Source organism: Burkholderia sp. SRS-25 (assembly GCF_004343765.1).
Taxonomy (GTDB): Bacteria; Pseudomonadota; Gammaproteobacteria; order Burkholderiales; family Burkholderiaceae; genus Burkholderia; species Burkholderia contaminans.
On sequence record NZ_PTXM01000021.1, the window covers coordinates 115,343 to 171,467 of the forward strand.

Consider the following 56,125-nt stretch of genomic DNA (forward strand, 5'->3'; position numbering starts at 1 on the left):
CACGCGGCGCCCTTCTTCGAGCCAGCGCGCGCTGGATTTCAATACATCGAGATCGACGCTTTCCATCATCTTCTTCCTGTTGCCGGGGCGACACCGCCGATGCGGGCCGCCGTTCGATGGCGCGATTATGAACCGGCCGCGGCAAGCGTGCTGGCAATGGGGAACGCGCAAGACGGGGAAGGGATGGGCGGAGCGGCGAGGAAGGCGGGCAGGGCGGCCCGGGATGAGCCGCCGGCAGGTCGCCGGGCGGAGGCATCCGCCCGGCCGGTCGCTCCGTCAGAGCGAGCCCAGGTACTGCGTCAGGTTGCGGATGTTGTTGTCATACGCGTTCGGCGAGCCGAGCTCGACGCCGCCGCTGCGCACGTAGTACTCGAACGGCACGGAGCGGGTGCCGAAGAACGGCAGGAAATTGTCCGGTTGCAGCGTCGTGCCGTTCAGGCCGATCGCCCAGTTCCGCGACTTGTACAGCTCGAGCTCGCGGATGGTCGCCTGGACCTGGTTCGTCTCCGACGCGCGAATCGCGGCGATGCGCTGCGTCAGCGTCTCGATGTTCGCCTGGTAGGCGCTCGGTTCGCCGACCGAGACGCCACGCGCGCGGACGTAGTAGCTGAACGGCAGGTTGCGCTCGGTGAAGAACGTCAGGAAACCGTCCGGCGCCAGCGTATCCCCGTTCAGCCCGATCGCCCAGTTCTTGCTTTGGTAATCCTTGAGCCCCGCGATCGTCTGGTTGGTCGCGCTGATTTCGGCCTTCGCCGTGACGTTGACCAATGTATTGCTCATGACAGACCTCTCTGGTTCTTGTTGAACTTCGGACAGGTACAGCGACATGCCTCCGGGCGGAGGCAATAAAATACCGTCGACCGGATTATCCGGCCGTGATTGTTTTTAATTAAAAATATGCTAAAAATCCGTTTTTGAATGCGCGATGAAGTTGTGTTTTATAAAAAGGCGCTTCGATGAAATCGATCGCATCCCGCCGCGCTCCTGCTGCGGTCCGTGCCCCGCCTGGTCCAAGCGGGGCGGGTGTGCGACCGGCCGACTTGAATACTAGGTTGGCTAATGCAGGAGTTCAATGGCGGCCACGTAATTATCTTCTTCTATTCATATTCGATTCGATCGAATTGAATTTTTAATCGATTAATAAATTGATCGGAATCGAATATATCGGCATTCGAAAAATGACCAATGGGAATGGTAATTGCCGAGGGGATCGTTGCAGGAAAGGCAACGTGGCGGCGGGACGGGTGAAAGCGGGGCGGGAAGGGTGCGGGGCCGGTGTCCGGCCCCGCGGCTGCGCACCGTGCCGCGAGCGGCACGGCGGCGCTCAGTGCGCGTCGTGGTGACCGTGCGCGAGCTTCGAGTGGTGGCGCGAGTACAGGAAGTAGATCACGAGGCCGATCACGAGCCAGATGCCGAACGCGGCCCACGTGACGGGCTGCAGGTTCAGCATCAGGAACAGGCACGACGCGACCGCGAGGATCGGCACCACCGGCACGCCGGGGCAGCGGAACGCACGCGGCAGGTCGGGGTGCGTGCGGCGCAGCACGAGCACGGCGATCGACACCATCGAGAACGCGGCGAGCGTGCCGATGTTGATCAGCTCGGCGAGCACGTTGAGCGGCACGAGCGCGGCGATCAGCCCGAAGAACAGGCCGACGAGCCAGGTCGTCAGGAACGGCGTCGCGTAGCGAGGGTGCACGCGCGACAGCGCCGCGGGCAGCAGCCCGTCGCGCGACATCGCGAAGATCACGCGCGTCTGGCCGTAGCTCATCACGAGGATCACCGTCAGCATGCCGAGCACGGCGCCGAGATCGATGAAGCCCGCCACCCACGTTTCACCGGCCTTCTGCAGCGCATACGAGATCGGGTGCGAGATGTTCGCGTACTGGGCCGACGGCACGATGCCGGTCGCGACCGCGGCGACCGTCACGTACAGCACCGCGCACACCGCGAGCGACGCGATGATGCCGATCGGCAGGTCGCGCTTCGGGTTCTTCACTTCCTCGGCCGCCGACGACACCGCGTCGAAGCCGATGAACGCGAAGAACATCACGGCTGCCGCGCCGAACACGCCGTTCCAGCCGTGCGGCATGAACGGCTTCCAGTTCGCGGGCGTCACGTGGAACACGCCGACCGCGATCACGAGCAGCACGACCGACACCTTGATGAACACCATGATGTTGTTGATGCGGGTCGACTCCCGGATGCCGATCGACAGCAGCGTCGTGATCACGATCATCACGAGGAACGCGGGCAGGTTGAACCACGTGACGACGCCCGGCACCGCACCGGGCGCGGCCGTCAGCACGGTGGGCAGCGTGAGCCCGAAGCCCTGCAGCAGCGACTGCAGGTAGCCGGACCAGCCGACCGACACGGCCGACGATGCGAGACCGTATTCGAGCATCAGGTCCCAGCCGATGATCCACGCGACGAGCTCGCCGAGGGTGGCGTACGAGTACGTGTAGATCGAGCCGGCGACGGGGATCGTCGACGCGAACTCCGCGTACGACAGCGCGGCGAGGCCGCACGCGATCGCGGCGATCACGAACGAGAGCATCAATGCGGGGCCGGCCTGCACGGCGCCGGTACCGGTCAGCACGAAGATGCCGGTGCCGATGATCGCGCCGATGCCGAGGAAGGTGAGGTCGATTGCGCCGAGCGCTTTCTTGAGCCCGGCGGCATGCGCGCCGGCGATCATGCGATCGACGTTTTTCTTGCGGAAGAGAGACATTGCGGAGGAATCGCCAGCGCGCGCGGGCGCGATAGCGCTGACTGAGTGAAAACCCGCAATTTTAGCCGATTTGGCGCACAAGACCCGCTGCAGCGCAGCGGCGCGACGAGAAATCGTCCGATAAAACAAGCGCTTGCGCTTCGGGCGGGCGGCAGCACGCGGCGGCGTGGCATGCGCGGCGTCGCTGGATCGGATGAACCGGGTGGCTCGGGGAAATCAGGCGCCGGCCGTGGGCGCCATGTCGACGAGCCGGTTGCTCATCACGTAGAACGTGAGCTCCGCGTTGTTCGACAGCCGCATCTTCTCGAGCAGACGCGACCGGTACACGCTCACCGTCTTCACGGACAGCGACAGCGTGTTCGCGATGTCGGTGAGCCGCTTGCCCGACGCGAGCATGCAGAGCGTCTGGTATTCGCGATCGGACAGCTTCTCGTGCGGCAGCGGCTCGTTCTCGAACGACACGTATTCGGCGAGCGCCTCGGCCATCGCGGGGCTCACGTACTTGCGGCCGGCCGCGACCTGCTGGATCGCGCCGATCATCTGCGCGGCGTTGACCGTCTTCGACAGGTAGCCGGCGGCGCCGGCCTTCAGCGCGCGCACCGCGTACTGGTCCTCGCGATACATCGAGAACATCAGCACGGGCGTGCGCGGCAGCTTGCGCTTGAGGCGCTTGAGCACCTCGATGCCGTTCGTGTCCGGCAGCGAGATGTCGAGCAGGATCACGTCGAATTCCTGTTTGTCGACGGCCGCCATCGCGTCGCCGCCGGTTTCGGCCTCGGTGACGTCGCGCGCGACGCCACGGTCGATCAGCAACTGACGGATCCCTTGCCGGACGATCGCGTGATCGTCCACGAGCAGGATGTTCAGGCTCATGACGACCTCACGAAAGCGACGCGCGGCGGGCCGCGACGGGCACCGCGAGCAGCGAATCCCAAGCGAAGCGCGCGGTGACGCGCGTGCCGTGGCCGGTTGCCGGCGTGGCCGTCTCGAAGCTGCCGCAGAACGCCTCGCAGCGGGCGCGCATGCCGGCCAGACCGTAGCCGGTGCGGCGGCTCCGGGAGAAACCGGTCCCATCGTCGGAGACAATCAGTGACAGGTGCGTGCCGTCGGTGGCGATCCGCACGTCGACCGACGTCGCGCGTGCGTGCTTCGCGACGTTCGACAACGCTTCCTGGGCGACGCGGAACACCGCGAGCGCGCTGGCGCCGGCGATCTGCGTCAGGCGTGCGTCGGCCGCACAAACGAAGCTGGTGCGCAGGCCGGTGCGGGCCGCATGGGTGTCGGCCCACGACGACAACGCGCCGACCAGGCCCGCGTCGAGCGCCGGCGTGTCGCGCTCGTCGATCAGCCGGCGATTCGCGTCGGTCGCGGCGTCGAGCGCCTGCTGCGCCAGCTCCAGCGCGCGTAGGCAACCGTCCGGCGCATCGGCCGGCAGCCACGTTTGAACGTTTGCGAGCGCGAAACGCGCAGCGGTGAGTTCGGCGCCGAGCCCGTCGTGCAACTCGCCGGCCAGGTGGCGGCGGGCCGCTTCGTCGGCGGCGAGCAACTGCGCAGACAGCACTGCGATCCGCGCGGCGGAGGCGCCACGTTTGGACGCGGCGTCGGCAATGGGCGGAGTCGCGACGCAGCCCGGCACGAGCTGTTGCGACGGGAACGGGGCGTGGGCGCCCAAAGGCGCGTTAAGCGACGTATCCATGACTCTCCCTGCTGTCAGAAAGCGGTTCAGACACCGGCTGGCTGCGTGGATCGGCTGCCGTTCCGATGACGGTCGCCGCCAGAGAATCGCCCCCTGCCGAGGTAACAAAAGTTACGTTTTGTAACACTTGCATCCGACCCTTCCACTCTCATCCGAACGGCAACCACGCGCGGCGAATAATATCTCAAAATTTCCGAAAAGGTCATGTCGGGCGGACATTTAAGGGTAAATGTGAATAATCGGAATGAAGGTGTTGTAGGAAAAACACTGACACCCGAGCACCGGACGATGACGTATCCAAATGTAACTATTTGAGATGGGATGATCCCAATTTGTTACGAATTCGCCAAGTAGGGACGAAAAAAAAACCGGAGCTTTCGCTCCGGTTCTTGATGACGCGCAATTAGGGCCTGTTCCCGCCAATAACGGGCTTGCGAACGTGCCTTGCCGGCTGTAGTGCAAGGAGCGAGGAGCGCCGTTTGGCCGAGCCAAACAAGCGACGAACGACGCCGCAATACGGCCGGCAAGGCGCGTTCCCCTGTTTGGAAAAATGCATTCGTGGGGCTGGCCGTCAGAAGGGCCGAGCGCTGCGTCATGCTCCTCGCGAATACGTCGAGTATTCGCTTCGTCGCAATCCTTGCGCTCGGCCCTTCTGACGGCCAGCGCAAGCCCGTTATTGGCGGGAACAGGCCCTAAGGGATCGATCAGTCCACGAACGCGCGCTCGATCACGTAGTGGCCCGGTGCGCTGTTCTTGCCTTCGACGAGGCCGGCCTGCTTCAGCAGGTCGGTCGTGTCCTTCAGCATCGCGGTGCTGCCGCACAGCATCACGCGGTCGTTTTCCGGCGAGAACGGCGGGACGTCGAGATCCGTGAACAGCTTGCCCGTTGCGATCAGGTCGGTGATCCGGCCTTCGTTGTCGAACGCTTCGCGCGTGACCGTCGGGTAGTAGACGAGCTTTTCCTTGATGATGTCGCCCAGGTACTCGTGGCCCGGCAGGTCGTGCTTGATGTAGTCCATGTACGCGAGCTCGCCCTTCAGGCGGCACGTGTGCGTGAGGATCACCTTGTCGAAGCGGTCGTAGATGTCCGGGTCGCGGATGATCGACATGAACGGCGCGAGGCCCGTGCCCGTCGACAGCATCCACAGCGTCTTGCCCGGCAGCAGGTTGTCGGCGACCAGCGTGCCCGTCGGCTTCTTGCCGATCAGCACCGTGTCGCCCACCTTCAGGTGCTGCAGGCGCGACGTCAGCGGGCCGTTCTGCACCTTGATGCTGAAGAATTCGAGATGCTCTTCGTAGTTCGGGCTGACGATCGAGTAGGCGCGCGCGAGGGGCTTGCCGTCGACCTCGAGGCCGACCATCGTGAATTCGCCGTTGTTGAAGCGCAGGCTCGCCTCACGGGTGCAGGTGAAGCTGAACAGCGTGTCGGTCCAGTGATGGACGGATTGGACGGTGGCGGTGTCGTATTTGCTCATGGCTTTGAAAACGGACGCGCGTAGCGAACGCGAGTAACGGGCCCAAAAACGGGCAAAAAACCGAGTGCGACGGCCCGATCACGGATCGGCCGGCCGGCGCGTCGGACACGCGCCTTCTCGATGACAGACGATTGAGGAACTCGTTATTTTACCCTGTTGACGCGGATCGCGGGCTTGACCCCCGCGGCCGCGCGGATTTGGCGCAACGAATTATTTCAATCTGCTTTCGGTTTTTTCGGCGCTCGGCCACGAGTTTCGCGCCGAGTCCGACGAGCGCCACGCCGCACAGTGCGTCGAGCGGGCGGCGCGCTGCTGTGCTGTGGCGGCGCGCAATCCGGCTGTTATCGGGCCGAGGTCGGGAGCGTCATTGCGGATCGAGGCGCAGACGCGCGATGTACGGCAGGTGGTCCGACAGCCACGCGGCCTCGCCGGACGGCGCACGCCATTCGAGCGGCGTCAGCCCGCGCACGAACATCTTGTCGAGCGCGAGCGCCGGCGAGAACGCGGGGAACGTGCGGCCCGATTCGCCGAGCAGCGTCGCGACCTCGGACAGCCCGATCTCGCCGAACAGCGCGACCGAATCGTTGCGCCAGTCGTTGAAGTCGCCGGCAAGCATCAGCGGGCCGTCGCCTGCGTTGCGCACGATCCAGTGCGCGATCCAGTGCATCTGGCGCAGCCGCGCGGCGCGCGTGAGCGCAAGGTGCGCGCACAGCAGCGTGACCGGGCGGGCGCCCGCGAGCGTCGCGCGCGCGACCAGCAGGCCGCGCCGCTCGAAACGGTGCGCCGAGATGTCCCAGCGGCCGCCGAGATCGAGCGGATGTGGTGACAGGATCGCATTGCCATGCCGCCACGACGGCTTGAACACGTTCGGCCCGAGCGCGATCTGCCAGTCGAGCGCATGTGCGATCTCGGTGGCCTGGCAGTGCCAGACGTCGTCGACCGCGTCGTCCATCGGTGCGCCGAAGCCGGGCGCGAGCACCGGGCGCGGCATGCGGCGCGCCATCGCTTCCTGCAGGAAATACACGTCGGCGTGCGTCGACTGCATCCAGTTGCGCATCGCGTTCCACGCGGTGAAGCCGAGCGGAGAGCGGCCCTTGTGCAGGTTCCAGCTCACCGCGGTGATTTCGTCGGGGGCGGCGTGCGGTTCGGCGAACGGCAGGGACAGGGCGTCGGCGGACATGACGCTCAATCCTTCGCGACGTGCGCACGCACGCGGTACACGAGGTGCGGATGTTGCTCGACGAGCGTCCAGTCAGTCCACGCGTCGGCGCCGACCGTCAGGCCCGGGTGGCTCGCGACGATTTGCCGCGGCGACGTGGGCACGCACGGATCGGCGGGCTTCGCGCCTTCGTCGTCGATCGTTTCCTGCACGTCGAGCGCGAGCGACACCGTGTTCGCGCCGGTATCGACGGTGAGCGGGGCGACCGTCACCGAGCGCGAACGCTCGGTCGGCACGACGCGCGCGGCATTGCCGCAGCCGACCGGCACGGCGGACGGATAGCGATGGGTATCGGTACGGGTCTGACCCACGGTGGTGCGCTGCTGGAACGTGTCGATGGTCTGACCGTCGCGTACGACCTGGATCTCCCACGCGACGGAGGCCGGTGCGGGGCTCTGCGCATGGGCGGCGAGCGCGATGCTCGCGAGCAGGACGGCCAGGCCGTGTTTCAGCATGAAACGTCTCCGGAAACGCGGAATAGCGGGGAACGGACGCACATCTTACGCCCGATCGATTTCGATCGCGATGTGACAGGACGCGTCGCCGCAGGTTCGCCGCACGATGCGTTCCTGTTCGAAAGGTAGGGCCGCGTCGTGCGTTTTCAAGCGAAAAAGCGCGTGAACTCGGCGACGGGCGCGCGCTCGGTGACGAGGCGGTTCTCGATCGCGTCGGGGTCCGCATGGCCGAGCGACATCCCGCAGACGAGCTGTTCGTTGGCGGGAATGCCGAGGTGTTCGGTGATGATCCGGTGAAACGGCACGAACGCGGCCTGCGGGCAGGTATCGAGCCCGCGTGCGCGCGCGGCCGTCATCACGCCCTGCAGGAACATCCCGCAGTCGAGCCACGCGCCGTAGGTCATCACGCGGTCGAGCGTGAAGAACAGCGCGACCGGCGCGTCGAAGAAGCGGAAGTTGCGTGCGTGCTGCGCATGCATGCGCGCCTTCTCGTCGCGGCCGATGTTCAACAGGCCGTACAGGTCCCAGCCGACCTTGCGGCGCCGGTCGATGTACGGCGACACCCATTCGCGCGGGTAGTAGTCGTACTCGGCGACGTATTTCTCGTCGCGCGCGGGATCGTCGTGGGCCGCGGTGAGTGCCGCGGCGAGCGCATCGCGCGTGGCGCCCGTCGCGACGTACACGCGCCACGGCTGGATGTTGGTGCCCGACGGTGCGCGGCTCGCGGCTTCGAGGATGGCCTCGAGCGTGTCGCGCGGCACGGGCGTCGGCAGGAACGCGCGGACCGCGCGGCGCGACGTGAGCGCAGCGTCGACGGCGCCGATCGCATCGGCATCGACGCTCGGGAAAGCACGGGGGACGGACATCGGCATACCTTCGGGGCGGGTCCGACGCGCCGCGCGGGCGCGGTCGGCAAAGCCGGTGCGGCGGGTGGGTGGACCATCGATCATACGCCGGGGCGCGCAGGCGTGCAGCGCGCGCGGGTGTTAGCAGCAGACGCACGCGGCTGCTTGCTTGCGCGGGGATGCGGGATCGCTACACTGAAATCGTAAGGGTCTGATGATCATGTGACGGCAAGCGGCAGCGAGGTTGGTATGACGACGGCGATGGTGAAACAGGAACTGGCGGTGGCATCCTTCAGCACGGTGTACGACCTCGAGCAGGTCGAGACGGCGCTGAACGACCTGAACGAGAGCGCGAGCGACGCACTGCGCGCCACCTACGAGAGGATGCTCAAGACGGGCAATCTGCGCTTCTGCGTGAAGCCGAACCGGATGCCGTCGTTCGACGCGCTCGGCGAGGCATTGCCCAATTTCGCCGAGCCGCTCGATGACGTGCGCAAGCAGGTCGCGCTGTGCCTCGAAACGGACGACCGGCTCGAACTGATGCCGATCCTGCTGCTCGGGCCCCCGGGCATCGGCAAGACGCACTTCGCGAAGGCGCTCGCGCAACTGCTCGGCACCGCTTACCACTACGTGCCGATGAGTTCGCTGACGGCCGGCTGGATCCTGTCGGGTGCGTCGTCGCAATGGAAGAACGCGAAGCCCGGCAAGGTGTTTGATGCGCTCGTGAACGGCAGCTACGCGAACCCGGTGATCGCGGTCGACGAGATCGACAAGGCCGGCAGCGATGCGCAATACGATCCGCTCGGCGCGCTGTATGCGTTGCTCGAGCACGACACCGCGCGCGCATTCATCGACGAATTCGCGGAAGTGCCGATCGATGCGGGCAACGTGATCTGGATCGCGACCGCGAACGAGGCGCACGCGATTCCGGAGCCGCTGCTCAACCGGATGAACGTGTACGAGATCGAGCCGCCCGACGCGGCCGGCGCGCGCCGGATCGCGCAGACGATCTACGACGAGATCCGCACGTCGCATGCGTGGGGGCGGCGTTTCCCGGACACCCTCGGCGACGACGCGCTCGACGTGCTGGCCGCGACCCCGCCGCGCACGATGCGCCGCGCGCTGCTGCACGCGTTCGGCGCCGCACGGCTCGCCGGCCGCGACGCGATCGGGCCGCGCGACATCCGGGCGGACGAAGGCGCCGCGAAGCGCCGGACGATCGGCTTCTGAACGGGCGGAGCACGCACGGCGGCGGCATGCGCACCGTGCCGCGCCGTGAGTCGCGCCGTGCGGCGCGCTTCATGCACGGCGTCGTCGCGATACGCTGCACGACCTTCGGCAAGCGGATGAACCGGGACGTACAATTGCCTTCTCTCCCCTCGACGCGCTAGCGGCGCGAAACGTCATGGAGCAGATGGATTGTGTCGTGATCGGCGCGGGTGTCGTCGGTCTGGCGATTGCGCGCGAACTGGCCGCGCGCGGGCGTGAAACGCTCGTGCTCGAGGCGGCCGATGCGATCGGCACCGGGTCGAGTTCGCGCAACAGCGAAGTGATCCATGCGGGGCTCTACTATCCGCGCGGGTCGCTGAAGGCAACGTCGTGCGTGCACGGGCGCGACCTGCTGTACGAATTCTGCGAGACGCATCATGTGCCGCACCGGCGCACCGGCAAGCTGCTCGTCGCCACGAGCGCCGCGCAGGTGAAGCAGTTGAGGGCGATCGCCGCACGCGCGGCCGAAAACGGCGTGCTCGACCTGATGCCGCTCACGCGCGCCGAGGCGCAGACGCTCGAGCCCGCGCTCGAATGCGTCGAGGCGCTGTTCTCGCCGTCCACCGGCATCGTCGACAGCCACCAGCTGATGCTCGCGCTGCTCGGCGACGCGGAGCGCGACGGCGCCGTGTGCGCGCTGAAATCCCCGGTCGAATCGATCGACGTGCTGCGCGGCGGCCGCTTCGTCGTGCGCACGGGCGGCGACGCGCCGACCGAGATCGAGGCCGCCTGCGTGATCAACAGCGCGGGCCTCGGCGCCCAGGCGCTGGCGCGCCGCACGCGCGGCCTCGACCCGCGCTGGGTGCCGCCGCTCTATCTCGCACGTGGCAACTATTTCAGCCTGTCGGGGCGCGCACCGTTTTCCCACCTGATCTACCCGATGCCCGACCGCGCGGGGCTCGGCGTGCACCTGACGCTCGATCTCGGCGGGCAGGCGCGTTTCGGCCCGGACGTCGAATGGTGCGATGCGCTGCGCTATGAAGTCGATCCGGCGCGCGCGACCGCGTTCTACGCGTCGATCCGCGCCTTCTGGCCGGGCTTGCCGGATGGCGCGCTGCAGCCGGCGTATGCGGGCATCCGGCCGAAGGTCGCGGGCCCCGGCGAGCCGCCGGCCGATTTCATCGTGCAGGGCGCCGCGCAGCATGGCGTGCGCGGGCTCGTGAACCTGTTCGGCATCGAGTCGCCGGGGCTCACCGCGTCGCTCGCGCTCGCGCAGCGGGTGGGCGACATGGCGGCTTATCGTTGACGCGTTGATGCGCGTGTGTGTGACGGGTGCGTATCGGCGTTGTGGCAGCCGTGTGAAATTCCTTATCTCTGGAATTTCGGCACGCACATTTACTCGCTTGAGCGTTATTCTGTCGAACGGCTGTCGCCAGAACAGCTTTCAAACCGATAACGTTGGAGCGAGTCCCCCATGAAAACATCCCGTCGGAGTTTCCTGATTACGAGCATTGGTGCCGTGTCCGCGCTGGCGCTGTCGCGTGAAGCGCTGGCCGACGCGCCGATGCTCGCGGAAAGCGACCCGACCGCGACGGCACTCGGCTACAAGGCCGATGCGACGAAGGTCGACAAGACGAAGTACCCGAAGTACGCAGCAGGCCAGGATTGCGCGGCCTGCATGCTGTACCAGGGCAAGAAGGGCTCGGCCTCGGGCCCGTGCGGCGCCTTCCCCGGCAAGCAGGTGTCGGCGAAAGGCTGGTGCAGCGCCTTCTCGAAGATGGGTTGAGGCCCGTGCGGCATCGTGCGATGCCGCATTGTGGCGAAAACCGCACAACGCCCGCCGTCGAAAGATGGCGGGCGTTTTTTATTCCTTGAAAACGGTTCCGTCGCTTTCTACACTCGCTGCAAACCGGCGCGCCGCGGGCACCCCGCGCGCCGCGCAGCCCGACACGGCGAACTGACGAGGACGAGGCACGCATGGCGACGATTGCGAATTCAACGAAAACGATCCGGCCCGAGCGTGCGCTGAACCGGCGTGCGGTCGCGGCCGCCGTGATCGGCAATGCGCTCGAGTGGTACGACTTCACGGTGTTCGGCTTCATGACGGTCGTGATCGCCGAGCTGTTTTTCCCGACCTCCAGCGAATACTCGTCGCTGCTGCTGACCACCGCGACATTCGGCGTCGCGTTCTTCATGCGCCCGATCGGCGGCATCGTGTTCGGGCTGTACGCGGATCGCGCGGGCCGCAAGGCCGCGCTGTCGCTCGTGATCCTCCTGATGACGGCCGGCATCTTCCTGCTCGCGATCGCGCCGCCGTATGCGGCGATCGGCATCGGCGGCCCGATCCTGATCGTGCTCGGCCGCCTGCTGCAGGGCTTCTCCGCGGGCGGCGAATTCGGCAGCGCGACGGCGCTGCTGATCGAGGCCGCGCCATTCTCGAAACGCGGCTTCTACGGCAGCTGGCAGATGGCGAGCCAGGCTGCCGCGCTGCTGATCGGCGCGCTCGTCGGCGCGGCCGTCACGCGCGGCCTGTCGCACGACGCGCTGCGCAGCTGGGGCTGGCGCGTGCCGTTCATCCTCGGGCTCGTGATCGGTCCGATCGGTTTCTACATCCGCCGCCATCTCGCCGATTCCGAGGCGTTCCTGCACGCGCAGCAAAGCGCGCGCCGCGCGACGCTCGGCGAAGTGTTCACGCGCCACCCGCGCGAGGTGCTGTGCGGGCTCGGCTCGGTGATCGCGCTGACGGTGACGATCTACGTGCTGATCAGCTATCTGCCGACCTTCGCGGTGAAGCAGCTGAAGCTGCCCTACGCGGAATCGTTCTACGCGGTGATCGTCGGCAACCTGCTGCTGATGGTGCTGTCGCCGATCGCCGGTGCCTGGTCGGATCGCATCGGCCGCAAGGGGCTGTCGCTGTGGTCGCTCGCGCTCACGCTCGCGCTGATGTATCCGCTGTTCGCCTGGCTCGACGCGGCGCCGAGCATCGCGCGGCTGATCGCGGTGCAGGCCGTGCTGTCGGTCACGCTCGCGGGCTACTACGGGCCGTTCGGCGCGATGATCGCCGAGCTGTTCCCGGCCAACGTGCGCTCGACCGGGCTGTCGATCGCGTACAACGTCGCGGTGATGCTGTTCGGCGGCTTCGGGCAGTTCATCGTCACGTGGCTGATCAAGGTAACGGGTACGCCGCTCGCGCCGACCTACTATGTGATGGCCGGGATCGCGCTGTCGATCGTCGCGGTCGCATTCGTGCCCGTGCGCAGCGCCGACCTCGACGCGCCCGCGTGACGATTCGACGACATGACGATTTGACGACGGTCACCGGATCATTTCGCAAAACGCAATGATGTGCTGCAGAACACGGGAAAGCGGTGGGTCGATCCTTCGTGTTCGCGCCCGTATTGTTTAGTCGTCGAACGAAACATGCGCGAAATGAACGAAATTGGCGCTCGCGCGCGTTGTCGCATTTTTTACTCCCACTAAACATCGGCAAAAACCCGGCGGGCATCTAGAAGAGTTTTTTCTCCAGCTTGTTGCCACATCGTTAGCTCAAGTAATATCCGCGTACGCCGGCCCCTGGCGGGCCGGTTCCGATCTGGAGACCTGGAGGAAACATGGAATACAACCGTCTGTTGCACACCCTGCGTGTTACCGCCATTGCAGGCGTGGCAGCGGCATCGCTCGGCGTCGCGGGCTCTGCATTCGCACAGATCCCGAACAAAACGCTCGTCTACTGCTCAGAAGGCAGCCCGGCGGGTTTCGATTCCGCGCAATTTACGACCGGCGTCGATTTCACCGCAGCCACGTTCACCGTCTACAACCGCCTCGTCGAATTCGAGCGCGGCGGCACGAAGGTCGAGCCGGGCCTCGCCGAGAAGTGGGACGTGTCGCCGGACGGCAAGGTGTACACGTTCCACCTGCGTCACGGCGTGAAGTTCCATACGACCGACTTCTTCAAGCCGACGCGTGAATTCAACGCGGACGACGTGCTGTTCACGTTCCAGCGCATGCTCGACCCGAACCAGGCGTTCCGCAAGGCGTACCCGGTGTCGTTCCCGTACTTCACCGACATGGGCCTCGACAAGCTGATCACGAAGGTCGAGAAGGTCGATCCGTACACCGTGAAGTTCACGCTCGCCGAGCCGAATGCGCCGTTCATCCAGAACATGGCGATGGAATTCGCGTCGATCCTGTCGGCCGAATACGGCGACCAGCTGATGAAGGCAGGCAAGGCCGCCGACATCAACCAGAAGCCGGTCGGCACGGGTCCGTTCATCTTCCGCAGCTACACGAAGGACGCGACGATCCGTTTCGACGGGAATCCTGATTACTGGAAGAAGGGTGAAGTGAAGATCTCGAAGCTGATCTTCTCGATCACGCCGGATCCGGGCGTGCGCGTGCAGAAGATCAAGCGCAACGAATGCCAGGTGATGAGCTATCCGCGTCCGGCCGACATCGCGACGCTGAAGGCCGATTCGAACGTCGACATGCCGTCGCAGGCAGGCTTCAACCTCGGCTATCTCGCGTACAACGTCGAGCACAAGCCGGTCGACAAGCTCGAGGTGCGTCAGGCACTCGACATGGCGATCAACAAGAAGGCGATCCTCGAGTCCGTCTACCAGGGCGCAGGCCAGGCGGCAAACGCGCCGATGCCGCCGACCCAATGGTCGTACGACAAGAACCTGAAGATGGCGCCGAACGACACCGCGAAGGCGAAGGCGCTGCTCGCGAAGGCCGGCTTCCCGAACGGTTTCGAGATCACGCTGTGGGCGATGCCGGTGCAGCGCGCGTACAACCCGAACGCCCGCCTGATGGCCGAGATGATCCAGGCCGACTGGGCGAAGATCGGCGTGAAGGCGAAGATCGTCACGTACGAGTGGGGCGAGTACATCAAGCGTGCGCACTCGGGTGAGCAGGACACGATGCTGATCGGCTGGACGGGCGACAACGGCGACCCGGACAACTGGCTCGGCACGCTGCTCGGCTGCGAAGCGATCAAGGGCAACAACTTCTCGCACTGGTGCTACAAGCCGTTCGACGAGCTGGTCCAGAAGGGCCGCACGACGACGGGCCAGGACGCACGCACGAAGCTCTACATGCAGGCTCAGCAGATCTTCGCGCAACAGCTGCCGTTCTCGCCGATCGCGAACTCGACGGTCTACCAGCCGGTGCGCAAGACCGTGGTCGACATGCGTATCGAGCCGCTCGGCTATGCCCGCTTCGACGGTGTTAGCGTGAAGTAACACGCCTGTCGTAAGCTGTCCACGAAGACCGAGACCGGCTAATTCATCCGGCGGCGGGAGGCCAAAAGCTTCCCGTCGCCGGTCGCACATTTCCCACAAGAAAATCCGAGACGCATCATGTTCACATTCGTGTTGCGCCGCGTGGGCATGGTGATCCCGACTTTCATCGGCATCACCATCCTGGCGTTTGCGCTGATTCACCTGATACCGGGCGACCCCATCGAAGTGATGATGGGCGAGCGCGGCGTCGATCCCGCGATGCATGCGGAGGCGATGAAACGCCTCGGGCTCGACCAGCCGCTGCCCATGCAGTACATCCACTACATCGGCCGGGCGCTGCATGGCGACCTCGGCACGTCGATCATCACCAACACGAGCGTCGCGGGCGAATTCTTCGCGCGCTTCCCGGCGACCGTCGAGCTGTCGCTGTGCGCGCTCGTGTTCGCGCTCGCGGTCGGGCTGCCGGCCGGCGTGATCGCCGCGCTGCGGCGCGGCTCGGTCGTCGACCACGGCGTGATGGGCACCGCGCTCACCGGCTATTCGATGCCGATCTTCTGGTGGGGACTGATCCTCATCATGGTGTTTTCGTCGTACCTCGGCTGGACGCCCGTGTCGGGGCGCATCGCCGTCGAATACGACTTCCCGCACCCGACGGGCTTCATGCTGATCGATGCGCTGCTCGCGCCGGACGAAGGCTCGTTCAAATCGGCGGTCAGCCACCTGATCCTGCCCGCGATCGTGCTCGGCACGATCCCGCTCGCGGTGATCGCGCGGATGACGCGCTCGTCGATGCTCGAAGTGCTGCGCGAGGACTACATCCGCACCGCACGCGCGAAGGGGCTGTCGCCCGCGCGCGTGGTCGTCGTGCATGCGCTGCGCAATGCGCTGATCCCGGTCGTCACCGTGATCGGCCTGCAGATCGGCACGCTGCTCGCGGGCGCCGTGCTGACCGAGACGCTCTTTTCGTGGCCCGGTGTCGGCAAGTGGCTGATCGATGCGATCGGCCGCCGCGACTATCCGGTCGTCCAGGGCGGCATCCTGCTGATCGCGACGCTCGTGATCGTCGTGAACCTGGTCGTCGACCTGCTGTACGGCGTGCTGAATCCGCGCATCCGCCACACGAGGTAATCCCATGAGCAATCTGCAAAATACCCTGCCGACCGAATCCGCGCCGGCCGGCGGCCGTGCGCTCGCGCTGCGCGAGTTCTGGGCGAACTTCTCGCGCAACCGCGGCGCCGTCGGCGCCGGCATCGTCGTGATCGTGCTGATCCTGGTCGCGCTGCTCGCGCCGCTGCTCGCGCCGCACAGCCCGGTCGAGCAATACCGCGACTTCGTGAAGATCCCGCCCGCGTGGCTCGACGGCGGCAACTGGAAGTTCATCCTCGGCACCGACGAAGCGGGCCGCGACATTCTTTCGCGCCTGATGTACGGCGCGCGGATGTCGTTCTGGATCGGCTTCGTGTCGGTCGTGCTCGCGCTGATCCCCGGCATCGTGCTCGGGCTCGTCGCCGCGTTCTTCCAGAAGTGGGCCGACACGCCGGTGATGCGCATCATGGACGTGCTGCTCGCGCTGCCGTCGCTGCTGCTCGCGGTCGCGGTCGTCGCGATCATCGGCCCGGGCCTCACCAACACGATGTTCGCGATCGCGATCGTCGCGCTGCCGGCCTATGTGCGCCTCACGCGCGCATCGGCGCTCGGCGAGCTGCAGAAGGAGTACGTGACCGCATCGCGCGTGGCCGGTGCCGGCACGCTGCGCCTGATGTTCTCGCAGGTGCTGCCGAACTGCACGGCGCCGCTGATCGTGCAGGCGACGCTCGGCTTCTCGTCGGCCATCCTCGACGCGGCCGCACTCGGCTTCCTCGGCCTCGGCGTGCAACCGCCGACCGCCGAATGGGGCGCGATGCTGGCCTCCGCGCGCGACTACATCGACAACGCATGGTGGATCGTGACGATGCCGGGCCTGTCGATCCTGATTTCGGTGCTCGCGATCAACCTGCTCGGCGACGGGCTGCGCGACGCGCTCGATCCCAAACTGAAGCGGATGGCATGACCATGAGCCAAGATCTTCTGACCATCCGCAATCTCGCGGTGAATTTCAACGGCTTGCCCGCCGTCGACCGGATCAACCTGTCGATCGCGCCGGGCGAGGTGGTGGGCGTCGTCGGCGAATCGGGCTCGGGCAAGAGCGTGACGATGATGGCGCTGATGGGCCTGATCGACGCGCCGGGCAAGGTGACGGCCGACGAGGTCACGTTCAACGGCGTCGACCTGCTGAAAGCGTCGCCGAAGGCGCGCCGCAAGATCGTCGGCAAGGACATCGCGATGGTGTTCCAGGACGCGCTGACGAGCCTGAACCCGAGCTACACGGTCGGCTACCAGATCAAGGAAGTGCTGAAGCTGCACGAGGGCTTGCGCGGCGACGCGCTGCACCGGCGCGCGCTCGAACTGCTCGACCAGGTCGGCATTCCCGATGCGAAGAACCGCATCACGTCGTTCCCGCACCAGATGTCGGGCGGGATGAACCAGCGCGTGATGATCGCGATGGCGGTGGCGTGCAACCCGAAGCTGCTGATCGCCGACGAGCCGACCACCGCGCTCGACGTGACGATCCAGGCGCAGATCATGGACCTGCTCGTGAAGCTGCAGAAGGAGCGCGGGATGGCGCTCGTGCTGATCTCGCACGATCTGGCCGTGGTGTCGGAAGTCGCTCAGCGCGTGGCGGTGATGTACGCGGGCGAGGTGATCGAGACCAACAGCGTGCCCGACATCTTCCGCGCGCCGCATCATCCGTACACCGAAGCGCTGCTCGCGGCGATTCCCGAGCACAATCAGGGGGCGCGTCGCCTTGCCGCATTGCCGGGCATGGTGCCGGGCCGCGATGATCGCCCGTCCGGGTGCCTGTTCGCGCCGCGCTGCAAGTACGTCGTCGACGACTGCCGCAAGGCGCGGCCGGCGCTCGACACGCTGGTGCAGGGCAACGGCGCGATGCGCGCACGCTGCATCAAGCCGCTCAACGTTTCCAACCTCGACCTGACGGGAGGTGCACGATGAATGCAGTCAATCAAACGCCTCGCGTGTCGCACGACGAGGAAGCCGTACTGGTGGCCGACGGCCTCGCGAAACACTATTCGGTGAAGCGCGGGATGTTCGGGCAGGGCACGGTGAAGGCGCTGAACGGCGTGTCGTTCTCGTTGAAGCGCGGCAAGACGCTCGCCGTCGTCGGCGAATCGGGCTGCGGGAAGTCGACGCTCGCCCGCCAGCTGACGATGATCGAGACGCCCACCTCGGGCAGCCTGACGATCGACGGCAAGAACGTCGCCGGCGCAAGCCGCGAGACGGTCGCCGACCTGCGCCGCCGCGTGCAGATGGTGTTCCAGAACCCGTTCGCGTCGCTGAATCCGCGCAAGACCGTCGAGCAGACGCTTTCCGAGCCGCTCGAGATCAACGCGAACCTGACCGCCGCCGAACGTGCGCAGCGCATCGCGCAGATCATGCGCACGGTCGGCCTGCGGCCCGAGCACGCGAAGCGTTATCCGCACATGTTCTCGGGCGGCCAGCGCCAGCGTGTCGCGATCGCGCGCGCGATGATCCTCGATCCGCGCATCGTCGTGGCCGACGAGCCGGTGTCCGCGCTCGACGTGTCGATCCAGGCGCAGATCCTGAACCTGTTCATGGATCTGCAGGAGCAGTTCAAGACGAGCTACGTGTTCATCTCGCACAACCTGTCGGTGGTCGAGCACGTCGCGGACGACGTGATGGTGATGTACTTCGGCAGCGTCGCGGAGCTGGGCGACAAGGCGACGATCTACGCGCGGCCGCGCCATCCGTACACGCGTGCGCTGATGTCGGCGACGCCGGCGATCTTCGAGGAAGACCGCCGCGTGCAGATCAAGCTGCAGGGCGAACTGCCGTCGCCGCTCAATCCGCCGTCGGGCTGCGCGTTCCATCAGCGCTGCCCGTATGCGGTCGAGCGCTGCCGGGTGGAGGAGCCGCAGCTGCGCGAGGTCGACGGCCGGCGCGTGGCCTGCCATCGGGCCGAGGAAGTCGGGGAGGAGAATGCCTGAAGCGTTGGCGGCGCGCGCGTCCGGCGTGCGCCGTGCGGGGGCAAGCAGCGCGCGCGTGATGCGCGCGTACCGCTACGCGCGGCGCTGGAGCGTGCGTACCGTCACGGGCGCGGCGCTGGCCGGCGCGTGCGTGGCGGCCAGCCTCGTGGTTCCCGTCGAATCCGCGCGCGCCGAAGGGCGCGCGCCGGCCACTTCACCGATCCATCCGTCGCAAGTCCCGCCGCCCGGCATGAGCCTGCCGGGCTTTCACGCGCCCGCCGTGTCGGACGGCACCGTGTCGCGCGGCACCGTGCGCGTGCAGCCCGCGCGCATGCCGTTCTACGTCGCGACCAAGGGCAAGGTCACGCTCTACGTGCTCGGCACGCTGCACACCGGCGACCCGTCCGATTACCCGAGCGCGCAGCCGTTCCGGCCGCGCATCCTCGCGGCGCTCGCCGCGTCGCCGACGCTCGCGCTCGAGCTGTCGCCAGACGATCTGCTCGAATCGCAGGACGACGTGTCGAAGTACGGCGTCTGCCGCTACCCGTGCCTGCAGCGCCTGCTGCCCGAGCCGCTGTGGCAGCGACTCGCGGCGCGCCTGCGCGGCAATCCGGCCGCGCTTGCCGAGATCCGCAAGATGCGGCCGTGGCTCGCGGCGCTCGTCGTCGAGACCTACGATTCGCTGTCGGCCGGCCTGCAGACGGAATACGGCACCGAGGCGCAGCTGCAGAACGTGTTCCTGAAGAAGAAGGGCGGCCGAGTGATCGGGCTCGAGACGCTCGCCGAGCAGATGCGCGCGTTCACCGGGCTGACGCTCGCCGAGCAGCGCGAGATGCTCGCGCAGGACATGGTGCAGACGCCCGCGCAGAACGCCGACGACATCAAGGCGCTGCATCGACTGTGGCGAATTGGCGACGCCGATGCGATCTCGGCATGGGCGGTCGCGAAGAGCGAGCGGCTCGCGCGTTCGAAGACGTTGTCGGACGCGATCGACAACAAGATCGTGTACGAGCGCAACCGGCGCTTCGTTGCACGGATGACGGCAATCGCCGCACCGAACCGGCCGCTGTTCGTCGCGATCGGTGCGCTGCATCTGGGCGGCCCGCGCGGCGTGCTCGAATTGTTGCGTCAACAAGGTTACAGGGTCGACGCGAACTGATCGCCGTCACCGCGCCCGAACCGATCCTCCCCTGTTTGATTGACGTCGTGCGAACGGCTCGAACGCCTGTATGGGCACGCGATTCGATAAGGAAAACCCTCGAATCATCAGAAAATAGCGTTTCAAACGATTGACATCCCGATCTGCCAATATCTATTCTTCGATCCACAAGTTGAAAAAATGAAAAGAATAGAAAAAGTTCTACGGGGTAGCAGAAAATAAAGCGCGGGGTTAGCGCGTTGCCGGCACGTGGTGCACGTGCCGGCCGCGGAAGTGTCTGCATGTACGGCGGGGCCAAACATCGTCGAACAACAATCAGGCATGCAGGCCGACTTGCGGGATAAGCGACGTTCCGTCGTCCCACCGGGGAAAGGCAGTGATCGGGCGGCGGCGGACGTTTTTTAATCCGGAATAATTTTCCGGTCACCGTCGCAAGACGGTTTCGGGGGGCGAATCGACAGACGGCGAAGCCGCAGCGATTGCGCCAACGGAAAAGCGCCACGAGGGCGCTTTTTTCTTTTGTACGACGGATCGTGCGTTCGCTCGTGTGAGCGGCGGGATCAGGCGCGTTCGTCGGCCTGCAGCATCCCGGGCGCGACCACGTCGACGCCCACCGCCTCGAGCGCGGCGCGAATCCGTTTCGCGAATACCAGCGCGTGCGGCCCGTCACCGTGCAGGCAGACGGTCTGCGCATTGAGCATCACCCATTCGCCGCCGATCGCACGCACCTGCCGGCTGCGCACCATGTCGAGCGTGCGCGCGATCATCGTGTCCTCGTCGTCGATCAGCGCGCCGGGCTGGTTGCGCGGCACGAGCGAGCCATCGGCGCGGTAGCCGCGATCGGCGAACACTTCCTCCACCGCGGCGAGCCCCGCGTGCCGCGCGGCCGCGACGAACACGCTGTTCGCGAGCCCGAACACCGCGAGCGACGGGTCGAAATCGCGGATCGCGGACACCACCGCCTCGGCGATCATCGGGTCGCGCGCGGCCTGGTTGTACAGCGCGCCGTGCGGTTTCACGTGTGCGATGCGCCCGCCTTCCGCCTGCGCGATCGCCGACAGCGCGCCGAGCTGGTACAGCACGCCCGCGTAGATGTCGCTGGCCGGCAGCTGCATTTCCTTGCGGCCGAAATTCTCCGGATCGTGAAAGCTCGGGTGCGCGCCGATCGCCACGCCTTTCTGCACGGCCCAGCGTACGCAGTCGCGCATCGCGTTCGCACCGCCCGCATGCCACCCGCATGCGATGTTCGCGGACGTCACGAGGTCGAGCAGCGCCTCGTCCGAACCGCATCCTTCGCCGAGATCGGCATTCAGATCGATTTCCATGATGTTCCTCGTCCACTGATTGCGTGGCCCGTCTTCTCTACTGCGACTGCCTCCGGTACCGCTACCGCTATTGTCACGCCGCACGCGACTCGGCGCGGCGGCGCGCTTCCTCGCGCATGTCGATCGCCACGTCGATCTGCCGCAGATATGCGCGTTCCGCGGCCAGCGCGGCGCGCGCGGCGTCGGGTGTCGTGCGCACGAAGCGGATCGGCAGGTTGAGCCGCGCCTGCGCGAGTTTCCACAGATCCGCACGGATCACCGTGCCGATCTTCGGGTAGCCGCCGGTGGTCTGCGCGTCGTGCATCAGCACGATCGGCTGGCCGTTCGGCGGCACCTGGATCGTGCCGGGCAGCACCGCGTGCGACAGCAGCTCGGCCGGCCGCTCGCGCACGAGTTCGACACCGGCAAGCCGGTAGCCCATGCGGTTGCTGTTCGCCGTGACCAGCCATTCTTCATCCCAGAACGCCTGCTGTGAATCGGCGGCGAACGACGCGTAGTCGGGGCCCGGCAGCACGCGCACGGGCATCGCCCACGGCGCGTGCGCCGGGCGGTGACGGCGCGGCGGCTCGTCGACGCGCACGAACGCGCACCACGCCGGCGCCTTGACGCCGAATTCGGGGGCGTCGGCCGCGAGGCAACCCATCCCGGCCGGAAGCACGCCGACCGGGAGGCGATCGCCGTCGCGCAGCGCGCGGCCGCCGAGGCCGCCGAAGCGCGAGGCGAGATCGGTGCTGCGCGAGCCGAGCATCGGCAGCACGTCGATGCCGCCGGCGATGCACAGGTAGCCGCGCATTCCGCGTTTCGCGGCGGGCAGCACGAGCGTCTGCCCGGCCTCGACCGGCAGGCTCCACCATGAATATACGCGCCGGCCGTCGAGCGTCGCACCGAACTCGGTGCCGGTGATCGCGATGCGGGTCGCGCGCGTGAAGCGGAAAGCGGCCGGGCCGATCGTGATCTCGACGGCCGCCGCATCGGGGCGGTTGCCGACCAGCCGGTTGCCGACTTCGAGCGCGAGGCCGTCGAGCGCGCCGCCCTGCGCGACACCGAGATGGCGCGCGCCGCGGCGCCCGAGATCCTGCACGGTAGTCAGCGGGCCGGCCCGCACCACCTCGATGGTGCCCGTTACGTTGCTCTGGGTCATCGTGCGTCGACTCCCGCAATGGTGAAGCGCACGCGGTCGCCGGGCAGCAGCAGCGTCGGTTGCGGCCGCGCCGGATCGAACAGCACGTGCGACGTGCGGCCGATCAGTTGCCAGCCGCCGGGCGACGTGGCCGGATAGATGCCCGTCTGCGCGCCGCCGATGCCGACCGAGCCGGCCGGCACCTCCAGGCGCGGCGCCGCGCGGCGCGGCATGTGCAGCGCGGCGTCGAGCCCGCCGAGATACGCGAAGCCCGGCTGGAAGCCGACGAAGAACACGACGTAGGCGCCGGCCGCGTGGCGCGCGACGACTTCGTCGACCGACAGGCCGGTATGCGCGGCGACGGCCGGCAGATCGGGGCCGGCGGCGCCACCGTATTCGACCGGGATCTCGACCTCGCGGCCGTCCGCGTGCTCGACGTCGGCCGTCTCCCACGCGTCGCGCAGCGCCGGCGTGAGCGAATCGGCCGTCGTGGCGAGCGCATCGAATACGATCGTCAGGTTGTTCATGCCGGGCACGACGTCGATCACGTCGGGCCACGCGCGCGCGGCCTCGGCAACGGCCCAGACGCGGCGCTGGCAATCGAGCGTGGCGGGCGGCGGCACCTCGCAGACGAGGGCGGCATCACCGAGCGGATAAATGCGGGGTTGCGTCATCGGACTGGCACGGTTCGGACGGCAATGTTAGCGCACATTGTCGATAAAATATCGACAACTTCCCAATAAGCGTTTTCGCCTAGCCCGTATGTCGGGGCTTCTGGCGTACACTCGGCACACCCTGTCATCCGGCTTGCTCCGCCTTTCCATGAAGCGTCCTGCGACCAAGATCGTGTCATCCGAACACCTCGTTTCCGATTCGAGCGCGGAGCTGTCGGAGCTCGAATACGGCCTCATCATGGCAGGCAATGCTTTCAATCGGTGGATGGTGCGCTGCATGTCGGCGGCCGGCGCGAAGGACATGACGGCGGTCGAGGTGTCGCTGCTGCATCACGTCAGCCATCGCGAACGCAAGAAGAAGCTCGCCGACATCTGCTTCGTGCTCAATATCGAGGATACGCACGTCGCGACCTATGCGCTGAAAAAACTGATCGCCCGCGGCTATGTGAAGAGCGAGAAGAACGGCAAGGAAGTGTTCTTCTTCGCGACCGACGCGGGCCGCGACCTGTGCCTGAAGTACCGCGAGGTGCGCGAGCATTGCCTGATCGAGACGCTGAAGGACAGCGGGCTCACCAACGAGCAGATCGGCGACGCGGCGCAGTTGCTGCGCAACGCATCGGGCCTGTACGACACGGCCGCGCGCGCGGCGGCGTCGCTGTAAACGGTTGCGCCGCGGGTGGCGCGCGGCGGTGCGCTGACGGGCGTGCGACGACGGATGCGGCGCCGCCCGCCGCGTCATCCGGCGGCCGGATACAGCGCGCCGTCGGTCACGATCCAGTGCAGCGCGAGATCGTGCGCTTCGGCCGGCAGCGCGTCGACGCGGCACGCTTCATACGCGATGCCGACCGTCACGGGCGGTTCGCTGCCCGGCCATGCGGCAAGCGTGCGGTCGTAGTAGCCGCCGCCGTAGCCGAGCCGGTAGCGCTGCAGATCGAATCCCACACAGGGAATCAGCAAAAGGTCGGGCACGACGACGATTCCCGACGCCGGTTCCGGAATCCGGTGATGACCTTCGCGCATCGGCGTGTGCGCGTCCCACGCATGGAACTCGAGCGGCGTGTGCCGTTCGTCGATCACCGGCAGTGCGGCCTGCCTGCCGGCACCGGCCGCGCACCACGCGAGCACCGCGTCGCGCGCATCGAATTCACCCGGCAGCGGCCAGTAGAACCCGACCGTGCGCGGCGCGAGCCGTTCGAGCAGCGTGCGCAGCCGCGCGTCGAGCGCGGCGTTCGCGGCGGGTTGCGACGCGGCGTCGCGACGCGCGCCGGACAGCGTTTTGCGTAGCGCAACCTTCGGGTTGGGCACAGGGTTGCGTGCTATGCTTTCGCTCACTTCGCGCTCCATTCAAAACGATGTCGAACAGCCTTTTCCGAGTATATCGCGCGGTCGCGCTGGCGCTTTCGGCCACCGCGCTCGTCGCGGGCACGGCCGCGTGCGCCGCACCGAACGACGATACGGTCTCCGGGGACGACCAGACCTTCGTGCAGCTTCGAGAAGCCGCACGCCGCAACGACGCCGCGAAAGCCGCGCAGCTCGCGTCGATGATCCCGAACTATCCGGTACCGTCCTACGTCGAGTATTTCCAGATCAAGCCGCAGTTGTTCGATTCGACGGGCCGCGCGCGCGTGGACGCGCCGGACGCGCCCGTGCAGTCGTTCCTGCAGCGCTACGACGGCCAGGCGATCGCCGATCGCCTGCGCAACGACTACCTGCTCGTGCTCGGCGCGCGCCACGACTGGCGCAACTTCGACGAGCAATACAAGCGCTTCGTGCTCGACGACGACACGCAGGTCAAGTGCTATGCGCTGGAATCGCGCGCGGCGCGCGGCGAGAACGTCGCCGAAGCGGCACGTGCGCTGCTCGTCGAGCCGAAGAACTACGGCGACGCGTGCGTCGACCTGATCACCGCGCTCACGGTCAACCAGCAGTTCACGAGCGACGACGTGTGGCAGCAGGCGCGCCTCGCGTACGAGCAGAACTACACGACGCTCGGCGGCAAGATCGTCGATGCGCTCGGCCCGCGCCCGGTCGGCTTCGACCAGGCGACGAGCGCGCCGCCGCTGTACCTCGCGCGCGGCGTCGGCCCCGACGCAACCTCGCACCAGATCGCCCTGATCGCGCTCAGCCGCATGGCGCGCAACGATCCGGACGCCGCCGCCGGAATGCTGACCACGGTCGCCCCGTCGCTGACCAAGCAGGAGCAGGCGATCGCGTGGGGCGCGATCGGCTACCAGGGCGCGATCAAGCGCTCGCCGCTCGCATCGGTCTGGTATGCGAAATCGACGAATGCGCCGCTGTCGAACCCGGGCTACGAATGGCGCACGCGCGCCGCGCTGCTCGCCGGCAACTGGCCGATGGTGCGCTGGTCGATCGAGCAGATGCCGCCGTCGCTGCGCAACGATCCGGCCTGGATCTACTGGCATGCGCGCGCGCTCAAGCAGAGCGGCGACACGCTGCAGGCGAACCAGGAATTCGAGCAGGTCGCGGGCCAGTTCAACTTCTACGGGCAGCTCGCCGGCGAAGAGCTCGGCCAGCGCACGACGATCCCGCCGCGCACGAAGGTGAGCGATGCCGAGATCGATGCGATGAGCAAGATTCCGGGCTTCGCGCTCGCGCAGCGTTTCTACGCGCTGAACCTGCGCCTCGAAGGCAACCGCGAATGGAACTGGCCGCTGCGCGGGATGACCGATCGCCAGCTGCTGGCCGCGGCCGAATACGGCAAGCGCGTCGAGCTGCTCGACCGCACGGTCAACACGGCCGACCGCACGAAGGCCGAGCACGACTTCACGCTGCGCTACCCGTCGCCGTACCGCAACATCGTCGAGCGCTATGCGCAATCGACGGGCCTCGACATCGAGTGGGCGTACGGGCTGATCCGCCAGGAATCGCGCTTCATCATCAGCGCGCGTTCGTCGGTGGGCGCGGGCGGCCTGATGCAGCTGATGCCGGCCACCGCGCAGATGGTCGCGAAGAAGCTCGGCATGGGCACGATCTCGCGCGCGCAGATGCACGACATCGATACCAACATCCAGCTCGGCACGTGGTATCTGGCGGACATCTACAACAACTTCGACAGCTCGCCGGTGCTCGCCACGGCCGGCTACAACGCGGGCCCGGGCCGGCCGCGCCAGTGGCGCCAGGTGTTGACGCAGCCGGTCGAAGGCGCGATCTTCGCAGAAACGATTCCGTTCAACGAGACGCGCGACTACGTGAAGAACGTGCTGTCGAACACCGTCTATTACGCGGCGCTCTTCGAGGGCAAGCCGCAGTCGTTGAAGAAACGTCTAGGCATGATCTCGCCCTGATACGCAATCTTCACACTGCCGCGCGAGACGCGGCAGTGTTTAAGGGGCTGTTCACGCTAATAACGGGCTTGCGCTGGCCGCCAGAAGGGCCGAGCGCAAGGAGCATGACGCAGCGATCGGCCCTTCTGGCGGCCAGCCCCGCGAAAGATTTTTTCCAAACAGGGGAACGAGCCCGTTATTAGCGTGAACAGCCCCTTAGAGGCCCTTGATATGGATCGCCAGACCGTCGCGCTGCTGGGCGGCACCGGCTTCATCGGCAGCCGGCTCGTCAATGCGCTGATCGAATCCGGCAAGCAGGTACGGATCGGCACGCGCCGGCGTGACCACGCGCGCCACCTGCAGATGCTGCCGGTCGAAATCGTCGAACTCGACGCGCTCGACACGCGCACGCTTGCGCGCTTCGTCGCCGGTGCGCACGCGGCGATCAACCTCGTCGGCGTGCTGCACGGCGGCCGCGGCACGCCCTACGGGCCCGGTTTCGAGCGCGCACACGTCACGCTGCCGGCCGCGCTCGCGACCGCCTGCACCGAGGTGGGCGTGCAGCGCCTGCTGCACATGAGCGCGCTCGGCGCCGATTCGCACGGCGCAAGCATGTACCAGCGCTCGAAGGGCGACGGCGAGGCCGCGCTGCATGCGATCGCGGCGACCGATTCGCTTGCGCTGACGATCTTCCGTCCGTCGGTCGTGTTCGGCCCCGGCGATGCGTTCCTCAACACGTTCGCGGCACTGCAGCGCTCGGTGCCGGTGCTGCCGCTCGCGATGCCCGACGCGCGCTTCCAGCCGGTGTTCGTCGGCGATGTCGTGCGCGCGTTCGTCAACACGCTCGATCTCGCGGCCGCACACGGCAAGACCTACGAACTCGGCGGCCCGACCGTCTATACGCTCGAGCAGCTGGTGCGCTATTGCGGCACGCTGGTCGGCCGGCAGGCACGCATCGTGCGGCTGCCCGACGCGCTCGCGCGGCTGCAGGCGAGCGTGTTCGAATGCCTGCCCGGCGAGCCCGTGCTCACGCGCGACAATCTCGCGACGATGTCGGTGCCGAACGTGCTGTCGGGGCCGCTCGCGCCGGAACTCGGGATATCGCCCGCGAGTCTCGAAAGCATTGCGCCCGCGTATCTCGGCCAGGCCGCGCAGCGCTCCCGGTTCGACTGGTTCCGCTCGCGCCGCTAGGCCGGCAGCGTCTTCCTTTTCACTTTCGCGTTTTCCGGATCACCGTCATGAAACTCGTCATTGGAGACAAGAACTACTCGTCGTGGTCGATGCGCCCGTGGCTGCTGCTCGCGCATTTCGGCATCCCGTTCGACGAGATCGCGATCGAGCTGCGCCACGATGACACGGCCGCGCGCATCCGCGAGTATTCGCCGTCCGGCAAGGTGCCGTGCCTGATCGACGACCACGGCGTCGCGATCTGGGATTCGCTCGCGATCGCCGAGACGCTCGCCGAACGCTATCCGCAGTTCCCGATGTGGCCGGCCGATCCGCTCGAGCGCGTGCATGCGCGCTGCGTCGCGGCCGAGATGCATTCGGGCTTCGCGGCGCTGCGCACGCAGATGGGCATGAACGTGCGCGCGTCGATGCCGGGGCGCGGCGCGACCCCCGACGCGCTCGCCGATGTCGCGCGCATCGATGCGCTGTGGAGCGCGTGTCTCGAGGCGTCGGGCGGGCCGTTCCTGTTCGGCGAATTCGGCATTGCCGATGCGATGTACGCGCCCGTCGTGATGCGCTTCAACACTTACGCACCGGGCCTGTCGCCGGAAGCGGCCGGCTATGCGGCGCGCGTGACGGCGCTGCCGGCCGTCCAGCGCTGGATCGACGCCGCGCGCCGCGAGACGAACGTGATCGCCGAATACGAGCCTCAACCATGAATATCTACGCAGTAGGCGGCGCCATCCGCGACGAGCTGCTCGGCGTGCCCGTGCAGGACCGCGATTACGTGGTGGTGGGCGCGACCCCCGAGCAGATGGCCGCGCAGGGGTTCCGGCCGGTCGGCAAGGATTTCCCGGTATTCCTGCATCCGCGGACGCAGGAGGAGTACGCGCTCGCGCGCACCGAGCGCAAGACGGCGGCCGGCTATCACGGCTTCCAGTTCCACTACGCGCCGGACGTGACGCTCGACGAGGATCTCGCGCGGCGCGACCTGACGATCAACGCGATGGCGCGCGAGGTGAGCCCGGAGGGTGACCTGGTCGGGCCGGTGATCGATCCGTTCGACGGGCAGGCCGACCTGCGTGCTCGCGTGTTCCGGCATGTGAGCGACGCGTTCGTCGAGGATCCGGTGCGGATCCTGCGCATCGCCCGCTTCGCCGCGCGGTTCGCGGATTTCACGGTGGCGGACGAAACGCTCGCGCTGATGCGGCGGATGGTCGACGCGGGCGAGGTCGACGCGCTCGTGCCCGAGCGCGTGTGGCAGGAAATCGCGCGCGGGCTGATGGAAGCGAAGCCATCGCGGATGTTCGCGGTGCTGCGCGAGTGCGGCGCGCTCGCGCGCATCCTGCCGGAAGTCGATGCGTTGTGGGGCGTGCCGCAGCGCGCCGACTACCACCCGGAAGTCGATACGGGCGTACACGTGATGATGGTCGTCGACTATGCGGCGAAGCAGGGCTATTCGCTGCCGGTGCGGTTCGCGGCGCTCACGCACGACCTCGGCAAGGCGACGACGCCCGCCGACGTGCTGCCGCGCCACGTCGGCCACGAGGGGCGCAGCGTCGACCTGCTCAAGCCGTTGTGCGAGCGGTTGCGCGTGCCGAACGAATGCCGCGATCTCGCGCTGGTTGTCGCGCGCGAGCACGGCAACCTGCATCGCGTGATGGAGATGGGTGCGGCCGCGCTGGTGCGGCTGTTCGAGCGCAGCGACGCGCTGCGCAAGCCGGCACGTTTCGCCGAGATGCTGCAGGCGTGCGAATCGGATGCGCGCGGGCGGCTCGGGCTCGAAGCGCAGCCGTATCCGCAGGCCGAGCGGCTGCGCGTCGCGCTCGCGGCCGCGCGCAGCGTCGATGCCGGCGCAATCGCGCGCGGCATCGGCAACGATACGGAGAAGATCAAGGACGCCGTGCATCGCGCGCGGATCGAGGCCGTCGCGCAGGCGCTCGAGATCGGCGAATAGGGGCGACGAATAGGCCCGGCAGGAAGGACGTGCGTCGCCCTCCCGGCAACCGTTACGACTTCTTCTTGCGCGCCGGCTTCGCGGCCGCCGGGCGTTTGCCGGCGGATGCGCGCGGCTTGGCCGCGGCCTTCTTTTCCTTTCCCGCCGTGCCGGCGTCGCGATCGCGCTCCGCCCGCTTGGGCGCCGGCCCGCGGCGGCTCACGCGCGGCTCGCCCGGCGTCGCACGCGCGGTGGGAGCCGGTTTCCCGACGTCCATCGTCGCCGACACGAACCCCGTGCCACGGTCGTCGAACAGCGGCAGCGTGCCGACTGTGATCACCTCGGCCGGCCCTTCACCCACGTTGGCGACCCGATGCCGCTTGCGCGCGTCGAAGTGCAGCGAGTCGCCGGGCGACAGCGGGTAGTCCTTCCTGCCGACCGTGTAGCAGATCCGGCCGGCCAGCACGTACACGAATTCGTCGCCGCCGTGCGCGACCCATTCCGAGCGGTAGCCTTCCATCATCTGCACCTTGACTGCATTGATCTGGCTGCCGTCGAACGTGGTGGAGAGGCGCTCGTACCACTGCGACCTGGCGTCGAGCGCGTACGGCTTGCGGCGGCCCTCGTACGAATCGGGCTGGGCCTGGCGCGGCTGGTCGATCAGCGCGCCGAGCGGCACGCCGAGTGCCTTCGCGACGTTGACGAGCGACGACAGCGAGATACCGGTGAGGTGGCGCTCGACCTGGGACAGGAACCCGACCGACAGTTTCGCTTCGGTCGCGACTTCCAGCAGCGTCTTCTTCGCTTCCCGGCGCAGGCGGCGAATGCGCTGGCCGATACGCATGATGTCTGAATCCATGAATCTCTTTCGTGACAACGAGTCGGGAGGGGAGCGGACGGACGGTGCAGTCGCCGGACGGTGATTTTCGCGCATCGCACGAAGCACGGCCGTCGGGACGGCGAATTGTACCGCGCAGCGTCGCCGGAAGAATTCTCGTTGTGCCGGGATGCGCAGGCGCCGCGCCGATTTTAGCCCTACGAAAATTTCAGCTTGACCTCAATTTCGGCGTGCTCTAGATTCTGTCGCGCGTATCAAAAAAAGTTAAGTGAGACGAAAATTTTTTTAAGGACCTGCTGCCGGAACGGCACGGCGGTCCGGCGCCGTGCCGCGCCGGGCCGGGCCGAACGTCCACCCGCAGCGGCGCCGTGCCGCACCAGGCCTGCCTCGGGCCTGCACCCCGCCGCGTCACCGCCGGCCGCCGACAACAATGCATAACGGGCTTCCGATGATCGATCGACTGAAATACAGCTTCTCCGGCCTTCCCCCGTACGACGCATCCGTCGTCGACACGCAGGCGGCCCTGTCGCGCCTGCTCGATGCCGCGCGGCTCGACGCGGTGCTGGTCACGTCGCAGGACGAATACGTGACCGAGTACCTGCCGCTCGCCAACAATCCGCGCTACGCGGTGTCGGGTTTCGACGGCTCGGCCGGCTGCGGGATCTTCCTGAGCGCGGCGACCGCGCAGGCACTCGATCTGCCCCCGTTCGTGCTGTTCGTCGACGGCCGCTATCACCTGCAGGCCGAGCAGCAGTGCGATCCGGCGCGCGTGCGCATCGAAAAGCTCGGGATGAACGTGACGATCTGGCAGGCGATGGCCGACTGGCTGGTCGCGCACGGCAGCCGGCTCGCACGGGTCGGCTACGACGCGCGGCGGATCAGCGTCGCGCAGCGCGATCGCCTGTTCGAACAGGCGCAGGCCGCGTCGCTCGACTGGACGAGTCTCGCCGACCGGGAGATCGATCGCGCGATCGCGCTGCCGGGCTGGGTCGTCGAGCGACCGATCTTCGAGGTACCGGAATCGGCGACCGGCCTGAGTGTCGCGCAGAACCTCGACACGCTGAACCGCCAGCTCGCCGCGCATACCGGCGCGCCGGACGGCAAGACCGCGTTCTTCACCTGCGCGTCGGACGATCTCGCGTATCTGCTGAACAGCCGCGGCTATCACATTCCGAATGCGTCGTCGCACCTCGGCTTCCTGTTCGCGGTCGGCGGCCAGGTGGCGTTGTTCCTGCCGGAAGGCTGCGACCGCTGCGAGGTCACCCTCCCGTCGTATCCGGCGCTGCACGTGATCCGGCGCGATGTCGCGGCGCTCGAGCGCTTTCTCGCACAGTTCGACGTCGAGCGCGTGTGCTACGGCTTCGAATCGGTGAACTGCGCGCTCGTCGACGCGGTGAAGCGCGTGTGGCCGTACGCGCGGCAAGCCGACTTCAACCCGGTCGAGGCGATGCGCGCCAGCAAGACGCCGGCGGTGCTCGACCGGTTCCGCGACGCGTTCGCGCGCAGCTCCGCGGCGATCGCCGAGACGATGCGCTGGGCGAAGGCCGGCGAGCCGGGCATGCGCCACACCGAATACGACCTGGCGCGCACGATCAACGACGCGTACGGCGCACGCTCGGCGGTGGCGCTGACGTTTCCGTCGATCGCGGCGAACGGCGCGAACAGCGCGTTCGCGCATTACACCGCGGCGAGCGCCGACGTCGAGCTGACGGAAGGCGAACTCGTGCTGCTCGACAGCGGCGCGTACTACGAAACGGGCTTCGCGACGGACTGCACGCGTGTGGTACTGCGCCGGACCCGGCCGGAAACGGTCGCGCAGCCGTGGCAGCGCGAGATCTACACGGTCGCGCTGAAGGCTTGCATCAAGGGGCTCGTCACGCGCTTCCCGAGCACCGCGAAGGGCGGCGACGTCGATGCGCTCGTGCGGCAGGTGTGCCGCGACCACGGCCACGATTTCGGTCACGGCACCGGGCACGGCGTCGGGATTCACGTGCACGAGGGCGGCGTGCGGTTCGCGCCGGGCGCGAAGTACGGGCTCGTGCCCAATGCGGTGATTTCGGTCGAGCCGGGCATCTACGTGCCGGGCAAGGGCGGCGTGCGGATCGAGAACATCGTGATCATCCACCGGGACGACGCGCAGCCGGATACCGTCACGTTCGAGAACATCGTGACGGTCGGCTACGACTGGGACCTGATCGATCTCGACCTGCTGGACGACGACGAGCGCGCGTACCTGCGCGACTACGAGCGGCTGTGCGTGGAGCGCGGCACGCAGGTCACCGCGTGTCCGCTGCTTTAAGCACTGCCGCCCGCGCCGGTCAGTTCAGCAGGCGCGCACGCACCAGCGGCGCGATCCGCTCGGCGAGCCACGCATGCGTGCGCGTGGTCGGGTGCAGCGTGTCCCAGAATACGAAGCGCGCCGGATCGCGGCAGTCCATACGCGGCGTCTGCGCGCTCACGTAGGTGAGCGACGACGGTTTCGGGATGTCGAGGCACGAACGCTTCGCGTCGTCGAAGCCGTACTGGGTCGGGTGGCTCAGCAGGTCGTCGAACAGCGCATACGCATCGAACACCTCGAGCCGCAGCGTCGCGCCGTAGCGGGCGCGCAGCGCGGCGGCCGCGTCCGCGAGGCGCAGGTTGTAGTCCTTCACCTGCGCGGCGACGCTCGCGGTGTCGGTGCGGGTCGCGAACACCGGCGCGCGCGACACGTCCGGCAGCGTGACGAGCATGATCCGCGTCGCGCCGGCCGCGGCGAGCCGCTCGAGGCTGTCGCGCACCGCATTCGCCGCCTGCTCGGGCGAGCGCCCGTAGTTCACCAGGTCGTTGCCGCCCGCGAACACCGCGAACAGCGTGTTGGCGGGCCGGTAGTCCGGCGCGCGATCCATGTACTCGCGCCACGAGTCGATCTGCTGCACGAGGCCTGGCACCACGAGGTACTGGTCGGTCGCCGCACCGCCGATCGCCCAGTTGTAGAACGGCAGCCGCAGCGCGTTCGCGAGATATTCGGCCCACACCGGGCCGTTGCTGAAGCGCCCCGCCTGCCAGCTCGTGCCGTTCGGCAGCTTCCACTGGCTTGCGTTGAACATGTTCTGCGTGTCGGACAGGCTGTCGCCGAACACGATCAGCTTGTTGACGCGCGCGTCCTGCTGCGCGGCGTCGATGGTCCACACCGTGTAGTTGAACGACAGCGCGTTGTTCGCCGCGACCGCCTGCACGAGGTCGGACTTGATGCCCTTCGCGGCCAGCGTCTTGCGGCACACGTCGGCGAGCGTGTCCTGCGTCGTCGTGCTGTAGAACATGTTCTTCCACTGCGTGATGCCGTCGGCCCACCAGTAGCCGGACACGCGATACCAGTCGCCGCCGGCGGGGTTGCGCGCCCATTCGTAGGTCGCGGCCGGCTTCAGCGGATCCGCATCGATCCGGTACCAGCAGCGCAGGTACGTGTAGGTGTCGGATCCGCGGTGGGACGCGCGCGGCGTGGCGCCTGGCGGGCTCGATGCGGCCGGCGGCACGATGTCGGGGCCGGCCGGCGACAGCGACATGTCGCCCGTCGGCGTGGGCAGCGGCGCGGGGCCGGCGGCGTGCGCGACGGGGAGCGTCAACGCGGCGCCCAGCACCGTGACGGCGGAAACGGCAGCGACGCGGGATGAAAACGGAATGCGGAAATATGGCATGCGGCCCTCTTCTGATTGTTGTGACGGGACGGCGGCGCGGCTGCGCGACCGTGTATCGGAAGGGACCGTGAGTGCCGGGCTCGGGCCCGGTCTGTCGAAACGTGAGATGCCGCGCATGGCGGCGCAATGCGGAAAGTACGGTGGCGGCGGTGCCGCCGGTCGGTCAGTGTATCAGCGCGCGAGAGCCGACACGCGCCCGTCGGGGCCGTAGACGCCGGCCGGCGCGGGGGCCGAGCGCAGTACCGCGAGCGCGCGCTCGTTGTAGTCCATCCGGATCCGGATCAGCATCCCGTTGTTCGCATTGGCCTGGCGCGCGCGTTCGGCGGACTGCTGCAGCAACTGCCAGCGGCCGGCGAGGCGGGCGTCGCGCTCGGCGGCCTGGTCCATCCCCTTCTTGCCTGCCGGAAAGCCGAGTGCGGAAAGCTGCGTGTCGCGCGTGCGTTCGAGCTGCGCGAGCCGGTCGATCAGCTCGGTTTTCTTCTCGACGATCCCGGGCAGCATCTCGAGCGGCTGCGCCATCGTCAGCGCTTTTTCCTCGTACGCGAGCAGGGACGCGAACGCCTCGACCGTCGCGTGTTCGTCGTTGACCGTGGTCAGCAGCTCTTCTCTCATCGCGTCATGCTCGTCGCGCCGGCGCGGGTAGACGCGCCGGCAATCCGGGGGGGCCGGCCTTGCGAGGCCGGCTTCAGTTGCCCGGGCGCTGCTGCTGCAGCAGCTCTCGGGCGGTATTCAATACGCCGTCGGCGATCTTGTTCGCGTCGATCGTCAGCGTGCCGTTGTTCAGCGCGTCCTTGATCGACTGGACCAGGCCCGCGTCGATATCGCCGTTGCCGGACGCGGATACCGAGCGCAACTGGCCGGACAGACCCGACAGGTTCACGCTCGCGTCACCGCCGGTCGACCCCGCATCGGCCGCCTGCGCGGACGAAGACGAGGCCGTGCCGGATTGCGCACGGGTCGCGCCGTTGCCGGTCGGCGCCAGGGGGCTCGGGTTCGGAGTGGAATCGATCTTCACGATGGGTTTCCTGTTCGGTTTGACCCAGATAACGGCCGGGTCGGCCCGAACTTTAGCATCGCGAGCCCCAAATGCTCCGAATAAACAATTCTTTACATTCTTGCCGTGGGATCAGTCCCTATAACGGAATTTCCACGGTGCCGGCGTCCTTGACGATCGCCGTGACGATCTGGCCCGCCGCCATCCGCACCCGCACCGACTGGCCGGGCGCCGCATTCGCCAGCACGCTGCCCTCCGCCGAAATCGTGAAGCCGGGCCCGGCCGCGACGACCCGCACCGTCTGGCCGGCCGACACCGACGCCGCGCTCTTCAGCAGGTCCTGCCGCAGCGGCAGCCCGGCCGAGATGCGCGCGAGCGCGGTCGCGCCGATCGCCTGCGCCGGATCGGTAATCACCGCGAGCGGGAGCACCGTCAGGTCGCCGTCGCGGGCGACCAGGTCGGCCGCGGAAAGCGGCTCGCCAGGCGCGATCTGGCGCGCGGCGACGTAGTAGGTGGCCTGCACGGTGACTTTCGCCTGCAGGTAGACGGTCCACGGCCGCTCGCCCGCGCAGCGCACGCCGACCGTCGTGCGGCCCCACAGGCGCGCGCCGGTCGGCATGAACGGTTCGAGCGTGGTGCACGCGGCGAGCCCGCGCGGAAACGCGGTCGTGACCGTCGCGGTGGCCTTGCCGGGCAGGCCTGCGATCTGCTGCTGCAGGAACGCGAGGGCCGCGCGGCGGATCGACTCGGGATCCTGCTGGCCGGGCGGCGTCACGGGCAGGGCCGCGTTGGCGGCATTGGCCGCCGGGGCCGGGTTCGCGGAAACCGGGACGGCGCGCGGGGCCGGTGCGGCCGACGCGGCGCGGGCCGCCGCCAGACGCGCGGCCATGGCCGGCGGTGGGGTCGATCGTGCGGGATTCGACGTGGGTTCGGCCGTGCCGGCGACGACCGTCGCGATCGCGTTCGGATCGGCGGCGCGCGGCGCGCCATATCCGGTTGTGGCGTTCATGCGGGCGGCTGCGTAGACAGGGCGGGACGCTGGCGCAGGAGCCGGCGGCGGGACGGTCGTCACGACCATCGTGCCGGCCGGTTGCGCCGCGTAGCCGGTGCCGGACGCGCCGGCGGCGACGCCCGCGCTCCCACCCGCGCCGCTCGCCGCGCGCCCCGTGTCGGGCGCCAGGCCCGCACCCGGCGCCATCGCCGCATTCCCGCCGAACTGCCCGCCGCTCGCCGCATTGGCGTGCGCGATTGCGGTTTCTGCCGTCTCGCCGCGCCCGGGAATCACGATCATCCCGTCGTCCGCGTGCGCGGCCGGGGCGGCGATCCACAGCGCCGCGGCGAGCGCAAGCGCACGCCGGACGTGCGTGAGCCGCCCGTTCCTTTCGCGAAGTGCGCTGCCAGTCATCGCCGTATCCCCGATCCGTTGCTCCGCTTCGCATTCTAGGGAGCGGGGCGGTCGCGCAAACGATGAATAGAGGGGGCCTTTGCCGCGTTATTCGCCCGATTGCCGGTTGCGTCCGACGCCTACCATCGCTGTCATGGAAAAAAGCCTCTCGCGTCGCCATCCGGCATGAGGGGCGTGCAGCGCTTCATACGGAGAGACGCACACATGCTGGACAAACTCGATGCGGAATTCGCGTTCGGCCGACAGGCGCTGGACGTGCGTGCCTACCGGCAGGAACTGCTGTCGTCGAACATCGCGAACTCCGACACGCCCGGCTACCAGGCCCGCGACGTCGATTTCGCGTCGACGCTCGCGCGCTCGCTGAAGCAGGCGGGCGGCGGCCTCGCGCCGAGCAACGCAGCGCAATTGCCGATGGCGCAGCCGGCCGGCGTGACGAACGGGATGTCGATGGTGTCGACGGCGGCGGGCCACATGGCCGGCACCGCGAAGCTGATCCCGACGGGCGGCCCGTCGGACGACTACGGCCGTGCGCAATACCGGATGCCGCTGCAGCCGGCGCTCGACGGCAACACGGTCGATCTCGACGTCGAGCGCGTGCAGTTCGCGAACAACGCGCTGCACTACCAGACCGGAATGACCGTGATGACCCAGCAGATCAAGGCGATGATCGCCGCGATCACGTCGAACCAGTGATGGCGCGCACCGCGTCCGAATCCGAGCAAAAGGAGCTTCCATGCCTTCGTTGATGAACATCTTCGGCGTCGCCGGCTCGGCGCTGTCCGCGCAGTCGCAGCGCCTGAACGTCACCGCGTCGAACCTGGCGAACGCCGACAGCGCGACCGGCCCCGACGGCAAGCCGTACAAGGCCAAGCAGGTCGTGTTCGCGACCGACCCGATCGGCGGCGCGCGCACCGCGTCCGGCCAGGGCGTGGGCGGCGTGCGCGTGACGAAGGTGATGGACGACCCGTCGCCGATGAAGTCGACCTACGACCCGTCGAACCCGGCCGCCGATTCGAACGGCTACGTGCAGATGCCGAACGTCGATCCGGTGCAGGAGATGGTGAACATGATCTCGGCATCGCGCTCGTACCAGGCCAACGTCGAGACGCTGAACACCGCGAAGACGCTGATGCTCAAGACGCTGACGATCGGCTCGTAAGCCGCGCCGACCGACCTTACCGACCCGACAGTCCAGAAACAAGGCCACCCAGGATGACTTCCTCCAGCACGACGATCGGCGGCAACGGCACCAACGTGTCGAACCTGCCGACCGACACGATGAACACCAACAAAGTGTCGACCAACGGCACGTCGGCGAGCGACCTGCAGGCGACGTTCCTGAAGCTGCTCGTCACGCAGCTGCAGAACCAGGATCCGACCAGCCCGGTCGACAGCTCGCAGATGACGTCGCAGCTCGCGCAGATCAACACGGTGAGCGGCATCGCGCAGCTGAACACGTCGCTCACGTCGCTGTCCTCGCAGCTCACGGCCGGCCAGCAGACGCAGGCCGCGCTGCTGATCGGCACGAACGTGCTCGCGCCGGGCAACGCGGTCGCGGTGAAGAGCGGTGCGGCGTCGCCGTTCGGCGTGTCGCTCGCGAGTTCGGTGTCGAACCTGACGATCACCGTGAAGAACGCGGCGGGGACCGTAGTGAACACGATCAACGCGGGCGCGCAGTCGGCCGGCACCGTGCCGTTCAACTGGACGCCGACCGACGCGGCGGGCAACGCGCTGCCGGACGGCAAGTACACCGTCAGCGCGTCGTACACCGACAGCAACGGCACGCCGCAGCCGGCCACGACGCTCGCGGCGTCGACCGTGCAGAGCGTGATCAAGCAGGCGGACGGCACGGCGGGGCTCGTGCTGTCGAACGGCACGACCGTGGGGCTGACCCAGGTTGCGTCGATTTTCCCGAATACCACGTCGTCCGCGTCGAATTCGTCCGGCAGCGGCACCCCCTCCAACTGATACTGATCGAGCAATCTCGAAACGGAGACCGAAATGGGTTATCAACAGGGTCTGAGCGGCCTCGCGGGTGCATCGAACGCGCTCGACGTGATCGGCAACAACATCGCGAACGCGAACACGGTCGGCTTCAAGTCGAGCACCGCGCAGTTCGCCGACATGTACGCGAACTCGGTCGCGACGTCGACCAACACGCAGATCGGTATCGGCACGTCGCTGAACGCGGTGGCGCAGAATTTCGGCCAGGGCACGATCAACACGACGAGCTCGTCGCTCGACGTCGCGATCAACGGCAACGGCTTCTTCCAGATGTCGAACAACGGCGTGACGACGTACTCGCGCGACGGCACGTTCCAGCGCGACAAGAACGGCTTCATCGTCGACTCGCAAGGCCGTAACCTGATGGGCTACGCGGCCAACAACGGCGGCGTGATCAACACCGCGCAGACCGTGCCGCTGCAGGCGCCGACGACCAACATCGCGCCGACCGCGACGACCAAGATCTCCGCGCAGTTCAACCTGAACTCGCAGGACACGGTGCCGACCAAGACGCCGTTCAGCGCGACCGACAACACGACCTACAACTACTCGACGTCGATCCAGGTGTACGACTCGCTCGGCGGTTCGCAGGCGGTCAACATGTACTTCGTGAAGTCGGCGGCCGGCACGTGGGAAGCGTACGCGGGCGTGCAGGGCGGCGCCACGAGCGATCTCGGCACGGTCAACTTCAACTCGTCGGGCGCGATCCAGAGCACGACCACGGGCACGCCGCCCACGCCGACCACGTCGGTCGGCCAGTTCCAGTTCACGGTGCCGAACACCGACGGCTCGGCGACGCCGCAGAGCCTCACGCTCGACCTGACCGGCACGACGCAGTACGGCGGGAAGGACGGCGTGAACAACCTCGCGCAGGACGGCTACGCGAGCGGCACGCTCACGACCTACACGATCGGCACCGACGGCAAGCTGACCGGCAACTACTCGAACGGCCAGACCGCCGTGCTCGGCCAGATCGCGCTCGCGAACTTCAACAACCCGAACGGGCTGGTGAACCTCGGCGGCAACCAGTACGCGGAAAGCTCCGCGTCGGGCGTGCCGCAGATCTCGGCGCCGGGCAGCACGAACCACGGCACGCTGCAGGGCAGCGCGCTGGAAAACTCGAACGTCGACCTCACGTCGCAGCTCGTCAACCTGATCACCGCGCAGCGCAACTACCAGGCGAACGCGCAGACGATCAAGACGCAGCAGGCCGTCGACCAGACGATCATCAACCTGTAAGCGCGGACAACCGGCAGCCATGGACCGACTGATCTACACGGCGATGACGGGCGCGTCGCAGTCGCTCGACCAGCAGGCGGTGGTCGCGAACAACCTCGCGAACGCGTCGACGACGGGCTTTCGCGCGCAACTCGCGACGTATCGCGCGGTGCCGATGAATTTCGGCGACGGCAGCAACGTCGACCCGACGACGACGCGCACCTACGTGCTCGCGTCGACGCCCGGCGCCGACTACGCGCCGGGTCCGATCACGCGCACCGGCAACCCGCTCGACGTCGCCGTGCAGGGCGCGGGCTGGCTGGCGGTGCAGGCGGCCGACGGCAGCGAGGGGTACACGCGCGCCGGCAACCTGCACGTCGACGAGAACGGCCAGCTCGTCAACGCGAGCAACCTGCCGGTGGTCGGCAACGGCGGCCCGATCTCGGTGCCGCCGAACGCGGAAGTGACGATCGGCAAGGACGGCACGATTTCCGCGCTGATGCCGGGCGACCCGCCGACGGCGGTCGCGATCGTCGACCAGATGAAGCTCGTGAACCCCGACCCGGCCACGCTCACGCGCGGCAACGACGGGCTGTTCCGCACCGCCGACGGCAATCCGGCCGACGCCGACCCGAACGTGGTCGTCACGCCGAATTCGCTCGAAGGCAGCAACGTCAACCCGGTGAGCGCGATGGTCGCGATGATCGACAACGCGCGTGCGTTCCAGCTTCAGTCGAAGCTGATCCAGACGGCCGACCAGAACGAGCAGACGGCGAACCAGCTGCTCAACTTCAGCTGAGCGCCCGCGCCAGCCTATGCAGGAGACCTGAAAAATGAACCGTTCGCTCTACATCGCCGCCACCGGCATGAATGCGCAGCAGGCGCAGATGGACGTGATTTCGAACAACCTCGCGAACACCAGCACGAACGGCTTCAAGGCGTCGCGCGCGGTGTTCGAGGATCTGCTGTACCAGACCATCCGCCAGCCGGGCGCGAACTCGACGCAGCAGACGGAACTGCCGTCGGGCCTGCAGCTCGGCACCGGCGTGCAGCAGGTCGCGACCGAGCGCCGGTACACGCAGGGCGGCCTCACGCAGACCGGCAACGCGAAGGACGTCGCGATCAACGGCGCCGGCTTCTTCCAGGTGCTGATGCCGGACGGCACGAACGCCTACACGCGCGACGGCGCGTTCCAGACCAACGCGCAGGGCCAGCTCGTCACGTCGAGCGGCTACCAGGTCCTGCCGGCGATCACGATCCCGCAGAACGCGACGTCGCTGACGATCGGCAAGGACGGCGTCGTGACGGTCACGCAGGCGGGCTCGAACAATTCGGTGCAGATCGGCTCGCTGCAGGTCGCGACCTTCATCAACCCGGCCGGCCTCGAGGCGCGTGGCGAGAACCTGTTCTCCGAGACGACGTCGTCGGGCGCGCCGAACGTGTCGCAACCGGGCCTGAACGGCGCGGGCACGCTCAACCAGAACTACGTCGAAGCGTCGAACGTGAACGTCGTGCAGGAGCTCGTCAACATGATCCAGACGCAGCGTGCCTACGAGATCAACAGCAAGGCCGTGACGACGTCCGACCAGATGCTGCAGACCGTCACGCAGATGAAGAGCTAACCGGAACACCCGCCGTCGCCATGAAGCAGGTTCGCCTCCTCCCGTCAGCCACCGTCCGCGCCGCATGCGCGGTCGCGGTGGCGGCGCTCGCCGCCGGTTGCGCGCAGATTCCGCGCGATCCGATCATCCAGCAGCCGATGACGGCGCAGCCGCCGACGCCGATGTCGATGCAGGCGCCCGGCTCGATCTACAACCCGGGCTACGCGGGGCGGCCGCTCTTCGAGGATCAGCGTCCGCGCAACGTCGGCGACATCCTGACGATCATGATCGCGGAGAACATCAACGCGACCAAGTCGTCGGGGGCGAACACGAACCGGCAGGGCACCACCGACTTCAACGTGCCGACGGCCGGCTTCCTCGGCGGCCTGTTCGCGAAGGCGAACCTGTCGGCGGCGGGCAACAACAAGTTCGCGGCGACCGGTGGCGCGAGCGCGGCGAACACGTTCAACGGCACGATCACGGTGACCGTCACCAACGTGCTGCCGAACGGCAACCTCGTGGTCAGCGGCGAGAAGCAGATGCTGATCAACCAGGGCAACGAATTCGTGCGCTTCTCGGGTGTCGTCAACCCGAACACGATCTCGGGCGCGAACTCGGTCTACTCGACGCAGGTCGCCGACGCGAAGATCGAATACTCGTCGAAGGGCTACATCAACGAAGCCGAGACGATGGGCTGGCTGCAGCGCTTCTTCCTCAACATCGCGCCGTGGTGATGACGATGAAGAAGACGCTTCTCGACCGCTTCCGGGCCCGCGCGCATGGCGCCGCACGGCTCGCCGTCGCGTTCGCGACGGTGGCCGCGGCGTGCTTGCTCGGCGCGGCGCCCGCGCACGCGGAACGCCTGAAGGATCTCGCGCAGATCCAGGGCGTGCGCGACAACCCGCTGATCGGCTATGGCCTCGTCGTCGGCCTCGACGGCACGGGCGACCAGACGATGCAGACGCCGTTCACGACGCAGACGCTCGCGAACATGCTCGCGAACCTCGGCATCTCGATCAACAACGGTTCGGCCAACGGCGGCGCGTCGCAGCTGAGCAACATGCAGCTGAAGAACGTCGCGGCCGTGATGGTGACCGCCACGCTGCCGCCGTTCGCGCGGCCGGGCGAGGCGCTCGACGTCACCGTGTCGTCGCTCGGCAACGCGAAGAGCCTGCGCGGCGGCACGCTGCTGCTGACGCCGCTGAAAGGCGCGGACGGCCAGGTCTATGCGCTCGCGCAGGGCAACATGGCGGTCGGCGGCGCCGGCGCCAGCGCGAACGGCAGCCGCGTGCAGGTGAACCAGCTCGCGGCCGGCCGGATCGTCGGCGGCGCGATCGTCGAGCGTTCGGTGCCGAACGCGATCGCGCAGATGAACGGCGTGCTGCAGCTGCAACTGAACGACATGGACTACGGCACCGCGCAGCGGATCGTGTCCGCGGTCAATTCGAGTTTCGGCCCGGGCACCGCGACGGCGCTCGACGGCCGCACGATCCAGCTGGCCGCGCCGGCCGATTCGGCGCAGCAGGTCGCGTTCATGGCGCGGCTGCAGAACCTCGACGTCAGCCCGGACAAGGCCGCGGCGAAGGTGATCCTGAACGCGCGCACCGGCTCGATCGTGATGAACCAGATGGTCACGCTGCAGAGCTGCGCGGTTGCGCACGGCAACCTGTCGGTCGTGGTCAACACGCAGCCGGTGGTATCGCAGCCGGGGCCGTTCTCGAACGGGCAGACGGTGGTGGCGCAGCAGTCGCAGATCCAGCTGAAGCAGGACAACGGCGCGCTGAAGATGGTGACGGCCGGCGCGAATCTCGCCGACGTCGTGAAGGCGCTGAACACGCTCGGCGCAACGCCCGCGGACCTGATGTCGATCCTGCAGGCGATGAAGGCCGCCGGCGCGTTGCGCGCCGACCTGGAGATCATCTAAATGGCAGCCAGTCTCCCGAACGCGAACGACCTCACGCAGCGCTTTGCGCTCGACGTGCAGGGTTTCGACGCCCTGCGCGCGCAGGCGAAGCAGTCGCCGCAGGCCGGCGCGAAGGCGGTCGCCGGCCAGTTCGACGCGATGTTCACGCAGATGATGCTCAAGAGCATGCGCGACGCGTCGCCCGACGGCGGGCTGTTCGATTCGCATACGTCGAAGATGTACACGTCGATGCTCGACCAGCAGCTCGCGCAGCAGATGTCGACGCGCGGGATCGGCGTGGCCGACGCGCTGATGAAGCAACTGCTGCGCAATGCGGGCCAGGGCGCGGGCAGCGACACGGCGGCCGACGTCGGCGCGGCCGGGCTGGGCGCGGCCGGCTTCGGCGGGTCCGGCAACGAAGGCGGCCTCGCCGCGATGAACGCGATGGCGAAGGCCTACGCGAACGCGGCCAACAACGGCGGGCTCGCCGGCACGCGCGGCTATTCGGCCGGCAGCGCGCTGACGCCGCCGCTGAAGGGTGCGAGTGGCGTGCAGAACGCCGACGCGTTCGTCGATCGGCTCGCGGGCCCCGCGCAGGCGGCCAGCGCGTCGACCGGCATCCCGGCGCGCTTCATCGTCGGGCAGGCCGCGCTCGAATCGGGCTGGGGCAAGCGCGAGATCCGCGCGACCGACGGCTCGACGAGCTACAACGTGTTCGGCATCAAGGCGACCAAGGGCTGGACCGGCCGCACGGTGTCGGCGCTCACCACCGAATACGTGAACGGCACGCCGCGCCGCGTGGTCGCGAAATTCCGCGCGTACGATTCGTACGAGCACGCGATGACCGATTACGCGAACCTGCTGAAGAACAACCCGCGCTACTCGGGCGTGCTGAGCGCGAGCCGCAGCGTCGAAGGCTTCGCGCACGGGATGCAGAAGGCCGGCTACGCGACCGACCCGAACTACGCGAAAAAGCTGATCTCGATCATGCAGCAGATCGGCTGACGGCCCCCGTCGGCTTCCGCCTGTCCTGTTGCACCCTCTGGACCGCGCCCGGCAGCCGCCGCGCGCGGTTTCAACGTTTGCGCGAAAAAAATCCCCAATTCGATCTAAACTTTCGGTCAGCACTGCCGCTAAGTGTGAGAGACCTGCGACCGGGCCCCCGTTCTGGCCCGGTTTTATTGCGCACCGGTTGCCCGGGCGCCCATGACAAGAAAGACCGGCTAGCCATGAATATCGAAACGTCGACGGACCTCAGCCTGGATGCAGGCCACTCCGGGCCCGACTACGCCCGCCGCAATCCGCTGGAAATCGGCGTGCAGCTGCGCAACCTCGTCAATCGCGGCGATTTCCTGACCGTCCAGTACCCGGGCGGCCAGCTCGTCACGCGCCTGCTCGAGGTGGATGTCGGCGCACGGACGTTTACGTTCGACTGGGGCGCGCTGGCGGAGCAGAACGCCGGCATCCTCGGCGCGTCGCATTGCGTGTTCGCGGCCGCGCCGGAGGGCGTGCGCGTCGAATTCTCCACGGGCACGCCGCGCGAGACGCGCTACGAGGGGCTGCCCGCGTTCGTCGCCGATTTCCCCGACGTGCTGATGTGCATCCAGCGCCGCGAATATTTCCGCGTCGATGCGCCGATCGTCGATCCGTTCCTGTGCCGCGGCAAGCTGCCGGACGGCGAAAGCTTCCTGTTCGAGGTGCACAACCTGTCGCTCGGCGGCGTGGGGCTGCGCACGGCCGACGAACGCGTCGAGGCGCTCGAGGTCGGCACGCTGCTGCCCGACGTCGAGCTCGAGCTGACGGGCCACGGCAAGCTGTCGCTCGACCTGCAGCTCGTGTCGCAGCGTTCGACGCAGATGCCGAACGGGTCGCGGCGCTTCCAGCTCGGCTTCCGCTACATGTCGCTGCCGGGCAGCGCGGAGAACACGCTGCAGCGGCTGATCACGCAGCTCGAGATGAAGCGCCGCTCGCTCGCGCGGGCCTGACGCGCAAGCGGCGGCCGGCCCCGCCGGGGCGGCCCGCACGGCGTTTGCGGCCCCCTCGGCCGCACGCCGGAACCGGCGACGCGCGAGTGCGCGTCGCGCGTGCATTTTTTCCTCAATTTTTTCGATTGGCGGCCGTTATACCGGGAGTCACGCAACCCGGCGGCCGCGACGCGCGGCCGGCTCATCAGGATCGCGCATGTCCAACACACTCATGAACCTCGGCATCAGCGGCCTGAATGCCGCGCTCTGGGGCCTCACGACGACCAGCAACAACATCAGCAACGCGGCGACGCCCGGCTATTCGGTCCAGCGGCCCGTGTACGCGGAAGCGAGCAGCCAATACTCGGGCAGCGGTTACATGCCGCAAGGCGTGAACACCGTCACCGTGCAGCGGCAGTACAGCCAGTACCTGAGCGACCAGCTGAACACCGCGCAGACGCAGGGCGGCGCGCTGTCGACGTGGTACACGCTCGTCGCGCAGCTGAACAACTACATCGGCAGCCCGACGGCGGGGGTCTCGACCGGGATCACGAACTACTTCACCGGGCTGCAGAACGTCGCGAACAACGCGTCCGACCCGTCGGTGCGGCAGACCGCGATCAGCAACGCGCAGACGCTGGCCAACCAGCTCAACGCGGCCGGCCAGCAGTACGACGCGCTGCGCCAGAGCGTGAACACGCAGCTCACCAGCACCGTGTCGCAGATCAACACGTACACCGCGCAGATCGCGCAGCTGAACCAGCAGATCTCGGCGGCGAGCAGCCAGGGGCAGCCGCCGAACCAGCTGCTGGACCAGCGCGACCTCGCGGTGTCGAACCTGTCGGGCCTGGCCGGTATCCAGGTCGTGCGCAACGACAGCGGTTACAGCGTGTTCATGTCGGGCGGCCAACCGCTCGTGGTCGCCGACAAGAGCTACCAGCTTGCGGCCGTCACGTCGCCGTCGGATCCGAGCGAACTGACCGTCGTGTCGCAGGGGATCGCCGGCGCGAAGCCGCAGGGGCCGAACCAGGCGTTGCCCGATTCGTCGCTGTCGGGCGGCACGCTCGGCGGCCTGCTCGCGTTCCGCAGCCAGACGCTCGACCCCGCACAGGCCCAGCTCGGCGCGATCGCGACCAGCTTCGCCGCGCAGGTCAACGCGCAGAACGCGCTCGGCATCGACCTGTCGGGCAACAAGGGCGGCAACCTGTTCACGACGCCGTCGCCGACCGTGTACGCGAACCAGGGCAATACCGGCAACGCGACGCTGTCCGTGTCGTTCGCGAATGCGTCGCAGCCGACGGCGAGCGACTACACGCTGTCCTTCGACGGCGCGAACTACACGCTGACCGACCGCGCGAGCGGCGCGGTGGTCGACCAGAAGGCGGGGCCGATGCCTGTTTCGCTCGGCGGCCTGAATTTCTCGATCCCGACGGGCTCGATGAGTGCCGGTGACAAGTTCACCGTGCTGCCGACGCGCGGCGCGCTGAACGGCTTCGGCCTCGCCACGACGAGCGCGTTGGCGATCGCGGCGGCATCGCCGGCCGTCACGTCGGCGGCGAGCACCAACACCGGCACGGGCAAGATCACGCTGGGCGGCGTAACCGCGGGCTATCAAGTGCCGACGACCAAGCTGACCTATGACGCGACGGCGAAGACGCTGACGGGTTTCCCGGTCGGCACCACGGTGACGATCGGCACCACGCCGCCGACGTCGGTCACGATCAACACCCCGACGGACACCGTCCCGTACGATCCGGCGGCCGGCGCGACGATGACGATGTCGGGAACGGCAGCGGGCGCGCTCAACGGCGTGAGCGTCACGCTGTCCGGCGCACCGGCGACCGGCGACTCGTTCACGATCGGGCCGTATGCGGGCGGCACCAGCGACGGCTCCAACGCGCTCGCGCTGTCGAAGCTGGTCAATGCGAAGGCGTTCGGCAACGGCACGACGACGCTCACGGGCGCGTATGCGAGCTACGTGAACGGCATCGGCAACACGACGACCCAGTTGAAATCGTCGAGCGCCGCGCAGACCGGGCTGATCGGCCAGATCACCCAGGCGCAGCAGTCGGTGTCGGGCGTGAGCACGAACGAGGAAGCGGCCAACCTGATGCAGTACCAGCAGTTCTACCAGGCGAACGCGAAGGTGATCCAGACGGCGGCGACGCTGTTCCAGACCGTGCTCGGCATGTTCAATTGACCGGATTCGAGGGATAGAAGCGATGCGGATTTCGAGCGCCCAGTTCTTCCAGCTGAACGTTTCACAAATGAACGATCAGCAGGCCCAGCTTGCGCAGCTGTATCAGCAGATCTCGAGCGGTGTGAGCCTGCAGACGGCGGCGGACAATCCGGCCGGCGCGGCGCAGGCCGTGCAGCTGTCGATGACGTCGGCGACGCTGTCGCAGTACGCGACCAACCAGAACGCGGCGCTCGCGTCACTGCAGGCCGAGGACCAGACGCTGCAGAACGTGAGCGGCGTGCTGACGAGCACGCAGTCGCTGCTCGTGCGCGCCGGCGACGGTTCGATGTCCGACAGCGACCGCTCGGCGCTCGCAACGCAGCTGCAGGGTTACCGCGACCAGTTGATGACGCTCGCGAACACCAACGACGGCGCGGGCAACTACCTGTTCGCCGGCACGAAGAATTCGGCGGCGCCGTTTTCGACGACGCCGAGCGGCAGCGTCGCCTATGTCGGCGACACCGGCACGCGCCAGGTGCAGATCGCCGATTCGAGCACCGTGTCGCAGGGTGACTCGGGCGCGGCCGTCTTCATGTCGGTGCCGGCGATCGGCAGCTCGCCGGTGCCGTCGGCCCGTGCGGGCAACACGGGCACCGGCACGATCGGCACGGTCACGGTGACGAACCCTGCGATCGCGACGAACGGCCATCAGTTCTCGATCACATTTGGCGGCACGGCCGCCGCGCCGACCTACACCGTGACCGACAACTCGGTCAGCCCGCCAACCACCACGCCGGCGCAGGCCTATTCGTCGGGCTCGGCGATCTCGCTCGGCAGCGGAATGACGGTGTCGGTGTCGGGCACGCCGTCCGCCGGCGACACGTTTGCTGTCGAGCCGGCGCCGCAGGCGAGCGGCGGCTCGGACGTGTTCTCGACGCTCGACGCGATGATCGCGGCGCTGAAGACGCCCGTGACGGGCAACCCGGTCGCGGGCGCGGCGCTGAAGAACGCGCTGATGACCGGCTCGACCAAGCTTGGCAACACGATGCGCAACGTCACGACGATCCAGGCATCGGTCGGTGGCCGAGAGCAGGAAGTCAAGGCGATGCAGGCCGTCAACCAGACCGCGTCGCTGCAGGTCACCAGCAACCTGTCGGACCTGACGAGCACCAACATGGTGACGACGATCAGCCAGTTCCTGCAGATGCAGAATGCGCTGACGGGCTCGCAGAAGGCGTACGCGCAGTTGCAGAACCTGTCGCTGTTCCAGTACATCAACCCCTGATGTCGGCCGCGCCGGCCGCGATGTGAGCGCACGCTTGCGTCGCCGCCGGCGCCGATCGCCGCCCGCGCAGGTTCCCGCGCGGACGGGCGCTTCACCGGGGCGCACCATCGTGCCCCGTTTCGCACATGCGGCAAGCCGCGCATCGTGCTCGCTGGCCCCGCTCGGCGGCCCGCTTGCCAGTCTGCTTGCCAGCCCCATTTCCGCTCCGTAAACTCGCGCCAGATTCCAGACCGGCGCATCCTCCGCAGCCGGCGACCGACAGGAGCCCTTTTCCCCATGTCCGATTCCTACTTCCCGCGCTGGCGGGTGCAATCGACCGGCGCGGCCTCGCGCGTGGTCGGCCCCGACGAGCGCCTCGCGTGGCCGCAGATGGTCGCGATGGGCGTGCAGCACGTCGTCGCGATGTTCGGCTCGACCGTGCTCGCGCCGCTGCTGATGGGCTTCGACCCGAACCTGTGCATCTTCATGTCGGGCATCGGCACGCTGCTGTTCTTCGTGCTGGTCGGCGGCCGCGTGCCGAGCTACCTCGGCTCGAGCTTCGCGTTCATCGGCCTGGTGATCGCGGTGACCGGCTACGGCGGCAGCGGCCCGAACCCGAACATCCCGGTCGCGCTCGGCGGGATCGTCGCGTGCGGCGTCGTGTACGTCGCGCTCGGCCTGCTGGTGCAGGCGATCGGCACGCGCTGGATCGAGACGCTGATGCCGCCCGTCGTGACCGGTGCGGTGGTCGCGGTGATCGGGCTGAACCTCGCGCCGATCGCGGTCAAGGGCGTGTCGGGCTCGACCTTCGAATCGGTGATGGCGCTCGTCACGGTGCTGTGCGTCGGCGGCGTCGCGGTGTTCTCGCGCGGCATGGTGCAGCGCCTGCTGATTCTCGTCGGGCTGGTGATCGCCTACGCGATCTACGCGGTCGCGACCAACGGAATGGGGCTCGGCAAGCCGATCGATTTCTCGATCGTCGGGCAGGCGGCCTGGTTCGGGGTGCCGAGCTTCCGCGCGCCGGTGTTCGATCCGCACGCGATGCTGATGCTCGCGCCGATCGCGGTGATCCTGGTCGCGGAAAACCTCGGCCACATCAAGGCCGTCAGCGCGATGACGGGCACCAGCCTCGATCGCTACGTGGGCCGCGCGTTCATCGGCGACGGGCTCGCGACGATCGTGTCGGGCAGCGTCGGCGGCACGGGCGTGACGACCTACGCGGAAAACATCGGCGTGATGGCCGTCACGCGGATCTACTCGACGCTCGTGTTCGCGGTCGCCGCGGTGATCGCGATCGTGCTCGGCTTCTCGCCGAAGTTCGGTGCGGTGATCCAGACGATTCCGGGCCCGGTGCTCGGCGGCGTGTCGATCGTCGTGTTCGGGCTGATCGCGGTGACGGGCGCGCGGATCTGGGTCGTCAACAAGGTCGACTTCTCCGACAACCGCAACCTGATCGTCGCGGCCGTCACGCTGGTGCTCGGCGCCGGCGATTTCTCGCTGAAGATCGGCGGCTTCGGGCTCGGCGGGATCGGCACCGCGACGTTCGGCGCGATCATCCTGTACGCGATCCTGCGCAAGGAAAAGGAACCGGGCCCGGTGGTCTGAGCTTCCGGCGGGCGGCCCCTGCCGCCCGCATCATCTTTTGCGTCGAACGTCGACGCGCTACGCGCCGACGTTCGACTGCGTCTGCAGCCACGCGCAGAACTGCGCGACGAGCGGATCGTCCGCCGGCGCGCGCGGCGCGATCCACCAGTAGCTGCGCGTCGCGATGCGCGGCCCGTCCAGCGGCATCACCAGCCGGCCGCTCGCGAGTTCGTCGTCGATCAGCGGCAACGGGCCGAGCGCGACGCCCAGGCCGTCGACGGCCGCCTGCAGCGCCAGGTAGAAGTGGTCGAACGACTGCCGCTTGCGCCCCTTCATCGCCACGCCGGCCGCCGCGAACCAGTCGCGCCAGCCTTCCGGCCGCGTATCCGAATGCAGCAGCACGTGGCGCGCGAGATCGTCCGCGCGCGCGATCGGCGCGCGCTTGAGCAGCGCGGGGCTGCAGACGGGAATCACGCTTTCGTCGAGGAAGTGGCCGCTCGTGCAGTTCGGCCAGTGGCCGGGGCCGCGGCGGATCGCGACATCGAAGCCGTCGAGCGCGTCGAGCGGCGCGTTCGAAGTCGACAGCTTCAGCTCGACGCTCGGCACGTCGCGCTGGAACCTCGACAGGCGCGGCAGCAGCCATTTCATCGCGAAGGTGGGCAGCGCATTGATGCGCAGCACGCGCGCGGCGCCCGTGTTGCGCAGCTGCTCGGTCGCGAGCGCGATGCTGTCGAATGCGGCGCGCACGGTGTCCAGGTAGCGGCGGCCTTCGTCGGTGAGCTTCACGCGCTTGCCGTAGCGGTGGAACACCGGCTTGCCGAGCCAGGCCTCGAACCCGGCGATCTGCCGGCTGATGGCACCGTGAGTCACATGCAGCTCGTCGCCGGCGGCGCTGAAGCTTTCGTGTCGTGCCGCGGCTTCAAAGGCCCGAAGCGCGGAAAAGGGCGGGAGATCGCGTGCCATGCTTGTGATTCTAGATCACAAGGGCGCGCCGATAAAATCGTTTTGCCGGTATTCCGAACGGCGGTAACCTCGGTTCACCGTTTGATAAGGAACCCCATGCAATCCGCTTCTCCGCCGACCGCCCCGCCGCCGGCCGCATCACCCCGCAGCGTCGGCCTCGCCGAGCTGTTCACCGGTTTCCTGTCGCTGGGCCTCATGTCGTTCGGCGGTGCGCTGCCGTTCGCGCGGCGCACCATCGTCGAAGAACGCAAGTGGCTCTCCGCCGACGAATTCACCGATCTGCTCGGGCTGTGCCAGTTCCTGCCGGGCGGCAACGTGATCAACCTGTCGGTGGCCGTCGGCATGCGCTTTCGCGGCGTCGCCGGCGCGTTCGCCGGCATTCTCGGGCTGATCGCGGGCCCGACGCTCGTCGTCGTCGCGCTCGGCGTGCTGTACGCGAAGACGCAGAACGATCCGCGCGTGCAGCACCTGTTCGCGGGCCTTGCCGCGGCGGCGGCCGGGCTGCTCGTCGCGATGGCGGTGAAGGTCCTGAAGCCGCTGCGGCATGCGCGGGCGGCGGCCGGCATCGCGGCGCTCGCGTTCGTCGCGATCGCGGTGCTGCGCATTCCGTTGCTGACCACGATGCTCGTGCTGACGCCCGTCAGCGTGTGGCTCGCGTCGCGGCGCCGCGACGCAGGCACGCCGCAGCCGGCGCAGGCCGCCGCGCGTGACACGCAGCCGGGAGGCCGGCCATGAACGACACGCTGATCGCCATCGCGACGATCTTCAGCCAGTTGTCGCTGCTCGCGTTCGGCGGCGGCAACACGATCCTGCCGGAGATGCAGCGGCAGGTCGTCGACGTCCATCACTGGATGAGCGCGCACGAGTTCACCGCGCTGTTCGCACTGGCCCAGGCCGCGCCCGGGCCGAACATGATGATCGTGTCGCTGGTCGGCTGGCACGTGGCCGGCTGGAGCGGGCTGCTGGTTGCGTCGCTCGCGAAGTTCGGGCCGTCGTCGATCGTCACCGTGCTCGCGCTGCATGCGTGGGAGCGCTTTCGCGACCGGCCGTGGCGCCGCTATGTGCAGCACGGGATGATGCCGGTCACCGCCGGGCTCGTCGCGGCGAGCGCGGTGCTGATCTCCGAGGCATCGAACCGCACCGCGATCCAGTGGGGCATCACGGCCGCGTGCGCGGTGCTCGCGTGGCGCACGCGCATCCATCCGCTGTGGCTGCTCGCGGGCGGCGCGCTGATCGGGCTCACGGGCATCGGGCAGTGACCGGCGCACTTTGACCGCCCGTGCGCCATACTGGCGCGAATCTTCACGGGAGGCTCGATGGATCTCGACGGCGCCAGCCGCAATCTCACCGTCGCCGCGTTGCTGACGCTGTCCGGCGGCTACCTCGACGCGTACACGTATGTCGGCCACGGCCACGTGTTCGCGAACACGATGACCGGCAACGTCGCGCTGCTCGGCATCAACCTGTCGGCCGGCGACTGGGCCGCCGCGCTGCATCACGTGCCGCCGCTCGTCGGCTTCACGATCGCGGTGTTCGTCGCGCACCTGCTCGGGCTTGCCGCGCAGCGCGGCTGGATGAAGCACACGGCGTTCGCGAGCCTGCTCGTCGAGATCGCCTTTCTCGGCGTCGCCGCGAGCGGCCTCGTCGGCGCGTCGAGCGGCTGGCTGATTCCGGGCATCTCGTTCGTCGCGACGCTGCAGACGCTGTCGTTCACGCATCTCGAGGAACTCTCGTACACGTCGGTGATGACCACCGGCAACCTGCGGCGCGCCGCGCAGAAGCTGTTCGTCGGGCTGATCCCGCGCTATGACGCGGGCGCGCTGCACGACTCGGCGCTGCTCGCGACGATCAGCTTCTGCTTCCTGGCCGGCGCGGTGGTCGGCGGGCTCGTGACGCGGCTCGTGCCGGAAGTCGCGCTGTGGGGCGCCGTGCTGCTGCTCGTCGGCGCGTTCGCGGAAATCGTGCGGCGCGCGTGGCGCCGGCACTCGGCCGACGGCGGGCCGGCGGCCGCGTGACCGCGCATCCCGCGGGCGCGCCCCAGCGTGCGCCCGTTGCGCGGCACCTGCTGCGTGATCCTTACGGATCTGACGTACCGTAAGCCGCGCGCGGTCGCTGCCGTGCGGCGCCCGCCGCCCGCCGGGCAGGCCTCGCGCGCCGCAACGTTGTGCGCGGACGACAGTTGCGCCGTTACCGCGCATTTCAATTTCTTTCAGCGATGGCACTCGTCATATGATTCAGCCCACATCGCGCGCGCCAAGAACGTGAGCGATCGCCACCCGGCTGCGCACGCGGCCGGCCATGAATGGAGACACCTACAAAAAGGAAAGCTCATGAAGCAGACCACCCGACTCGCAGCCATCGCAGGGGGCGCCGCGCTCGCATTTGCCAGCCAGTACGCGGCCGCACAAAGCTCCGTCACGCTCTGGGGCGTCGCCGACGCCAGCATCCGCTACCTGACCAACGCCAACGCCAAGAACGACGGCCTGCTGTCGATGACCAACGGCGCGATCACGAACAGCCGCTTCGGCATCTACGGCACGGAAGACCTCGGCGGCGGCCTGAAGGCCGTGTTCAACCTCGAGAGCGGCGTGAACCTGCAGAACGGCGCCTTCGCCGACAGCGGCCGCCTGTTCAACCGCGCAGCGTACGTCGGCCTGCAGAGCCCGTACGGCACGGTGACCCTCGGCCGCCAGAAGACGCCGCTGTTCGACCTGTTGTCGGACACCTACGATCCGCTGACGGTCGGCAACTACCTCGAAAACGCATGGCTGCCGGTCGCACTCGGCGGCGGCCTGTATGCGGACAACCAGATCAAGTACACGGGCAAGTTCGAAGGCCTGACCGCGAAGGCGATGTACTCGACCGGCACCAACTACGAATCGACCGGCGCCGGCGGCTTCTCGGGCCAGATTCCGGGCTCGCTCGGCAAGGGCAATGCGTGGGGCGTGTCGCTGTCGTACGTGATGGGCCCGCTCAGCATCGCGGCCGGCGCGCAGCAGAACAGCGACAACTCGGCGCGCAAGCAGACGATCTACCACGCGAACGTCGTGTATGCGTTCAGCAAGGCGAAGATCTATGCGGGCTACCTGCGCTCGAAGGACGACACGGGCTTCGTCGACAGCCTGCTCGCACAGCAGACGATTCCGGTCGCGAAGGGCACCGGCCGGATCGACGACGGTCCGTTCGCGGGCGTGAGCTGGCAGGTCAGCGCGCCGCTGACGCTGACGGGCGCGTTCTACTACGATCACATGCGCAATGCGATGACCACCAACGGCACGCTCGCGAGCGGCAACCGCTACGCGATCGTCGGCATCGCCGAGTACGCGCTCAGCAAGCGCACGGAAGTCTACGGCACCGTCGACTTCAACAAGACGAACGGCGCGGCGAACGTCGAGCTGCCGGGTCGCAGCAACCAGACCGGCATCGCGATCGGCCTGCGCAATATCTTCTGACGAACGTCGGAACGCATGCGCCGGCAGTCGTCCGGCATGCATCGAAGGGGCGCCGCGAGGCGCCTCTTTTTTTTCGTCACGCGACCTTCATGCGCGCGCACGACTATTCGGCGAATGCTTCATCACGCGACCCCCGCGCCGTAAGGGTTTCGTCGGCAATCCAGAACATACTTTTACAGTGCACGCGAAGGCTTTCCGCTACGCTGCGAGCATCGCCCGTTGCGTGCCGCCAGGCGCGCGCGTGCGTCGTTCCGGTCGCGCTCGGCGAGTGCGGCCGGCCTGGTGCGTAACTTGTGTATCCGGTGATGACAATCACGGTCCGCCGGTTTTTTTCGTGGGACGATGCGCTCACGATTTTCTTGAAAGGGGATGACGATGGGTATCCTGAACACCGTGGGTGAAATCGCTGGCGCAGTCGCCGCTGTCGAAGGCGCGGAAAAGCTGGATCCGGATGCGGGCCTGCTGACCAAGGCGGCCGCTGCCGTCGCCGGCTTCAAGGGTGCGGAAGCGCTCGAAGGCCTGATCGAGAAGAAGAAGGAAGACCAGCCCGAACAGGCTGCGGACGACACGCAGGCGACGGACGGCAGCGACACGTCGCAGGCATGAGCATGGCGGCTGGTCCGGCCGTGGGGCGCCCTTCGCGCGCCCGGGCGGACCGGTGCCGCGCAGCCGGCAGGTCGGGCATGCGGTCGATCGGTGACGCATGACACACCCGGCAACCGGTTTGACCGGCGAGAGGCAACGTCTCTCGCCGTTTTTTATTGGGCGCGCGCGTGGCTGCACCGTGCACCGCAAGAATGCCGGAATCTTGCTATCGTGCCTTCATCCGAACTGCGATGAGGGAATGCGATGGATTTCGACTACGACCTGTTCGTCATCGGCGCCGGCTCGGGCGGCGTGCGGCTCGCACGCATGTCCGCGTCATGCGGCGCGCGTGTCGGCATAGCGGAAGAGGAGCAGATCGGCGGCACCTGCGTGCTGCGCGGCTGCATTCCGAAGAAGCTGCTCGTCTACGCATCGCACTACCCGCATGAAGTCGAGGACGCGAAGGGCTTCGGCTGGACCTTCGGCGCCGGCACGCTCGACTGGCCCGCGCTGATCGCCGCGAAGGATCGCGAGATCAACCGGCTCAGCGACATCTACATCAACCTGCTGCGGCAATCGGGCGTCGAGATGCACGCGGGGCGCGCGACGCTCGTCGATGCGCACACGGTCGCGATCGGCGACCGCACGATCCGCGCGCGCCACATCGCGATCGCGACCGGCTCGCGCCCGTCGCTGCCGGCGCGGCCCGGCATCGAGCATGCGATCACGTCGCGCGAGGCCTTGTCGCTCGCCGCGTGCCCCAAGCGCATCGCGGTGGTCGGCGGCGGCTATATCGCGGTCGAGTTCGCGGGCATCTTCAACGGCTTCGGCAGCCACGTCGACCTGTTCTATCGCGGCGAGAAGATCCTGCGCGGCTTCGACGACGACGTGCGCCAGTTCCTGACCGACGAGATGACGA

Annotated in this window: 54 protein-coding genes (2 of these 54 cut by a window edge); 35 read left to right on the plus strand and 19 right to left on the minus strand. The window is 67.7% G+C overall.

Going from position 1 to position 56,125, the window contains the following annotated elements; all coding sequences use genetic code 11:
* The 9 genes from C5O79_RS28120 to C5O79_RS28170 all read right to left on the minus strand — a co-directional run.
* Positions 1 to 66: the 5' portion of an XdhC family protein gene (locus C5O79_RS28120; RefSeq protein ID WP_122474429.1), read on the minus strand. Its footprint begins 960 nt before the window's first position; only the first 66 of its 1,026 coding nucleotides appear in the window; the start codon lies at positions 64 to 66; the stop codon falls past the left edge of the window.
* Between the two features lie 210 nt (positions 67 to 276).
* Complete coding sequence (locus C5O79_RS28125) at positions 277 to 780, minus strand: hypothetical protein (RefSeq protein WP_046544217.1); 504 nt, start codon at positions 778 to 780, stop codon at positions 277 to 279.
* A 544-nt stretch (positions 781 to 1,324) separates the two neighbouring features.
* Positions 1,325 to 2,731, minus strand: a complete 1,407-nt coding sequence (locus C5O79_RS28130) for an amino acid permease (RefSeq protein ID WP_039354768.1) — start codon at positions 2,729 to 2,731, stop codon at positions 1,325 to 1,327.
* A gap of 216 nt (positions 2,732 to 2,947) precedes the next feature.
* Positions 2,948 to 3,604: a response regulator transcription factor RqpR gene (gene rqpR, locus C5O79_RS28135; RefSeq protein ID WP_039354771.1), complete on the minus strand. Its 657-nt coding sequence runs from the start codon at positions 3,602 to 3,604 to the stop codon at positions 2,948 to 2,950.
* Positions 3,605 to 3,611: 7 nt separating this feature from the next.
* The gene (rqpS, locus tag C5O79_RS28140) at positions 3,612 to 4,427 is read right to left on the minus strand and encodes a quorum system sensor histidine kinase RqpS (RefSeq protein ID WP_046544218.1); all 816 of its coding nucleotides are present in this window, start codon (positions 4,425 to 4,427) and stop codon (positions 3,612 to 3,614) included.
* A 704-nt stretch (positions 4,428 to 5,131) separates the two neighbouring features.
* Positions 5,132 to 5,902, minus strand: a complete 771-nt coding sequence (locus C5O79_RS28150; protein ID WP_034179295.1) for a ferredoxin--NADP reductase — start codon at positions 5,900 to 5,902, stop codon at positions 5,132 to 5,134.
* A gap of 364 nt (positions 5,903 to 6,266) precedes the next feature.
* Positions 6,267 to 7,082 carry an endonuclease/exonuclease/phosphatase family protein gene (locus C5O79_RS28160; RefSeq protein WP_039354781.1) on the minus strand — a complete coding sequence of 272 codons (816 nt, stop codon included), beginning with the start codon at positions 7,080 to 7,082 and terminating at the stop codon, positions 6,267 to 6,269.
* Positions 7,083 to 7,087: 5 nt separating this feature from the next.
* Entirely contained in the window at positions 7,088 to 7,576 is a 489-nt protein-coding gene (locus C5O79_RS28165; RefSeq protein ID WP_046544219.1) for a hypothetical protein, read from the minus strand.
* A 146-nt stretch (positions 7,577 to 7,722) separates the two neighbouring features.
* The gene (locus tag C5O79_RS28170) at positions 7,723 to 8,442 is read right to left on the minus strand and encodes a nitroreductase (protein ID WP_046546223.1); all 720 of its coding nucleotides are present in this window, start codon (positions 8,440 to 8,442) and stop codon (positions 7,723 to 7,725) included.
* A 228-nt stretch (positions 8,443 to 8,670) separates the two neighbouring features.
* On the opposite strand from C5O79_RS28170, the gene C5O79_RS28175 reads away from it, so the two are divergent.
* The 10 genes from C5O79_RS28175 (at position 8,671) to C5O79_RS28220 (ending at position 20,072) form a co-directional block, all read left to right on the plus strand.
* Positions 8,671 to 9,651, plus strand: a complete 981-nt coding sequence (locus C5O79_RS28175; protein ID WP_047852328.1) for an AAA family ATPase — start codon at positions 8,671 to 8,673, stop codon at positions 9,649 to 9,651.
* A gap of 175 nt (positions 9,652 to 9,826) precedes the next feature.
* On the plus strand, positions 9,827 to 10,936 hold the full coding sequence (locus C5O79_RS28180) for an NAD(P)/FAD-dependent oxidoreductase (protein WP_046544221.1): 1,110 nt from the start codon (positions 9,827 to 9,829) through the stop codon (positions 10,934 to 10,936).
* Positions 10,937 to 11,104: 168 nt separating this feature from the next.
* Entirely contained in the window at positions 11,105 to 11,416 is a 312-nt protein-coding gene (locus tag C5O79_RS28185; RefSeq protein WP_039354792.1) for a high-potential iron-sulfur protein, read from the plus strand.
* Between the two features lie 191 nt (positions 11,417 to 11,607).
* Complete coding sequence (locus C5O79_RS28190; protein ID WP_046544222.1) at positions 11,608 to 12,915, plus strand: MFS transporter; 1,308 nt, start codon at positions 11,608 to 11,610, stop codon at positions 12,913 to 12,915.
* 326 nt (positions 12,916 to 13,241) lie between these two features.
* Entirely contained in the window at positions 13,242 to 14,870 is a 1,629-nt protein-coding gene (locus C5O79_RS28195; RefSeq protein ID WP_046544223.1) for an ABC transporter substrate-binding protein, read from the plus strand.
* A gap of 117 nt (positions 14,871 to 14,987) precedes the next feature.
* Positions 14,988 to 15,998: an ABC transporter permease subunit gene (locus C5O79_RS28200; RefSeq protein WP_014895775.1), complete on the plus strand. Its 1,011-nt coding sequence runs from the start codon at positions 14,988 to 14,990 to the stop codon at positions 15,996 to 15,998.
* Positions 15,999 to 16,002: 4 nt separating this feature from the next.
* Complete coding sequence (locus C5O79_RS28205) at positions 16,003 to 16,920, plus strand: ABC transporter permease subunit (protein WP_039354804.1); 918 nt, start codon at positions 16,003 to 16,005, stop codon at positions 16,918 to 16,920.
* A gap of 2 nt (positions 16,921 to 16,922) precedes the next feature.
* Positions 16,923 to 17,921, plus strand: a complete 999-nt coding sequence (locus C5O79_RS28210; protein WP_122474426.1) for an ABC transporter ATP-binding protein — start codon at positions 16,923 to 16,925, stop codon at positions 17,919 to 17,921.
* Positions 17,918 to 18,934 carry a peptide ABC transporter ATP-binding protein gene (locus C5O79_RS28215; RefSeq protein ID WP_039354810.1) on the plus strand — a complete coding sequence of 339 codons (1,017 nt, stop codon included), beginning with the start codon at positions 17,918 to 17,920 and terminating at the stop codon, positions 18,932 to 18,934. Before C5O79_RS28210 ends, C5O79_RS28215 begins: the two co-directional genes overlap by 4 nt.
* Positions 18,927 to 20,072, plus strand: coding sequence for a TraB/GumN family protein (locus tag C5O79_RS28220; RefSeq protein ID WP_046544225.1), 1,146 nt, complete (start codon positions 18,927 to 18,929; stop codon positions 20,070 to 20,072). Before C5O79_RS28215 ends, C5O79_RS28220 begins: the two co-directional genes overlap by 8 nt.
* A 560-nt stretch (positions 20,073 to 20,632) precedes the next feature.
* Here C5O79_RS28220 and pxpA read toward each other — a convergent pair.
* From pxpA to pxpB, 3 genes are all read right to left on the minus strand, one after another.
* Positions 20,633 to 21,397: a 5-oxoprolinase subunit PxpA gene (gene pxpA, locus C5O79_RS28225; protein WP_122474425.1), complete on the minus strand. Its 765-nt coding sequence runs from the start codon at positions 21,395 to 21,397 to the stop codon at positions 20,633 to 20,635.
* Positions 21,398 to 21,470: 73 nt separating this feature from the next.
* The gene (locus tag C5O79_RS28230; protein ID WP_047852326.1) at positions 21,471 to 22,538 is read right to left on the minus strand and encodes a biotin-dependent carboxyltransferase family protein; all 1,068 of its coding nucleotides are present in this window, start codon (positions 22,536 to 22,538) and stop codon (positions 21,471 to 21,473) included.
* The gene (gene pxpB, locus C5O79_RS28235; RefSeq protein WP_046544228.1) at positions 22,535 to 23,191 is read right to left on the minus strand and encodes a 5-oxoprolinase subunit PxpB; all 657 of its coding nucleotides are present in this window, start codon (positions 23,189 to 23,191) and stop codon (positions 22,535 to 22,537) included. Before pxpB ends, C5O79_RS28230 begins: the two co-directional genes overlap by 4 nt.
* A 148-nt stretch (positions 23,192 to 23,339) precedes the next feature.
* On the opposite strand from pxpB, the gene C5O79_RS28240 reads away from it, so the two are divergent.
* A complete protein-coding gene (locus tag C5O79_RS28240) occupies positions 23,340 to 23,852 on the plus strand; it encodes a winged helix DNA-binding protein (RefSeq protein WP_027788908.1) in 513 nt (170 codons plus the stop codon).
* A 74-nt stretch (positions 23,853 to 23,926) separates the two neighbouring features.
* On the opposite strand, the gene C5O79_RS28245 is transcribed toward C5O79_RS28240, so the two are convergent.
* Positions 23,927 to 24,535: a 5-formyltetrahydrofolate cyclo-ligase gene (locus C5O79_RS28245; RefSeq protein ID WP_046544229.1), complete on the minus strand. Its 609-nt coding sequence runs from the start codon at positions 24,533 to 24,535 to the stop codon at positions 23,927 to 23,929.
* Positions 24,536 to 24,543: 8 nt separating this feature from the next.
* Here C5O79_RS28245 and C5O79_RS28250 point away from each other — a divergent pair, with 8 nt between their 5' ends.
* From C5O79_RS28250 to C5O79_RS28265, 4 genes are all read left to right on the plus strand, one after another.
* Complete coding sequence (locus C5O79_RS28250; RefSeq protein ID WP_047852325.1) at positions 24,544 to 26,496, plus strand: lytic transglycosylase domain-containing protein; 1,953 nt, start codon at positions 24,544 to 24,546, stop codon at positions 26,494 to 26,496.
* Between the two features lie 210 nt (positions 26,497 to 26,706).
* Entirely contained in the window at positions 26,707 to 27,666 is a 960-nt protein-coding gene (locus C5O79_RS28255; protein ID WP_046544231.1) for a complex I NDUFA9 subunit family protein, read from the plus strand.
* A gap of 47 nt (positions 27,667 to 27,713) precedes the next feature.
* Positions 27,714 to 28,361 carry a glutathione S-transferase family protein gene (locus C5O79_RS28260; RefSeq protein WP_122474424.1) on the plus strand — a complete coding sequence of 216 codons (648 nt, stop codon included), beginning with the start codon at positions 27,714 to 27,716 and terminating at the stop codon, positions 28,359 to 28,361.
* The gene (locus tag C5O79_RS28265; RefSeq protein WP_039354830.1) at positions 28,358 to 29,599 is read left to right on the plus strand and encodes a multifunctional CCA addition/repair protein; all 1,242 of its coding nucleotides are present in this window, start codon (positions 28,358 to 28,360) and stop codon (positions 29,597 to 29,599) included. Before C5O79_RS28260 ends, C5O79_RS28265 begins: the two co-directional genes overlap by 4 nt.
* 52 nt (positions 29,600 to 29,651) lie before the next feature.
* Here C5O79_RS28265 and C5O79_RS28270 read toward each other — a convergent pair whose 3' ends face one another.
* Complete coding sequence (locus C5O79_RS28270; RefSeq protein WP_122474423.1) at positions 29,652 to 30,437, minus strand: XRE family transcriptional regulator; 786 nt, start codon at positions 30,435 to 30,437, stop codon at positions 29,652 to 29,654.
* Positions 30,438 to 30,864: 427 nt separating this feature from the next.
* Between C5O79_RS28270 and C5O79_RS28275 the strand changes: the two genes are divergently transcribed.
* Positions 30,865 to 32,715 (plus strand): M24 family metallopeptidase, encoded by a 1,851-nt coding sequence (locus tag C5O79_RS28275; protein ID WP_122474422.1) that lies wholly within the window; start codon positions 30,865 to 30,867, stop codon positions 32,713 to 32,715.
* Positions 32,716 to 32,734: 19 nt separating this feature from the next.
* On the opposite strand, the gene C5O79_RS28280 is transcribed toward C5O79_RS28275, so the two are convergent.
* From C5O79_RS28280 to flgA, 4 genes are all read right to left on the minus strand, one after another.
* Complete coding sequence (locus tag C5O79_RS28280) at positions 32,735 to 34,090, minus strand: SGNH/GDSL hydrolase family protein (RefSeq protein WP_047852321.1); 1,356 nt, start codon at positions 34,088 to 34,090, stop codon at positions 32,735 to 32,737.
* A gap of 171 nt (positions 34,091 to 34,261) precedes the next feature.
* Positions 34,262 to 34,702, minus strand: coding sequence for a flagellar protein FlgN (locus tag C5O79_RS28285; protein ID WP_046544237.1), 441 nt, complete (start codon positions 34,700 to 34,702; stop codon positions 34,262 to 34,264).
* A 73-nt stretch (positions 34,703 to 34,775) separates the two neighbouring features.
* Positions 34,776 to 35,105 (minus strand): flagellar biosynthesis anti-sigma factor FlgM, encoded by a 330-nt coding sequence (flgM, locus tag C5O79_RS28290; RefSeq protein ID WP_046544238.1) that lies wholly within the window; start codon positions 35,103 to 35,105, stop codon positions 34,776 to 34,778.
* Positions 35,106 to 35,223: 118 nt separating this feature from the next.
* Positions 35,224 to 36,489 (minus strand): flagellar basal body P-ring formation chaperone FlgA, encoded by a 1,266-nt coding sequence (gene flgA, locus C5O79_RS28295; protein WP_122474421.1) that lies wholly within the window; start codon positions 36,487 to 36,489, stop codon positions 35,224 to 35,226.
* Positions 36,490 to 36,693: 204 nt separating this feature from the next.
* Between flgA and flgB the strand changes: the two genes are divergently transcribed.
* From flgB to C5O79_RS28360, 13 genes are all read left to right on the plus strand, one after another.
* On the plus strand, positions 36,694 to 37,182 hold the full coding sequence (flgB, locus tag C5O79_RS28300; RefSeq protein WP_039369170.1) for a flagellar basal body rod protein FlgB: 489 nt from the start codon (positions 36,694 to 36,696) through the stop codon (positions 37,180 to 37,182).
* Positions 37,183 to 37,222: 40 nt separating this feature from the next.
* Positions 37,223 to 37,648: a flagellar basal body rod protein FlgC gene (gene flgC, locus C5O79_RS28305; protein WP_011353470.1), complete on the plus strand. Its 426-nt coding sequence runs from the start codon at positions 37,223 to 37,225 to the stop codon at positions 37,646 to 37,648.
* A 53-nt stretch (positions 37,649 to 37,701) separates the two neighbouring features.
* The gene (locus C5O79_RS28310) at positions 37,702 to 38,457 is read left to right on the plus strand and encodes a flagellar hook assembly protein FlgD (protein ID WP_039369167.1); all 756 of its coding nucleotides are present in this window, start codon (positions 37,702 to 37,704) and stop codon (positions 38,455 to 38,457) included.
* Positions 38,458 to 38,490: 33 nt separating this feature from the next.
* Positions 38,491 to 39,732, plus strand: a complete 1,242-nt coding sequence (gene flgE / locus C5O79_RS28315; protein WP_047852319.1) for a flagellar hook protein FlgE — start codon at positions 38,491 to 38,493, stop codon at positions 39,730 to 39,732.
* 19 nt (positions 39,733 to 39,751) lie between these two features.
* Complete coding sequence (gene flgF, locus C5O79_RS28320; RefSeq protein ID WP_039369161.1) at positions 39,752 to 40,510, plus strand: flagellar basal-body rod protein FlgF; 759 nt, start codon at positions 39,752 to 39,754, stop codon at positions 40,508 to 40,510.
* A 34-nt stretch (positions 40,511 to 40,544) separates the two neighbouring features.
* A complete protein-coding gene (flgG, locus tag C5O79_RS28325) occupies positions 40,545 to 41,333 on the plus strand; it encodes a flagellar basal-body rod protein FlgG (RefSeq protein ID WP_046544241.1) in 789 nt (262 codons plus the stop codon).
* A gap of 20 nt (positions 41,334 to 41,353) precedes the next feature.
* Positions 41,354 to 42,046 carry a flagellar basal body L-ring protein FlgH gene (gene flgH / locus C5O79_RS28330; RefSeq protein ID WP_046544242.1) on the plus strand — a complete coding sequence of 231 codons (693 nt, stop codon included), beginning with the start codon at positions 41,354 to 41,356 and terminating at the stop codon, positions 42,044 to 42,046.
* Positions 42,046 to 43,236: a flagellar basal body P-ring protein FlgI gene (locus tag C5O79_RS28335; RefSeq protein ID WP_240687928.1), complete on the plus strand. Its 1,191-nt coding sequence runs from the start codon at positions 42,046 to 42,048 to the stop codon at positions 43,234 to 43,236. The genes flgH and C5O79_RS28335 overlap by 1 nt, the downstream gene beginning before the upstream one ends.
* On the plus strand, positions 43,237 to 44,220 hold the full coding sequence (gene flgJ / locus C5O79_RS28340) for a flagellar assembly peptidoglycan hydrolase FlgJ (RefSeq protein ID WP_046544243.1): 984 nt from the start codon (positions 43,237 to 43,239) through the stop codon (positions 44,218 to 44,220).
* Between the two features lie 224 nt (positions 44,221 to 44,444).
* Positions 44,445 to 45,200, plus strand: coding sequence for a flagellar brake protein (locus C5O79_RS28345; RefSeq protein WP_047852318.1), 756 nt, complete (start codon positions 44,445 to 44,447; stop codon positions 45,198 to 45,200).
* A gap of 196 nt (positions 45,201 to 45,396) precedes the next feature.
* Positions 45,397 to 47,379, plus strand: coding sequence for a flagellar hook-associated protein FlgK (gene flgK, locus C5O79_RS28350; RefSeq protein WP_046544245.1), 1,983 nt, complete (start codon positions 45,397 to 45,399; stop codon positions 47,377 to 47,379).
* A 22-nt stretch (positions 47,380 to 47,401) separates the two neighbouring features.
* Positions 47,402 to 48,643, plus strand: a complete 1,242-nt coding sequence (gene flgL / locus C5O79_RS28355) for a flagellar hook-associated protein FlgL (RefSeq protein ID WP_046544246.1) — start codon at positions 47,402 to 47,404, stop codon at positions 48,641 to 48,643.
* A 276-nt stretch (positions 48,644 to 48,919) separates the two neighbouring features.
* A complete protein-coding gene (locus tag C5O79_RS28360) occupies positions 48,920 to 50,227 on the plus strand; it encodes a solute carrier family 23 protein (RefSeq protein ID WP_046544247.1) in 1,308 nt (435 codons plus the stop codon).
* A gap of 57 nt (positions 50,228 to 50,284) precedes the next feature.
* On the opposite strand, the gene C5O79_RS28365 is transcribed toward C5O79_RS28360, so the two are convergent.
* Positions 50,285 to 51,169 (minus strand): transcriptional regulator GcvA, encoded by an 885-nt coding sequence (locus C5O79_RS28365; RefSeq protein ID WP_046544248.1) that lies wholly within the window; start codon positions 51,167 to 51,169, stop codon positions 50,285 to 50,287.
* Positions 51,170 to 51,265: 96 nt separating this feature from the next.
* On the opposite strand from C5O79_RS28365, the gene C5O79_RS28370 reads away from it, so the two are divergent.
* The 6 genes from C5O79_RS28370 to gor form a co-directional block, all read left to right on the plus strand.
* Positions 51,266 to 51,904: a chromate transporter gene (locus tag C5O79_RS28370; protein ID WP_047852316.1), complete on the plus strand. Its 639-nt coding sequence runs from the start codon at positions 51,266 to 51,268 to the stop codon at positions 51,902 to 51,904.
* Positions 51,901 to 52,428: a chromate transporter gene (locus C5O79_RS28375; RefSeq protein WP_046544250.1), complete on the plus strand. Its 528-nt coding sequence runs from the start codon at positions 51,901 to 51,903 to the stop codon at positions 52,426 to 52,428. Before C5O79_RS28370 ends, C5O79_RS28375 begins: the two co-directional genes overlap by 4 nt.
* A gap of 57 nt (positions 52,429 to 52,485) precedes the next feature.
* Positions 52,486 to 53,184: a YoaK family protein gene (locus C5O79_RS28380; RefSeq protein WP_046544251.1), complete on the plus strand. Its 699-nt coding sequence runs from the start codon at positions 52,486 to 52,488 to the stop codon at positions 53,182 to 53,184.
* A 315-nt stretch (positions 53,185 to 53,499) separates the two neighbouring features.
* Complete coding sequence (locus tag C5O79_RS28385) at positions 53,500 to 54,621, plus strand: porin (RefSeq protein ID WP_039369128.1); 1,122 nt, start codon at positions 53,500 to 53,502, stop codon at positions 54,619 to 54,621.
* Positions 54,622 to 54,996: 375 nt separating this feature from the next.
* On the plus strand, positions 54,997 to 55,227 hold the full coding sequence (locus C5O79_RS28390) for a hypothetical protein (protein WP_039369187.1): 231 nt from the start codon (positions 54,997 to 54,999) through the stop codon (positions 55,225 to 55,227).
* Positions 55,228 to 55,470: 243 nt separating this feature from the next.
* Positions 55,471 to 56,125 carry the start of a glutathione-disulfide reductase gene (gene gor / locus C5O79_RS28395; protein ID WP_131931947.1) on the plus strand. Its footprint extends 704 nt past the window's final position, so the window shows 655 of its 1,359 coding nt (coding positions 1-655); the start codon lies at positions 55,471 to 55,473; the stop codon falls past the right edge of the window.

Excerpts from the sequence above, each read along its gene's own strand:
- C5O79_RS28125 (WP_046544217.1), bottom strand. The coding sequence starts at position 780 with ATGAGCAATACATTGGTCAACGTCACGGCGAAGGCCGAAATCAGCGCG.
- C5O79_RS28130 (WP_039354768.1), bottom strand. The coding sequence starts at position 2,731 with ATGTCTCTCTTCCGCAAGAAAAACGTCGATCGCATGATCGCCGGCGCG.
- rqpR (WP_039354771.1), bottom strand. The coding sequence starts at position 3,604 with ATGAGCCTGAACATCCTGCTCGTGGACGATCACGCGATCGTCCGGCAA.
- rqpS (WP_046544218.1), bottom strand. The coding sequence starts at position 4,427 with ATGGATACGTCGCTTAACGCGCCTTTGGGCGCCCACGCCCCGTTCCCG.
- C5O79_RS28150 (WP_034179295.1), bottom strand. The coding sequence starts at position 5,902 with ATGAGCAAATACGACACCGCCACCGTCCAATCCGTCCATCACTGGACC.
- C5O79_RS28160 (WP_039354781.1), bottom strand. The coding sequence starts at position 7,082 with ATGTCCGCCGACGCCCTGTCCCTGCCGTTCGCCGAACCGCACGCCGCC.
- C5O79_RS28165 (WP_046544219.1), bottom strand. The coding sequence starts at position 7,576 with ATGCTGAAACACGGCCTGGCCGTCCTGCTCGCGAGCATCGCGCTCGCC.
- C5O79_RS28170 (WP_046546223.1), bottom strand. The coding sequence starts at position 8,442 with ATGTCCGTCCCCCGTGCTTTCCCGAGCGTCGATGCCGATGCGATCGGC.
- C5O79_RS28175 (WP_047852328.1), top strand. The coding sequence starts at position 8,671 with ATGACGACGGCGATGGTGAAACAGGAACTGGCGGTGGCATCCTTCAGC.
- C5O79_RS28180 (WP_046544221.1), top strand. The coding sequence starts at position 9,827 with ATGGAGCAGATGGATTGTGTCGTGATCGGCGCGGGTGTCGTCGGTCTG.
- C5O79_RS28185 (WP_039354792.1), top strand. The coding sequence starts at position 11,105 with ATGAAAACATCCCGTCGGAGTTTCCTGATTACGAGCATTGGTGCCGTG.
- C5O79_RS28190 (WP_046544222.1), top strand. The coding sequence starts at position 11,608 with ATGGCGACGATTGCGAATTCAACGAAAACGATCCGGCCCGAGCGTGCG.
- C5O79_RS28195 (WP_046544223.1), top strand. The coding sequence starts at position 13,242 with ATGGAATACAACCGTCTGTTGCACACCCTGCGTGTTACCGCCATTGCA.
- C5O79_RS28200 (WP_014895775.1), top strand. The coding sequence starts at position 14,988 with ATGTTCACATTCGTGTTGCGCCGCGTGGGCATGGTGATCCCGACTTTC.
- C5O79_RS28205 (WP_039354804.1), top strand. The coding sequence starts at position 16,003 with ATGAGCAATCTGCAAAATACCCTGCCGACCGAATCCGCGCCGGCCGGC.
- C5O79_RS28210 (WP_122474426.1), top strand. The coding sequence starts at position 16,923 with ATGAGCCAAGATCTTCTGACCATCCGCAATCTCGCGGTGAATTTCAAC.
- C5O79_RS28215 (WP_039354810.1), top strand. The coding sequence starts at position 17,918 with ATGAATGCAGTCAATCAAACGCCTCGCGTGTCGCACGACGAGGAAGCC.
- C5O79_RS28220 (WP_046544225.1), top strand. The coding sequence starts at position 18,927 with ATGCCTGAAGCGTTGGCGGCGCGCGCGTCCGGCGTGCGCCGTGCGGGG.
- pxpA (WP_122474425.1), bottom strand. The coding sequence starts at position 21,397 with ATGGAAATCGATCTGAATGCCGATCTCGGCGAAGGATGCGGTTCGGAC.
- C5O79_RS28230 (WP_047852326.1), bottom strand. The coding sequence starts at position 22,538 with ATGACCCAGAGCAACGTAACGGGCACCATCGAGGTGGTGCGGGCCGGC.
- pxpB (WP_046544228.1), bottom strand. The coding sequence starts at position 23,191 with ATGACGCAACCCCGCATTTATCCGCTCGGTGATGCCGCCCTCGTCTGC.
- C5O79_RS28240 (WP_027788908.1), top strand. The coding sequence starts at position 23,340 with ATGAAGCGTCCTGCGACCAAGATCGTGTCATCCGAACACCTCGTTTCC.
- C5O79_RS28245 (WP_046544229.1), bottom strand. The coding sequence starts at position 24,535 with ATGGAGCGCGAAGTGAGCGAAAGCATAGCACGCAACCCTGTGCCCAAC.
- C5O79_RS28250 (WP_047852325.1), top strand. The coding sequence starts at position 24,544 with ATGTCGAACAGCCTTTTCCGAGTATATCGCGCGGTCGCGCTGGCGCTT.
- C5O79_RS28255 (WP_046544231.1), top strand. The coding sequence starts at position 26,707 with ATGGATCGCCAGACCGTCGCGCTGCTGGGCGGCACCGGCTTCATCGGC.
- C5O79_RS28260 (WP_122474424.1), top strand. The coding sequence starts at position 27,714 with ATGAAACTCGTCATTGGAGACAAGAACTACTCGTCGTGGTCGATGCGC.
- C5O79_RS28265 (WP_039354830.1), top strand. The coding sequence starts at position 28,358 with ATGAATATCTACGCAGTAGGCGGCGCCATCCGCGACGAGCTGCTCGGC.
- C5O79_RS28270 (WP_122474423.1), bottom strand. The coding sequence starts at position 30,437 with ATGGATTCAGACATCATGCGTATCGGCCAGCGCATTCGCCGCCTGCGC.
- C5O79_RS28275 (WP_122474422.1), top strand. The coding sequence starts at position 30,865 with ATGATCGATCGACTGAAATACAGCTTCTCCGGCCTTCCCCCGTACGAC.
- C5O79_RS28280 (WP_047852321.1), bottom strand. The coding sequence starts at position 34,090 with ATGCCATATTTCCGCATTCCGTTTTCATCCCGCGTCGCTGCCGTTTCC.
- C5O79_RS28285 (WP_046544237.1), bottom strand. The coding sequence starts at position 34,702 with ATGAGAGAAGAGCTGCTGACCACGGTCAACGACGAACACGCGACGGTC.
- flgA (WP_122474421.1), bottom strand. The coding sequence starts at position 36,489 with ATGACTGGCAGCGCACTTCGCGAAAGGAACGGGCGGCTCACGCACGTC.
- flgB (WP_039369170.1), top strand. The coding sequence starts at position 36,694 with ATGCTGGACAAACTCGATGCGGAATTCGCGTTCGGCCGACAGGCGCTG.
- flgC (WP_011353470.1), top strand. The coding sequence starts at position 37,223 with ATGCCTTCGTTGATGAACATCTTCGGCGTCGCCGGCTCGGCGCTGTCC.
- C5O79_RS28310 (WP_039369167.1), top strand. The coding sequence starts at position 37,702 with ATGACTTCCTCCAGCACGACGATCGGCGGCAACGGCACCAACGTGTCG.
- flgE (WP_047852319.1), top strand. The coding sequence starts at position 38,491 with ATGGGTTATCAACAGGGTCTGAGCGGCCTCGCGGGTGCATCGAACGCG.
- flgF (WP_039369161.1), top strand. The coding sequence starts at position 39,752 with ATGGACCGACTGATCTACACGGCGATGACGGGCGCGTCGCAGTCGCTC.
- flgG (WP_046544241.1), top strand. The coding sequence starts at position 40,545 with ATGAACCGTTCGCTCTACATCGCCGCCACCGGCATGAATGCGCAGCAG.
- flgH (WP_046544242.1), top strand. The coding sequence starts at position 41,354 with ATGAAGCAGGTTCGCCTCCTCCCGTCAGCCACCGTCCGCGCCGCATGC.
- C5O79_RS28335 (WP_240687928.1), top strand. The coding sequence starts at position 42,046 with ATGACGATGAAGAAGACGCTTCTCGACCGCTTCCGGGCCCGCGCGCAT.
- flgJ (WP_046544243.1), top strand. The coding sequence starts at position 43,237 with ATGGCAGCCAGTCTCCCGAACGCGAACGACCTCACGCAGCGCTTTGCG.
- C5O79_RS28345 (WP_047852318.1), top strand. The coding sequence starts at position 44,445 with ATGAATATCGAAACGTCGACGGACCTCAGCCTGGATGCAGGCCACTCC.
- flgK (WP_046544245.1), top strand. The coding sequence starts at position 45,397 with ATGTCCAACACACTCATGAACCTCGGCATCAGCGGCCTGAATGCCGCG.
- flgL (WP_046544246.1), top strand. The coding sequence starts at position 47,402 with ATGCGGATTTCGAGCGCCCAGTTCTTCCAGCTGAACGTTTCACAAATG.
- C5O79_RS28360 (WP_046544247.1), top strand. The coding sequence starts at position 48,920 with ATGTCCGATTCCTACTTCCCGCGCTGGCGGGTGCAATCGACCGGCGCG.
- C5O79_RS28365 (WP_046544248.1), bottom strand. The coding sequence starts at position 51,169 with ATGGCACGCGATCTCCCGCCCTTTTCCGCGCTTCGGGCCTTTGAAGCC.
- C5O79_RS28370 (WP_047852316.1), top strand. The coding sequence starts at position 51,266 with ATGCAATCCGCTTCTCCGCCGACCGCCCCGCCGCCGGCCGCATCACCC.
- C5O79_RS28375 (WP_046544250.1), top strand. The coding sequence starts at position 51,901 with ATGAACGACACGCTGATCGCCATCGCGACGATCTTCAGCCAGTTGTCG.
- C5O79_RS28380 (WP_046544251.1), top strand. The coding sequence starts at position 52,486 with ATGGATCTCGACGGCGCCAGCCGCAATCTCACCGTCGCCGCGTTGCTG.
- C5O79_RS28385 (WP_039369128.1), top strand. The coding sequence starts at position 53,500 with ATGAAGCAGACCACCCGACTCGCAGCCATCGCAGGGGGCGCCGCGCTC.
- C5O79_RS28390 (WP_039369187.1), top strand. The coding sequence starts at position 54,997 with ATGGGTATCCTGAACACCGTGGGTGAAATCGCTGGCGCAGTCGCCGCT.